Source organism: Clostridium sp. D5 (assembly GCF_000190355.1).
In the GTDB taxonomy this organism is placed as follows: Bacteria; Bacillota; Clostridia; order Lachnospirales; family Lachnospiraceae; genus Faecalicatena; species Faecalicatena fissicatena_A.
Window position 1 is genome coordinate 298,470 of record NZ_GL870811.1, and the last position, 51,727, is coordinate 350,196.

At 46.8% G+C, this 51,727-nt stretch carries 46 protein-coding genes; 38 read left to right on the plus strand and 8 right to left on the minus strand.

Annotated elements, in window-relative coordinates; genetic code table 11:
• Positions 1-331: 331 nt before the first annotated feature.
• From HMPREF0240_RS09640 to HMPREF0240_RS09655, 4 genes are read left to right on the plus strand one after another with little or no spacing between them, the layout of a single operon-like run.
• Positions 332-769 carry a winged helix DNA-binding protein gene (locus HMPREF0240_RS09640; RefSeq protein WP_009003251.1) on the plus strand — a complete coding sequence of 146 codons (438 nt, stop codon included), beginning with the start codon at positions 332-334 and terminating at the stop codon, positions 767-769.
• Positions 762-2,120, plus strand: a complete 1,359-nt coding sequence (locus HMPREF0240_RS09645; protein WP_009003252.1) for an MATE family efflux transporter — start codon at positions 762-764, stop codon at positions 2,118-2,120. The genes HMPREF0240_RS09640 and HMPREF0240_RS09645 overlap by 8 nt, the downstream gene beginning before the upstream one ends.
• Positions 2,121-2,169: 49 nt before the next feature.
• Positions 2,170-2,835 carry a response regulator transcription factor gene (locus tag HMPREF0240_RS09650; protein WP_009003253.1) on the plus strand — a complete coding sequence of 222 codons (666 nt, stop codon included), beginning with the start codon at positions 2,170-2,172 and terminating at the stop codon, positions 2,833-2,835.
• Entirely contained in the window at positions 2,832-4,091 is a 1,260-nt protein-coding gene (locus tag HMPREF0240_RS09655) for a HAMP domain-containing sensor histidine kinase (RefSeq protein WP_009003254.1), read from the plus strand. The genes HMPREF0240_RS09650 and HMPREF0240_RS09655 overlap by 4 nt, the downstream gene beginning before the upstream one ends.
• Here the strand turns inward: HMPREF0240_RS09655 and HMPREF0240_RS09660 are convergent.
• Together HMPREF0240_RS09660 and HMPREF0240_RS09665 are read right to left on the minus strand one after the other, a co-directional pair.
• The gene (locus HMPREF0240_RS09660) at positions 4,072-6,750 is read right to left on the minus strand and encodes an ABC transporter permease (RefSeq protein ID WP_009003255.1); all 2,679 of its coding nucleotides are present in this window, start codon (positions 6,748-6,750) and stop codon (positions 4,072-4,074) included. The genes HMPREF0240_RS09655 and HMPREF0240_RS09660 overlap by 20 nt on opposite strands.
• A complete protein-coding gene (locus HMPREF0240_RS09665) occupies positions 6,750-7,430 on the minus strand; it encodes an ABC transporter ATP-binding protein (protein WP_009003256.1) in 681 nt (226 codons plus the stop codon). The genes HMPREF0240_RS09660 and HMPREF0240_RS09665 overlap by 1 nt, the downstream gene beginning before the upstream one ends.
• Positions 7,431-7,829: 399 nt before the next feature.
• Between HMPREF0240_RS09665 and HMPREF0240_RS09670 the strand changes: the two genes are divergently transcribed.
• From HMPREF0240_RS09670 to HMPREF0240_RS09700, 7 genes are all read left to right on the plus strand, one after another.
• Complete coding sequence (locus HMPREF0240_RS09670) at positions 7,830-8,195, plus strand: heavy metal-associated domain-containing protein (protein ID WP_009003257.1); 366 nt, start codon at positions 7,830-7,832, stop codon at positions 8,193-8,195.
• A gap of 208 nt (positions 8,196-8,403) precedes the next feature.
• The gene (locus HMPREF0240_RS09675; RefSeq protein WP_009003258.1) at positions 8,404-9,390 is read left to right on the plus strand and encodes a diaminopimelate dehydrogenase; all 987 of its coding nucleotides are present in this window, start codon (positions 8,404-8,406) and stop codon (positions 9,388-9,390) included.
• Between the two features lie 48 nt (positions 9,391-9,438).
• Entirely contained in the window at positions 9,439-10,461 is a 1,023-nt protein-coding gene (locus HMPREF0240_RS09680; protein WP_009003259.1) for an XdhC/CoxI family protein, read from the plus strand.
• A 108-nt stretch (positions 10,462-10,569) separates the two neighbouring features.
• On the plus strand, positions 10,570-11,763 hold the full coding sequence (locus tag HMPREF0240_RS09685; RefSeq protein ID WP_009003260.1) for a dicarboxylate/amino acid:cation symporter: 1,194 nt from the start codon (positions 10,570-10,572) through the stop codon (positions 11,761-11,763).
• 123 nt (positions 11,764-11,886) lie between these two features.
• Positions 11,887-13,230, plus strand: coding sequence for an MATE family efflux transporter (locus HMPREF0240_RS09690; RefSeq protein WP_009003261.1), 1,344 nt, complete (start codon positions 11,887-11,889; stop codon positions 13,228-13,230).
• 99 nt (positions 13,231-13,329) lie between these two features.
• A complete protein-coding gene (locus HMPREF0240_RS09695; RefSeq protein ID WP_035312877.1) occupies positions 13,330-13,629 on the plus strand; it encodes a BMC domain-containing protein in 300 nt (99 codons plus the stop codon).
• Between the two features lie 15 nt (positions 13,630-13,644).
• Positions 13,645-13,923 carry a BMC domain-containing protein gene (locus tag HMPREF0240_RS09700; RefSeq protein ID WP_009003263.1) on the plus strand — a complete coding sequence of 93 codons (279 nt, stop codon included), beginning with the start codon at positions 13,645-13,647 and terminating at the stop codon, positions 13,921-13,923.
• 752 nt (positions 13,924-14,675) lie between these two features.
• On the opposite strand, the gene pdaA is transcribed toward HMPREF0240_RS09700, so the two are convergent.
• Positions 14,676-15,506 (minus strand): delta-lactam-biosynthetic de-N-acetylase, encoded by an 831-nt coding sequence (gene pdaA / locus HMPREF0240_RS09705; RefSeq protein WP_035312879.1) that lies wholly within the window; start codon positions 15,504-15,506, stop codon positions 14,676-14,678.
• A 181-nt stretch (positions 15,507-15,687) separates the two neighbouring features.
• Between pdaA and HMPREF0240_RS09710 the strand changes: the two genes are divergently transcribed.
• Together HMPREF0240_RS09710 and HMPREF0240_RS09715 are read left to right on the plus strand one after the other, a co-directional pair.
• Positions 15,688-16,479: an HAD family hydrolase gene (locus HMPREF0240_RS09710; RefSeq protein WP_009003265.1), complete on the plus strand. Its 792-nt coding sequence runs from the start codon at positions 15,688-15,690 to the stop codon at positions 16,477-16,479.
• A gap of 27 nt (positions 16,480-16,506) precedes the next feature.
• Positions 16,507-17,490 carry a D-isomer specific 2-hydroxyacid dehydrogenase family protein gene (locus tag HMPREF0240_RS09715; RefSeq protein ID WP_009003266.1) on the plus strand — a complete coding sequence of 328 codons (984 nt, stop codon included), beginning with the start codon at positions 16,507-16,509 and terminating at the stop codon, positions 17,488-17,490.
• 120 nt (positions 17,491-17,610) lie between these two features.
• On the opposite strand, the gene HMPREF0240_RS09720 is transcribed toward HMPREF0240_RS09715, so the two are convergent.
• Positions 17,611-18,417 (minus strand): DeoR/GlpR family DNA-binding transcription regulator, encoded by an 807-nt coding sequence (locus HMPREF0240_RS09720; RefSeq protein ID WP_009003267.1) that lies wholly within the window; start codon positions 18,415-18,417, stop codon positions 17,611-17,613.
• A gap of 362 nt (positions 18,418-18,779) precedes the next feature.
• On the opposite strand from HMPREF0240_RS09720, the gene HMPREF0240_RS09725 reads away from it, so the two are divergent.
• The 9 genes from HMPREF0240_RS09725 (at position 18,780) to HMPREF0240_RS09765 (ending at position 28,950) form a co-directional block, all read left to right on the plus strand.
• On the plus strand, positions 18,780-19,592 hold the full coding sequence (locus HMPREF0240_RS09725) for a BtpA/SgcQ family protein (RefSeq protein WP_009003268.1): 813 nt from the start codon (positions 18,780-18,782) through the stop codon (positions 19,590-19,592).
• Positions 19,593-19,594: 2 nt separating this feature from the next.
• Entirely contained in the window at positions 19,595-20,236 is a 642-nt protein-coding gene (locus tag HMPREF0240_RS09730; protein WP_009003269.1) for an orotidine 5'-phosphate decarboxylase / HUMPS family protein, read from the plus strand.
• Between the two features lie 97 nt (positions 20,237-20,333).
• On the plus strand, positions 20,334-21,386 hold the full coding sequence (locus tag HMPREF0240_RS09735) for an alcohol dehydrogenase catalytic domain-containing protein (protein WP_035312881.1): 1,053 nt from the start codon (positions 20,334-20,336) through the stop codon (positions 21,384-21,386).
• A gap of 92 nt (positions 21,387-21,478) precedes the next feature.
• Positions 21,479-22,567 carry a M20/M25/M40 family metallo-hydrolase gene (locus HMPREF0240_RS09740; RefSeq protein ID WP_009003271.1) on the plus strand — a complete coding sequence of 363 codons (1,089 nt, stop codon included), beginning with the start codon at positions 21,479-21,481 and terminating at the stop codon, positions 22,565-22,567.
• A 15-nt stretch (positions 22,568-22,582) separates the two neighbouring features.
• Positions 22,583-24,130: an FGGY-family carbohydrate kinase gene (locus tag HMPREF0240_RS09745; protein WP_009003272.1), complete on the plus strand. Its 1,548-nt coding sequence runs from the start codon at positions 22,583-22,585 to the stop codon at positions 24,128-24,130.
• Positions 24,131-24,175: 45 nt separating this feature from the next.
• A complete protein-coding gene (locus HMPREF0240_RS09750; RefSeq protein WP_009003273.1) occupies positions 24,176-25,519 on the plus strand; it encodes a sugar ABC transporter substrate-binding protein in 1,344 nt (447 codons plus the stop codon).
• A 68-nt stretch (positions 25,520-25,587) separates the two neighbouring features.
• Positions 25,588-26,418 carry a carbohydrate ABC transporter permease gene (locus tag HMPREF0240_RS09755; protein ID WP_009003274.1) on the plus strand — a complete coding sequence of 277 codons (831 nt, stop codon included), beginning with the start codon at positions 25,588-25,590 and terminating at the stop codon, positions 26,416-26,418.
• Entirely contained in the window at positions 26,419-27,321 is a 903-nt protein-coding gene (locus tag HMPREF0240_RS09760; protein WP_009003275.1) for a sugar ABC transporter permease, read from the plus strand.
• Positions 27,322-27,438: 117 nt separating this feature from the next.
• Positions 27,439-28,950, plus strand: a complete 1,512-nt coding sequence (locus tag HMPREF0240_RS09765; RefSeq protein ID WP_009003276.1) for a CoA-acylating methylmalonate-semialdehyde dehydrogenase — start codon at positions 27,439-27,441, stop codon at positions 28,948-28,950.
• Positions 28,951-29,408: 458 nt separating this feature from the next.
• Here the strand turns inward: HMPREF0240_RS09765 and aroE are convergent, their stop codons facing one another.
• The 3 genes from aroE to aroF form a co-directional block, all read right to left on the minus strand.
• A complete protein-coding gene (aroE, locus tag HMPREF0240_RS09770; protein ID WP_009003278.1) occupies positions 29,409-30,239 on the minus strand; it encodes a shikimate dehydrogenase in 831 nt (276 codons plus the stop codon).
• 2 nt (positions 30,240-30,241) lie between these two features.
• Positions 30,242-31,297 carry a 3-dehydroquinate synthase gene (aroB, locus tag HMPREF0240_RS09775; protein ID WP_009003279.1) on the minus strand — a complete coding sequence of 352 codons (1,056 nt, stop codon included), beginning with the start codon at positions 31,295-31,297 and terminating at the stop codon, positions 30,242-30,244.
• A gap of 77 nt (positions 31,298-31,374) precedes the next feature.
• A complete protein-coding gene (gene aroF / locus HMPREF0240_RS09780; protein ID WP_035312884.1) occupies positions 31,375-32,388 on the minus strand; it encodes a 3-deoxy-7-phosphoheptulonate synthase in 1,014 nt (337 codons plus the stop codon).
• 375 nt (positions 32,389-32,763) lie between these two features.
• Between aroF and HMPREF0240_RS09785 the strand changes: the two genes are divergently transcribed.
• The 10 genes from HMPREF0240_RS09785 to HMPREF0240_RS09830 all read left to right on the plus strand — a co-directional run bounded on the left by HMPREF0240_RS09785 (position 32,764) and on the right by HMPREF0240_RS09830 (position 42,016).
• The gene (locus HMPREF0240_RS09785) at positions 32,764-33,123 is read left to right on the plus strand and encodes a CidA/LrgA family protein (RefSeq protein ID WP_009003281.1); all 360 of its coding nucleotides are present in this window, start codon (positions 32,764-32,766) and stop codon (positions 33,121-33,123) included.
• Positions 33,123-33,800: an LrgB family protein gene (locus HMPREF0240_RS09790; protein WP_009003282.1), complete on the plus strand. Its 678-nt coding sequence runs from the start codon at positions 33,123-33,125 to the stop codon at positions 33,798-33,800. The genes HMPREF0240_RS09785 and HMPREF0240_RS09790 overlap by 1 nt, the downstream gene beginning before the upstream one ends.
• 58 nt (positions 33,801-33,858) lie before the next feature.
• Entirely contained in the window at positions 33,859-35,430 is a 1,572-nt protein-coding gene (locus HMPREF0240_RS09795) for a ClC family H(+)/Cl(-) exchange transporter (protein ID WP_009003283.1), read from the plus strand.
• Between the two features lie 33 nt (positions 35,431-35,463).
• Positions 35,464-36,159 (plus strand): UMP kinase, encoded by a 696-nt coding sequence (gene pyrH, locus HMPREF0240_RS09800; RefSeq protein WP_035312886.1) that lies wholly within the window; start codon positions 35,464-35,466, stop codon positions 36,157-36,159.
• A gap of 14 nt (positions 36,160-36,173) precedes the next feature.
• Positions 36,174-36,725 (plus strand): ribosome recycling factor, encoded by a 552-nt coding sequence (gene frr / locus HMPREF0240_RS09805; protein WP_009003285.1) that lies wholly within the window; start codon positions 36,174-36,176, stop codon positions 36,723-36,725.
• 99 nt (positions 36,726-36,824) lie between these two features.
• Positions 36,825-37,541 carry an isoprenyl transferase gene (locus tag HMPREF0240_RS09810; protein WP_009003286.1) on the plus strand — a complete coding sequence of 239 codons (717 nt, stop codon included), beginning with the start codon at positions 36,825-36,827 and terminating at the stop codon, positions 37,539-37,541.
• Positions 37,534-38,343 (plus strand): phosphatidate cytidylyltransferase, encoded by an 810-nt coding sequence (locus HMPREF0240_RS09815; RefSeq protein WP_009003287.1) that lies wholly within the window; start codon positions 37,534-37,536, stop codon positions 38,341-38,343. Before HMPREF0240_RS09810 ends, HMPREF0240_RS09815 begins: the two co-directional genes overlap by 8 nt.
• A gap of 27 nt (positions 38,344-38,370) precedes the next feature.
• Positions 38,371-39,513, plus strand: coding sequence for a 1-deoxy-D-xylulose-5-phosphate reductoisomerase (gene dxr, locus HMPREF0240_RS09820; RefSeq protein ID WP_009003288.1), 1,143 nt, complete (start codon positions 38,371-38,373; stop codon positions 39,511-39,513).
• 3 nt (positions 39,514-39,516) lie between these two features.
• Complete coding sequence (gene rseP / locus HMPREF0240_RS09825; RefSeq protein ID WP_009003289.1) at positions 39,517-40,551, plus strand: RIP metalloprotease RseP; 1,035 nt, start codon at positions 39,517-39,519, stop codon at positions 40,549-40,551.
• 202 nt (positions 40,552-40,753) lie between these two features.
• Positions 40,754-42,016 carry a peptidoglycan-binding protein gene (locus tag HMPREF0240_RS09830; protein WP_009003290.1) on the plus strand — a complete coding sequence of 421 codons (1,263 nt, stop codon included), beginning with the start codon at positions 40,754-40,756 and terminating at the stop codon, positions 42,014-42,016.
• 471 nt (positions 42,017-42,487) lie between these two features.
• Here HMPREF0240_RS09830 and HMPREF0240_RS24300 read toward each other — a convergent pair whose 3' ends face one another.
• Complete coding sequence (locus HMPREF0240_RS24300; protein WP_157134235.1) at positions 42,488-42,628, minus strand: hypothetical protein; 141 nt, start codon at positions 42,626-42,628, stop codon at positions 42,488-42,490.
• Between the two features lie 447 nt (positions 42,629-43,075).
• On the opposite strand from HMPREF0240_RS24300, the gene HMPREF0240_RS09835 reads away from it, so the two are divergent.
• From HMPREF0240_RS09835 to HMPREF0240_RS24810, 6 genes are all read left to right on the plus strand, one after another.
• Complete coding sequence (locus HMPREF0240_RS09835) at positions 43,076-43,633, plus strand: TetR/AcrR family transcriptional regulator C-terminal domain-containing protein (RefSeq protein WP_009003292.1); 558 nt, start codon at positions 43,076-43,078, stop codon at positions 43,631-43,633.
• Positions 43,634-43,815: 182 nt separating this feature from the next.
• Complete coding sequence (fucO, locus tag HMPREF0240_RS09840; RefSeq protein WP_009003293.1) at positions 43,816-44,964, plus strand: lactaldehyde reductase; 1,149 nt, start codon at positions 43,816-43,818, stop codon at positions 44,962-44,964.
• A gap of 101 nt (positions 44,965-45,065) precedes the next feature.
• Complete coding sequence (locus HMPREF0240_RS09845) at positions 45,066-46,292, plus strand: transglutaminase domain-containing protein (protein WP_009003294.1); 1,227 nt, start codon at positions 45,066-45,068, stop codon at positions 46,290-46,292.
• Between the two features lie 219 nt (positions 46,293-46,511).
• The gene (locus HMPREF0240_RS09850) at positions 46,512-47,582 is read left to right on the plus strand and encodes a carbamoyl phosphate synthase small subunit (protein WP_035312994.1); all 1,071 of its coding nucleotides are present in this window, start codon (positions 46,512-46,514) and stop codon (positions 47,580-47,582) included.
• A complete protein-coding gene (carB, locus tag HMPREF0240_RS09855) occupies positions 47,582-50,785 on the plus strand; it encodes a carbamoyl-phosphate synthase large subunit (protein WP_009003296.1) in 3,204 nt (1,067 codons plus the stop codon). Before HMPREF0240_RS09850 ends, carB begins: the two co-directional genes overlap by 1 nt.
• Before the next feature lie 679 nt (positions 50,786-51,464).
• Positions 51,465-51,727 (plus strand): hypothetical protein (locus tag HMPREF0240_RS24810; RefSeq protein ID WP_207636757.1); only part of this gene is annotated, 263 nt, incomplete at its 3' end.

Here is a 51,727-nt window from a genome sequence, read left to right on the forward strand (position 1 = left end):
AGGGCAGAATTTGCCTTACCAGGCAAATTCTGTTGCCGCCGGCGGCGCGAATGCATTGGCATTCGGGCCAACTGCGGCAAGCACCCTTCATAGTCCCTGTTTTTTCTCTTATGGGTTCTCCGCAAACGGACAGGATCTAGAAATGGCATCCCCAACCCCGGCGGGAGCCAGTCTTCCTTCTCGCTTAGCGTCCCCTTCTCCGCACCCCCACAAGTTCACAATTTCCTTGACTTTTGGGGAGGGGAAGTTTATAATTGTTGTATTATACAACAGTTGAATTGATCAACAGTTGGCTGGGCAACAATTAAATATTACACCATTGGGAGGAAGCATGAAGTATAATTATGTCAGCATCATCAGACGATGTGAGTTATCATACATTCGAAGTGAACTGGAGGAGTTTGGGTTGATTCCGCTGGAGGGACGTCTTATCCGGCTGTTGAAGGATAATTGCTGCAGTCAGGAAGAATTGGGAGAGACTCTGGATATCGATAAAAGCAGGATAGCCAGGACGATTTTTATGCTGGAGGAAAAAGGTCTGATTCACAGGGTAATTAATGAGAAGAACAGACGTCAGAAGCTTGTATCGCTGACTGAGAACGGGCTGGAGGCTTATAAAACGATCTGTGAGATTTATCAGGCATGGGATGCTATTTGCTACAAAGGCTTTACGGACGAAGAAAGGGAAATGAACACGGAATTTATTAAACGTATCTCCCAGAATGTAGTGGGGTACAAAAAAGAGAATGGGGGAAAGAGTAATGGTTAAAAATCTTACAAACGGCAAGCCGCTGAAGCTGCTGTTTTTCTTTGCACTGCCTATGGTGCTGGGAAATCTGTTTCAGCAGCTTTATAATATGGTGGACTCTATGGTGGTGGGAAAGTTCGTCGGTGAGGATGCTCTGGCTGCGGTTGGGTCGTCCTTCCCTGTTGTATTTCTCTCGATTGCGATTGCGGCAGGACTTTCCATGGGCTGTACGGTTGTAATTTCTCAGCTGTTCGGGGCAGGGCAGATAAAAGAGATGAAGACAACCATTTATACGGCGCTGATTACACTGGGGGTGGTCGGGGTGATTATTATGGTGCTGGGAGAACTTTTTTCATCTCCACTGCTTAATATTCTGGGGACGAATAAAGAAATTTTTGCGGATTCACTTACATACCTGCGGATTTATTTTGGCGGTGCAATCTTTCTGTTTTTATATAACTCTCTGAATGGTATCTATAATGCGCTGGGAGACAGCCAGACGCCCCTTAAGTTTCTGATTGTCTCGGCACTTACCAATATCGTGCTGGATCTGCTTTTTGTCATACGTTTTCATATGGGAGTGGCAGGGGTGGCGTGGGCTACACTGATTGCCCAGGGAATGTGCGCGGTCTTTTCATTTTTCGTCCTCATGCGCCGGATGCGGGATATGAAAAATGAACCTGAATTTGCAGAGGAAAAGCCCGGTCTGTTTGAGATGTCTGCGATGAAAAGGATTGCTAAAGTAGGGGTACCGTCTATGATTCAGCAGTCGATTGTATCCGTGAGCATGATGTTTATGCAGGGGCTGGTAAACTCTTATGGAAAGGTATTTGTTGCAGGGTACACGGCGGCTACAAAGATTGATACTCTTGCCATGATGCCGAATATGAACTTTTCCAATGCCATGTCAAGCTACACTGCCCAGAATATCGGGGCAGGAAAGGAAAAGCGTGTAACACAGGGGTATAAGGCGTGCCTGCTGATGGTATTGATATTTTCCATTATAATTACAGGCGTGATCTTTCTGTTTGGACCGCATCTTCTGGGACTCTTTTTGAATGCAGGTGCGGCAGGCAGTGCAATGGGATATGGATTGAAGTACATGAAGACTGTGTCTGTATTTTATGTGCTGATGGGATTTATGTTTGTAGGAAACGGTTTGCTTCGTGGAGCTGGGGATATGGGAGCTTTCATGCTCAGTTCCATTTCAAACCTGGTTACGAGGGTTGTGATCGCTTACCTGCTGGCTCATTTTATCGGGTCCAGTGCCATCTGGTGGTCTATACCGATTGGCTGGGGAATCGGGTCCCTGTTCTCATTCCTGCGGATCAAAAGCGGAAAATGGAAAGCAAGGAAACTTTTGGAGAATTAGGTGGGGCTGCCCGGGAATATTTTAACCAATATGGGCGAGCGGAGGATTTATGACGAATATATTACTGGTGGAAGATGATGAGACGATTTTATTTGGGATTGAATCGGCATTGAAGCGAAAAGGATATGTATGTACGGGCTGCGCCTCTGTAAGGCAGGCAAAGGAACTGTTTCCGGGGGGATTCCAGCTGGTTCTCCTGGATTTGAATCTTCCGGACGGCAGCGGTTATGATTTCTGCAGATGGGTGAAGGAGAGGGCAGATACTCCGGTCATCTTCCTGACGGTTCGTGACGATGTCAGGGATATCACAAGGGGTCTGGATATGGGCGCTGATGATTATATTACCAAACCGTTTCATGTTGCGGTTCTGGAGTCCAGAATTGCGGCGGTACTCCGCCGCACGCCCGCGGAGGGGGGGAATGTCCTCATCTGTGGGAATATCCGGCTCAATAAGGAGAAAATACAGGTGATGCTGGATGATAAGCCGGTGGATACAACAGCTTTGGAATACCGTCTGCTGGAAGTTCTTATGGAGAATAAGGGGCGGACGCTGCCGCGAAATCTGATTCTGGATAAACTTTGGGATGCAGAGGGCAATTTTGTCAATGACAATACACTGACGGTTACCGTGAAGCGCCTGCGGAAAAAGCTGATGGATACTGAGTACATTGTTACCATCCGCGGTATTGGGTATCGGATGGAGGAGAATATATGAGAAGGCAGGGCTTGAAAGCCTTTTTGGTATCCTGCGTATTCTGGCTGATACCCGGGATACTGGCAGGGGTTTTGACTGCCTTTTGTTATAGCCTTCGTGAATATGATTATACGGTTCGTTTGACAGAGGCGGTGCTTGAGGGCAAATCTATCGCGGCAGGTTTAAAATATGCCGGAGAAAAGGGTGGCAGTGCGGATAAAGAGAGCGTAAGCGATGAGAATAAAATACCGGAAACGAGCGGCGGGGCGGGGGAGGCGGATCAGGCTGCTGTTGATGCGGATGCCTACCTGCAGTCCTATGGGTATGGAAAACTGGATCGATTTCCGGGTCATCTGCCGTACGCCCTGACAGCAGGGATTGTACTTTTTGAAATATCAGGGGCAATTCTGTTCTTTTTAAGAGGAAGAAAAGATAAGCGATGCAGGGGCCGGATCGAAGGCCTGACAGAATATCTGAAGGCGGCAGGACGGGGAGAGGCAGCTGCGCTGAACAGGCAGGAGGATATGTTTTCCCATCTGGAGGACGAGATTTATAAGACCGTTGCAGAGCTTGCATGTACCAGAGAAGAGGCGGTCAGGGATCACGAGATTCTAGAGGAGAGAACAGCGGACATAGCGCACCAGTTGAAAACACCCCTGACTTCTATGTCACTGATGGCAGAGCTTCTGGAACCCTCTTTGGGAGAGGAAGATAAGGAATATCTGAATCGGCTGGAAAATCAGGTGGAGCGACTGAAAGGGTTAGTAGAGGGACTTTTGACTCTGGCGAAACTGGATTCGCATACGCTGGTATTCCACAGGCAGAATGTAGAAGCCAAAGAGCTGATCGAACTGGCTGCAGAGCCGCTTAGAGCGATGCTTCGGCAGAAACGGGTGGAACTTGCATGCTCGATCGGGGGAACAAAAGAGCAGGAGATCTGGCTCTTTGCAGATGTCCAGTGGACTGCGGAGGCTCTTCTGAATATTCTGAAGAACTGCCTGGAGCATTCCCCAAAAGACAGTAAAATCAGTGTCTCCTGTGAAGAAAATCCTCTTTATACGGAGCTGATCGTAGAGGATGGAGGACGGGGGTTCTCGAAAAAGGATCTGCCCCATCTGTTTGAAAGGTTTTACAGGGGGGAGGAGGCTGCAGATGGCAGTGCCGGTATCGGCCTGGCGCTTGCAAAATCCATCATTGAAAAGCAGAACGGACAGGTCCGGGCAGAGAATTCTGCACAGGGACATGCCCGTTTCTGTATCAGATGGTATCATCCTTAATTGCGGATATGATATTCTGGCGTACAATTTTTCTGCCGCCCATATAGTAAGCTCCTATGATAGAAGCAAGAACCAGTAAGGTGTAGCCAAGGACGGCTGCATATGGTGCAAAAGGCAGATATTCTGCCAGTGTTACCTCATTGATGTAAAGGAAACCTGCAAGGACTGCTGCCTGGAACGGCAGACTGTAGAGCAATGGTTTTAGACCCAGTTCCAATCCTTCCAGAAACAGCATCCGCCAGAGCTGTGCCGGTGAGAGGCCAACCGATTTGAGCATTGCGAACTCCCGGCTTCTCTGGCGCAGATTTCCGGAAATACTTGCCCACACATTGGAAATACCGATCAGTGCCAGCAGCCCGGTTAAGAATGCCACAATAATGCTCATAACGTTGGTGGACTGCTCTTGCATCTCGTCCTTTTCTGCCAGGTCAGATACCATGTAGTCGCCGCTGCCGTAATATTTCCCGAGGATCTGACTGATCTGTCCGGAGACTGTCTGAACCAGCGGATAAGAGATGCCTCCGGTGTCATCTGTCAGAAAGATGCCGTTGATGGATGAGGCGGTGTACTGCCGTTTTTCACTGCAGGATTCGGCGATATCCAGCACATGTTCCATAGGCATAATTGCAACTAATGTAAAACGCGGCAGACCGATGCCTTTTGCGGGAAGTTCTGATACAAGATCCCCCGCGGTAAGGCTGAACTCAAAATCACCGGTATCTTCATCATAGGCTCTTTCTGTAAAAGTGAGCAACTGTCCCTGCTCAAGTTTCAGGATATCACGGTAGACGTTTTGTTTACGGGTGCTCGCTTTAGGATCCGCGGTTCGGTTATAAATCAGCGCCTTAGAGGGATCCTCATAATAAGAAGCAGGATTCGTATGCATTTTTTCGCAGTATTCATTGAAACTGTCTTCCTCCAGGCCTATGAGTACAGAATAAATCCGGTACTTCCCGTTCCTTTCAATCGGGGAATATTTTTTTTCAGAGACAATTTGATCGAACCCGCCCAAATACGTTTCGATATCATCGGAAGTCTGAGATTCTGTGATCCAGGTGGCACAGGGCATTTTATTCAATAAAACTCCCTTTGAGATGTCAGGCACTTCCAGAACCTCATCCAGGGCCTTCTGTTCAGGCGGCCTGCCGTCGCTGATACTGAAAAAAACGTGGCCATTGGATTCATCCTGCGCCCTGTATACTTCTTTTGATGCATTCTGAGCAGTAATAATGTATAGAAAGCCTGTCAGCAGAAGGAAAGAAAGGCACAGTGAAATGGTAGCGGCCCTATAGGATTTTTTTCGTGCAGCTAGGGCGTTGGAAGCCAGCTCCCCGCTGATTCCAAAACGGCTGGATATGCGTCCCTGCCGGATCTTTTTCCCTTTCAGCATCTCTACCTGCCTCAAAGCCTCTACAGGCATCATTTTTGAGATTCTGCGGGCGGGTATTCTTGCTGAGAGCCATGCGGTGGCGGCGGACAAAAGTATTGCCGGCAGTATGGCGGGAAGTCCAAAGGTAAGTACAATATCCGGAGCGGTTCTGCCGATATTGTTTGCCCCGTTAATCAGACGAAACAGCCCTATATCCAGCAGCCAGCCGCATAAAATTCCGATTGGAAGCGGTATAATCAGCAGAATCATTGCCTCTGATATCACTGCGGCCCTGATTTGTCTGGGGGATGCACCGATTCCCGCAAGTGTTCCGAGCTGTACCAGTTTTTCGCTGGCAGACAGAGCAAAGGCGTTGTGGATGACCAGCACAAATACAGCAATCAACAGCAGAGATATTACGAGAAACATAGCAGGCACGGCAAGGACGTTGAGACTGTCGATGCTTCCGAGCTGCTCCGGAGAGAGAATCCCGTATTTAGAGAGCAGGTCTGCATTATATCTGAGCGTATAGCTGCCATATTCATCCTCCTGATAGCCTATGGAGCGGGCAAGCGCCGGGAGCTCTTTATAAGTGCTCCTCATGGGATCAAAACGCAGATAGACTGTAAGCTGATCGTCCGGGGCTATTGTTTTTGGATCAAGGAAGCTCATTCCGATGTATGCCGGTACAGAGGAGGATGTAGTGACATCCTGGATTCCTACGATTTTGTAAGTCTTTGTGCCAGTCTGGCGGAAGGTTTCTTCTTCGTGAAATCCGTCTGTTTCCATGCACACCTCTCCCTGATAGATGCGCTGTCCGATGGGAAGCGTGAGGGTATCGCCCACTTTTGCCTCAGGATGATCCTCAAAGTACTGTTTTGAAAGCACAAGCTCATCGGATGCCTGCGGGAGTCTGCCTTCGGTCAGAAAATCTTTTTCCGGCATGGAATCCCAGTACTCCTGGCTGGCACCGCGGGTAATGAGGTAGTTCCGTCTGCCTTCGTCTTCAAGCCTGGCCACCTCCCAGGGACCTTTCACGAGGACTGCAGAGACAGAAGCATAGTTTTCGATGTGCTCCAGGTCTTTCCCATAAGTTGTATCAAAGAGTTCACCGTGCCAGTCACCGTCCTCCATCTTAGTAAGGGCAATGGCATCAGTCCACATTGTGTAGACGAAACCGCAGAAGCAGGACATCATAGTGGTCATGAGAAATAATGCGGTCATGATGGCAATACTGGTCCGCTTATTTCTTCTGATCGTGTCCCATACGTACTCTCGTAAAATTTTCATCAGGACACCACCTCGTCATACAGAATTTTACCGTCCTCCAGGGTGATAACGCGGTCTGCCTTCAGGGCAGTTTTTTCATCGTGTGTAATCAGGAGTACAGACTGTCCGTACTGCCGGTTGGAAAGTCTCAGAAGCTCGATCGTCTCTTCTGAATTTTTTCGGTCCAGATTGCCCGTAGGCTCATCGGCAAGCAGGATTGCCGGATGGTAAATCAGGCTTCTTGCGATAGCTGTGCGCTGCTGCTGGCCTCCTGATAGTTCACTGGGCAGGTGGGTGAGACGGTCGGTGAGCCCCAGTGTGGAAACAAGATGGCGGAACCGTTCCTCATCCGGCTTCTGATTATCCAGAAGTACGGGGAGAAGTATATTTTTCCTTACATTGAGTGTGGGTATCAGGTTATAAAACTGATAGACCAGCCCAACCTTTCTGCGCCGGAATACCGCAAGCTGCTCCATACTGAGCGTTGAGATATCCGTGTCTTCGATAAAAATATTGCCGCTGGTGGGACGGTCGACCCCTCCCAGCATGTGCAGCAAAGTGGACTTCCCGGAACCGGATGCACCGACAATGGCAGTAAAGCTGCCACGTTCCAGAGAAAGAGAGACATCATCCAGTGCTGTTACCGTATTGGAACCACTGCCATAAGTTTTTGTGAGATGACTGCAGCGTAAAATTTCCATAAGTTAAAAACTCCTTTCATGATTGATGATAACATATTAAAAAACAAAAGTGACAGGAAAGTGACATTGGGATTTGGGGAACGAGTTTTAGTGGGGGGAGGAGGGGACGCTTACCGAGAGCCTGGACGGACTGTGAAACCTTATAAAGTGACTTACATTTTCTTTCCATATTTGCAGAATATAGCTGTTATACTATTAGTTAATTGCTGGGACTTTTATGCTTCACCAATTGAATTGATATGCAGAAAAAATATATAAAAAACAGAAAAAGGGTTTTCATTTTGTTGATTGTGAGGTATTATTTAGTTAGATAAAGCTAACTATTGGACGCAGGTGCCGGAATTAACGGCGCTTGTTTCCTCTTATTTCACAGTTAAAGTCAGACAGGAGTGAAGATTTATGGCAACTGCAATTATATGTATCATAATCATTATTATTTGTGTACTGGGCATTAGAAGTTATACGAAGCGCTTGACGCATGGGTGCTGTGGGGGCGGTCAGGATACGGTAAAACGTGTAAAGCCGGCAGATAAAAATATTGCCCATTATCCGTACATAAGGAAAATAAGGATAGGGGGAATGACATGTGCCAATTGTGCAAAACGAGTGGAAAATGCATTTAACAGTATGGACGGTGTATTGGCAAAGGCTGATTTTGCAGAGGGCAGTGTAACGGTCAGGATGAAAAAGGAACACCCGGACACCAGGCTGAAAGAGGTGGTGCAGTCGGCTGGTTATTTTGCGGTGGGAATTGAGAAACTGTAACAGGTCTGTGTATGACTTCAAATATTGAATTTATGATGCACATGAGACTAGTACAGCATTGCATTAAGCGAAGAAGACTGAGCGCGTCTGCGGTAAATATGCCGGGGCGCGCTTTAATTTTAAATTGTGCACTCAGGACTCATATGGTATACTTATTAACGATTCTAAAAAATACTTTTAAAGAAATATTTGAGAGGAAGGATATACGATGGAGAAAATCAGAATTGGAATTGTTGGATATGGGAACATCGGACGTGGAGTTGAACTTGCGGTGGAACGCAATGAGGATATGGAATTAAAAGCCGTCTTTACACGGCGTGCACCAGAGAGCGTCCGGATTATGACAGAGGGCGTTCCGGTCGTACACATGGACAATATGCTGAGCATGAAAGACGAGATCGATGTTATGATCCTGTGCGGCGGTTCTGCAACAGATCTTCCGGTGATCGGACCAGAGATTGTTAAGAACTTCAATACAATCGACAGCTTTGACACTCATGCAAAGATTCCGGAATACTTTGCAGGTATGGATGCATCCGCAAAAACAGGCGGACATATCGGAATTATTTCCGTAGGCTGGGATCCGGGAATGTTTTCTCTGAACAGGATCTATGCGGAGTCCATCCTTGTACAGGGAAATACATATACATTCTGGGGAAAAGGCGTAAGCCAGGGACATTCGGATGCGATCCGCCGCGTAAAGGGCGTGAAGAATGCCATCCAGTATACCGTACCGGTTGAAGAAGCAGTGGAACAGGTAAGAAGCGGCTGCGGGCCCAAGCTTACTACAAGAGACAAGCATTTGAGAGAGTGCTATGTAGTTGCAGAGGAAGGCGCGGATTTGAAGGAGATCGAAGAAACCATCAAAAACATGCCAAACTACTTCTCAGATTACAACACAACCGTGACATTCATCACCGAAGAAGAGCTGAAAGCAGAACACAGCAGGATGCCTCACGGCGGATTTGTCATCCGAAGCGGTGAGACAGGAAGAGACGGCAGCAAACACGTAATAGAGTACTCATTGAAGCTGGATTCCAATCCGGAATTCACATCCAGCGTGCTGGTATGCTACGCGCGCGCTGCATATCGTCTCTCTAAAAATGGAGAGTCAGGCGCAAAGACTGTATTCGATATCGCACCGGGGCTGCTTTCCATGAAGACGGCAGAAGAACTGAGGGCAGAGTTACTTTAATGAAGTAACGCAAGAAAAGGGGACAGTCCCCTTTGAAAGGATGATACTATGGAGAAATTATTTCGTTTACTGTATGAGTGTATGACGCAGGGGCAGGACGCAGTCCTGGTTACGATTGTCGCAAGCTCTGGTTCTACCCCGCGGGGGGCAGGGGCGCGCATGCTGGTTACCGACGCAGGAAGGATCTGCGGTACGGTGGGCGGCGGGGCAATCGAACACCACAGTGAAGGTGTGGCTGCAGAGGTCCTGCGCACGAAGAACTCGCATTTGGAGTATTTCCAGCTTAAGAAAAATGAGGTTCAGGATCTGGGGATGATCTGCGGAGGCGATGTAAATGTGTATTTTCAGTACATATCTGCCAGCGATGAACAGAATCTGGTTCTAATTAAGGAGATTGAGGCATTATATCAAACAAAAGAAGAATTCTGGCTTGTCAGTGAGATTTCTGAGGACGGGGAGGGAGGTATGGCGGTTTGCCGCCGGTCTGGCACTATTGCAGGACTGTCCCTTCCGGAAGCGGTTCTGGAAGGGCTGCAGAGGAAACCCGTGCAGATAGATGCAGAGGGGCGGAAGTATTACTGTGAGAAAATGCAGCAGCAGGGGCGTGTCTATATATTCGGGGGAGGACACGTTTCACAGGCGCTGGTGCCGGCTCTCGCGGCGGTTGATTTCCGGTGTGCAGTCCTGGAAGACAGGGAAGAATTCAGCCGGCCGGAGTTATTTCCAGGTGCAGAAGAAATCCTGTTAATTGAGAACAGCCATATTGCCGATTATGTAAATATCGGTGCCGAGGACTATGTATGCATCATGACCCGCGGACATAAGGACGATCTGGCTGTCCAGGCACAGGTTTTAAAGACTTCAGCAGCTTATATCGGAGTGATCGGGAGCAGGCATAAGAAAGCCGGCGTGTTTGCAAAATTGAAAGAACAGGGATTTACGGATACGGATCTGGACAGAATTACGACTCCGATCGGTCTGGCCATCGGGGCAGAGACTCCTGCGGAGATCGCGGTGAGCATCACGGCCCAGCTGATTCAGCAGAGAGCAGGAAGACATCCGCAGACATAGCTGTCCGGCCTCAGTATCTGGTAAATACAGGAACCGCAGGGGAATGTTTGCGGAGAGAAAGTAAGATATGATATAATATAGCGATTCTACAGGAAAGGGATTGAAACTATGAAAAAATTGTTTAATAATCTGCCATTCCGGCTCCTTCTTGGAGTGGTGGCAGGTATCCTTATCGGCCAGATTGCCAATGAAGGATTCATGAATATTGTAGTCACTGTTAAATACATTCTTGGACAGCTGATCACATTCTGTGTGCCGCTGATCATCATCGGTTTTATTGCCCCGTCCATTACAAAGCTGGGCAACAATGCCTCCCGGATGCTGGGAGTGGCCATCGTCATTGCCTATGTATCCTCAGTACTGGCGGCGCTTCTGTCCATGCTGGCAGGATACGGACTGATCCCGCATCTCTCTATTGTGTCTCAGGTAGATGGACTGAAAGAACTGCCGGAGGTGGTATTCCAGCTGGATATTCCGCAGATCATGCCGGTCATGAGTGCACTGGTATTTTCCGTAATGATCGGACTCGCGGCTACATGGACAAAGGCCAAAGTGATCACACAAGTGCTGGATGAATTCCAGAAAATTGTACTGGAAATCGTTACAAAAGTTGTAATCCCGGTACTGCCGATATTTATAGCATTTACATTCTGTGCATTGTCCTATGAGGGTACAATCACAAAACAGCTGCCGGTATTTATCAAAGTTGTTCTGATCGTTATGGCAGGACATTATATCTGGCTGGCTGTACTCTATGGAGTGGGCGGAGCCTATTCTAAAAGCAATCCGCTGGACGTAATCAAGAATTACGGACCGGCCTATATTACAGCTGTGGGAACTATGTCTTCTGCGGCAACTCTGGCAGTTGCCCTGCGGTGTGCGAAGAAATCAGAGCCGCCTCTCAGAGAGGATATGGTGGATTTCGGAATCCCGCTTTTTGCAAATATCCATCTTTGCGGTTCTGTTCTGACAGAAGTGTTTTTTGTTATGACTGTATCCAAAATACTCTACGGAAGCATACCTTCCGCAGGGACAATGGTACTGTTCTGTCTGCTTCTGGGAATCTTTGCAATCGGAGCACCTGGGGTTCCCGGCGGTACCGTAATGGCTTCCCTGGGGCTGATCACAGGTGTGCTTGGATTTGACGAGACAGGAACTGCACTGATGCTTACGATCTTTGCACTTCAGGACAGCTTTGGAACCGCATGTAACGTGACCGGAGACGGAGCACTGACTATGATGCTGACCGGTTATGCAAAGAAACATAATATTGAAAAACAGGAAATCAGCATAGATTTATAAAATAGTTGGCTGTACTAAGCGTATCCGGCTGTAAGAAAGCCGGCGCGGCGGTGCAGCCGTATTTTATGGTACGGGAAATGCCTCCGGTGAAAGAAGACAGCAGCGGAGCTGAAGGAAAGATAAATGAAAAATAATAAGACAAATGACATGACAACAGGGAACCCGGTAAAGATCATTATCTGGTTTATGGTTCCGATGTGTCTGGGCAGCATATTTCAGCAGTTTTATAATATAGCAGATTCTATTATCGCCGGACAGTTTCTGGGGGTAAATGCCCTGGCGGCTATAGGAAGCACAGGATCATTGATGTTCATGGTGACCGGATGGATCAGCGGGATCAGCAGCGGATTCTCTATCTTAGTGGCACAGTGGTTTGGCGCCCGCAAGTACGACCGGATGCGTCATTACACGGCCATGTCGGTTTACCTAACCATTGGAATTATCGTAATTATGACGGCAGGCCTTCTGGCAGCTAATGAACCGATTCTGCGGCTTATGAATACGCCGGCAGAACTGATGCCGGATGTAAAAGGGTACATGGCGGTCATTTATGCAGGACTAATCGTGACGGCCGCTTACAACTCTCTGGCGGCGGTGCTGAGGGCCTTGGGGGATTCGAAATCTCCGCTGTATTTTTTAATCATATCCGCTGTGATCAACATTTTTCTGGATATCATATTTATAACCTGGTTCCACATGGGCGTGATCGGATGCGGATATGCGACAGTGATCGCCCAGGGAATCTCTGCACTGCTATGTTTAGTGTATATCATAAAGAAGTTCCCGATATTGCATCTTAAGAAAAAAGACTTTCGCATTTCACTTAACAGTATTAAAAATCTTTTGGCGCTGGGAACGCCGATGGGGCTACAGTTTTCCATCACCGGGATTGGAACGATCATTGTACAGGGAGCAGTGAACATATACGGTGCAGTTTATATTGCCGGTTTCTCGGCGGGTGCGAAAATCCAGAACCTGATCGCCTGTATTTTTCTGGCATTTGGCGCAACGATTGCAACTTATGTGGGGCAGAATTGGGGGGCAGGCAGGATAGACCGTGTGAAAAAAGGCGTCTGGTATACACAGGTAATGATTTTAATAAGCAGTGCAATCCTGATGATACTGATATTTTTCTTTGGAAAATATATGGTGCTGCTGTTTGTATCCCCATCGGAGAAAGGCGTGATCGATGCGGCCGTGGTCTATTTCCTGGCCGTCTTCTGGTGCTATCCGTTTCTGGGAAGTATCTTCGTGTACCGAAATGCCCTGCAGGGAATGGGATACGGTCTGGTCCCCATGCTGGGAGGCGTGTTTGAACTAACGGCCCGTGCCCTTGTCGTAGCAGCTGTGGCCGGAAAAACAAGCTTTTTCGGAGTCTGTCTTTCAGATCCGGCGGCCTGGCTGGCGGCATTGATTCCTCTGGTACCGTATTACTTTTATAAGATAAAAAAGGTGGAGAAAAAGTAAAGATTCTCCACTTTTTTGTTGAAATCTTTTCTACGTTTCTATATAATAAAAATATTGACAGAACAGAAAAAATAGTTGTTCTGCGGGCAGGAGGAAATTATGGCCGGACAGTATGAAGGTATGGCAATAGGCGTATTTGAGCTTGACAGCGAGTGCGCATGTTTTGTAGCATTAGATGCGGCAGCAAAAGCTGCTGATGTAAAGATCCAGGCAGTGGAAAGAAACCGTCTGGGAGCAGGAGCATGTGTAAAGATGAGAGGCAATGTCTCTAATGTCAATGCAGCCATGGAAGTAGCGCTCAGGGTGGCGGAGCCAATCTCCGAGATTGTATCCCACACAATAATTGCAGCACCGTTAGCTGAGACAGAACCAGCAATTACAATGACAATCAACAAGTAAGGAAGAGGTATAGTTATGGCATATGGAGCATTCGGACTTGTAGAAGTCCTTGGGGAAGCAAACGCTGTACTGGTGACAGACCAGATGCTGAAGGCAGCAGAAGTATCCTATGAGACACAGGACACAAAATGCGGAGGACATGCCCTCATATTCATCAGCGGCAGTGTTTCCGCAGTAACAGCAGCAGTAGAGAGCGCAACGGTAAATCCACCGTGTAAAATATTAAACTCGGCAGTAATATCCAACCCTTCAGAAGAAATGATTCACATTGTTGAGGAATTTAAGGCGCGTTGATTGAATGGGGACGCCGGCCGGAATCGTGACAGGGCTCTTCTGGATGCGGATTTAGGGGATAACTGCCACTAATCAAAATGAAAGCCAGCATAATGAACACCGACGACAAACACGAGAATGCAGGATGCATTCTCGCTAAGTCGTCTTTTCCGCAGGGCTGGAAGCCCTGTGGAAAGTTCATATGCTGGCTTTCATTTTGATAAAGTGGCAGTAATCCCCTAAAGACGCATCCAGAAGAGCCCTGTCACGATTCCGCCCGCCTGGTTCATCCAGCCGTAAAATCCGCCGTACATTCCGGGGGGATATGTGGGGCGGGAGAGGCGGATTTAGTAAGGTTATGCGGAGCTCATTCTAAACGGATGAAAAACGTGTTGCGTTTGTGGAAACCATCCGCTGCCCACCCAAAATACATCCCCATAAACTGCGTTCCCAACCGTCTGGATGCACCCAGCCTGACAGAAGCATGGAGCAGGGCGGCAAAGGGAAGCAGGGGGTGTTTTTGCGGGCATAAAGCGTGTGATTAGAAACTCTTACAGCAAAACAGGAGAATCTTATGGCCAAATCTTGATTTACAAAATCAAGATTTGAGGCGGCTGAGCTGAGAAAGCATCAGGCTTTCTCAGTGAATCCGCCTGTAGCCATAAGATTCTCATGTTTTGCTGTTAGAGTTTCTTCACAAAGCGTCAGCCCGCAAAAACACCCCCTGCTTCCCTTTGCCGTCCTGCTCCATGCTTCTGTCAGGCGGCCCCCCATCAAATTTCGGAAAGCGGTTTAAATGTATACCCCATTTCTTCCCATTTAGTCAATAGTTCATCCAGTATTTCCCCATTTGTTTTTGAGGTGCTGTGGAGCAGTACGATTGCCCCCGGATGAATTCTACCGAGCAGTTTTTCAAAGGCCTGCTCTTTGGTTGGCTGATCGTTTTCGTACCAGTCTACATAGGCCAGGCTCCAGAAAAAGGTTTTATATCCCATTTCTTTTGCCATCTGCAGGTTTGTTTCACTGTATTTCCCTTGCGGCGGACGATAATACTTGGTCATTTCCTGGCCGGTGATTTTTTTGTATTCTTCCTCCACATCTCCCAGTTCTTTTTGGAAGGCCTCCTGAGTTGATATCTGTGACATATCGGGGTGGTGATATGTATGGTTGCCTACTGTATGGCCTTCGTCAACCATGCGTTTGATGAGATCCGGATTAGAGGATATGAACGTACCTACCACAAAAAATGTTGCGGGCACATTATGCTTTTTCAGAGCATCTAAAATTGCGGGGGTATTGCCATTTTCAAATCCGGCATCAAAGGTAAGGTATATGACTTTTTCGTCTGTATTTCCGGAATAGTATGCGTCATACTGCTTCAGTTCTTCAGCAGTTGCATTGGCAACCGGCGGCTGGCCTTCATCCTGGAAACTTAGTCCCCAGTTCCCTTCGGCAGAGGTGGTGACAGCCTGAGGGGCAAAGTAGTCCTGCGCCCTTCCGGCGGCGCGGCCGGCAATAAATGCGGCGGCAAAGAGCAGTACAAGTTTGGCACTGCTTTTTAAGAGTTGTTTCTTTTTCGTACCAGGTTTCAGATTGATTTTCATTACATCTCCAGAGTCTTATTCCCTATAGTATATGATGGGAATATCGAAATATTTTCCTCTTATGACAAATCAGCGGAAGATGCAGAACGAAAATCAATATTTTTGTGAGGTATAGAAATGGATTTTTCGGGGAAAGAGTGATAAAGTGATAGATGAAAATCTGTAATGTTAGGAGTATAAGATGGAAAGAGCAGCACTATTTTTTGATATTGACGGTACCATACTGAGTGAGATTACGAAAGAGATTCCGCAGAGTGCGCTGGATGCCATACGGGCGGCAAAGCGTGCGGGGCATCTGCTTTTTATAAATACAGGCAGAACATTCTGCAGCATACCGCCAAAGATCAGCCAGTTTGAGTTTGACGGATTCCTGTGCGGCTGTGGGACATTTCTCACATATCACGATGAGGTTTTATTTTCCAGATCAATTTCCCGTGAACGGGGAAGAGAGATTATTGATAAAATGATGGAGTGCAGACTGGATGGGATTATGGAAGGCACCGAAGATATTTATCTCCCAAGCAGAATGTCCCGATTTGACCGGCTGGAGAGCTCCAGAAGGTATTTTCAAAATGCGGGGCTGGGACTGGAAGAATATATTGAAAAAGGAGACTTTGTGTATGACAAACTATTTGTATATGCGGATGAGCTCAGTGACAGAGAAACATTCTTCCGGTTCATAGAAGCGGATATTGAGCCGCTCGACCGGGGCGGGGATACCTTTGAGTGTATTCAGAAAGGCTATTCCAAAGCAACCGCATGTGAATATATTTTGCAGAAATTCGGGATGGAGATTGAGCAGGCTTATGTGTTTGGAGACAGTACGAATGATCTGTCCATGTTCGAGTATGCGATACATTCGATTGCAATGGGGACCCATGCGAAAGAGCTTGATCCGTATACAGAGTTTGTAACAGAAAAGGTGGAGGAGGACGGGATCGCCCGTGCAATCAGCCACTATGGCCTGGGGTAAATAGAATATACAAAAGGAGGCAAAGGGATGAAAATATTTGTTTACAATTACCGGGAATTTGATGAGGCTGTATTCTTCCGGCAATTTTCCAGGGAATACGGAGTGGAACTGGGGATCTGCTGCGATGATCCCTGCATGGAAAATGCGGGCCTGGCGGAGGGATATGAATACATCAGTATTATCACAACCAAAATGGATGCGCAGCTGATCGAACGTTTCCACGAACTGGGCGTTAAAATGATCTCAACCCGGACAATAGGATATGATCATGTAGATCTGGAGGCGGCACAGAAGTTTGGAATCAGAGTCAGCAATGTGTCGTACTCACCAGAGTGTGTGGCAGACTACACGCTTATGCTTATGCTCATGGCAATCCGCAAAATGAAGCGGATTATGCAGCGGGAGGAGATCAATGATTTTTCTCTTCCAGGTATACAGGGGCGTGAAATGCACAATTTTACCGTGGGCGTTATAGGTACCGGAAAGATTGGACAGGCAGTGATCAGAGATTTGAGCGGATTCGGATGTAAAATTTATGCCTATGATCTGTACCCGTCCGAAAAGGTCGGAACATATGCAGAGTATGCCAAACTTGATACAATTTATGAAGAGTGTGATATGATAACGCTGCATATGCCGCTCGGCGACGAGAATTACCATATGATCAATGCAGAAGCTATCCATAAGATGAAACCGGGGGTTGTCCTGATTAATACAGCCCGTGGCGGTCTGATTGATACAAAAGCACTGCTGGACGGACTGGAGTCAGAAAAAATCGGTGCGGCTGCAATGGATGTGATTGAAGATGAATTTGGGATGTACTATTATGACAGGAAATCAGATGTTATAAGCAAGAGAGATTTATATATACTGCGCGGATTTCCGAATGTGATTGTAACCCCTCATATGGCATTTTATACAGATCAGGCGGTGAGCGATATGGTGAAACATTCCATAGAAAGCTGCTGTCTGAATGAGGCGGGGAAAGAAAATCCCTGGATGATTGTTTAAGGGGGGGGGCAGACTGTAAATAAAATGGTTCTCAGGGCGTTGCCTGAGAACCATTTTATTTACAGTCTGAGAACTATTGCAACTTATTGCAATAGTGCTGCTGCTGATTATCTGCATACTTCAATTTTTATTCTTGGCAGGAACGAGAGTGAATAATATATTCTCTTTCGACAGTGCCGCCTGCGTATCCAGCGGTAAATTGTCATCTACGATAATCTCATCTACATCGCGTAAGGTGCATACACGGGTCATGGCAACCTTCCCGAACTTGGAGTGGTCAACAATCAGGTAAATATAACGGCCGGCGCGGATAGATTGTTTCTTAGCATCAATTTCATGAAAGCCGGCATTCGATATCCCAAAATTAATATCTACAGAGTCTGCTGTTAAAAACACCTTGTTAACTCTGATATCCCTTAGGAAATCCTGAACCATAGGTCCTGTCAATACACCGAAATCATTCCTGCGTATTCCGCCTGTGACGATTAATGTAGAACTATCATCCAGGATCACAGAAGTTGCGATAAAGAGATCGTATGTAATAATAGTCAAGTTTTTCTTATCAGCAAGATTTAGGCCGACCTGGAGCGAGGTGGTTCCTGAATCTAAAAAGATTGTGTCCCCATCTTCAATGTAAGAAGCTGCAAATTTCCCGATGGCTTTCTTTTCATCAATCATCAGTTTCGCTTTTTCATTATAAGCATGTTCGAAGGATGTGCTCTTTTCTGTAAGAAGGATGGCACCGCCTCTGGTACGCTCAAGTTTACCCTCCTGACTCATTTCGTCTAAATCTCTTCTGATGGTAGCTTCTGAAACATTTTGCAAAATTGATAGCTCTTTTATAGAAGCACTGCCATGCGTTTGTATATAGTTCAGTATAAAAACCCTTCTTGCTGCAGGAATATCCTGCAAATTTTCATTTTCCAAATCCTTATCCTACTATCCTTATTGTATTTTAAATACGTCTAAAAAACCTGCGTATTTATGGATGATTATAAGCGCTTTAGCGATAATTGTCAATAAAGGTTTTGCAACTTTAGAGTTTCTTGTTTGCAGCTCTGGGGGTTCTTATGAATGACTTTCAGTAGTGATGGGAGGAAGGCGAGACGACAAGAGAAGGTACTATTTATAGATTTAATATGATATAAATGTAACAATATGCAGCATATCAGAGTTGAAGTGCAATTATATGAAAAAATATGCAAGATATACACGAAAAAAGTTGCAATAATTTGCAATAAGATGTATAATAAAGAAAAATATAAACACACGAAAAGGAGATGTAAAGTATGAACTGGTTAAAAGAAACATTTGGGACGGACAAACCTATTATTGCAATGTGCCACATGCAGCCAATGCCTGGGGATCCTTATTATTGCACAGAAAAGGGTATGGAATATGTGGTGAAGGCTACAAGGAAGGAATTACTGGCGCTGCAGGACGGCGGAGTAGATGCGGTCATGTTTTCTAATGAATTCAGCCTTCCTTATCTTACAGATGTAAAAGCAATTACTCCAATTGCAATGGCAAGGGTAATTGGAGAATTACATTCCGTAATTAAGATTCCTTATGGTGTAAATGTTTTGTGGGATGCTGAGAAGTCAATTGATTTGGCCAGCGCTACAGGAGCTTCCTTTGTCCGTGAGATTTTCACGGGAGTATACGCATCAGATTTTGGGATCTGGAATACAGACTGCGGGCAGACGGTACGCCACCAGAAAGAGGTGTGTGCAGAGAATGTTAAGCTTTTATTTAATATTATACCGGAAGCAGCCAAATATATGTCAGACAGAGATATTGCACAGATTGCCAAGACTACAGTATTTAACTGCCGGCCGGATGCGCTCTGTGTTTCGGGAATCACCGCGGGAAGTGAAACAGACGTACAGATATTAAAGATTGTGAAGGAAGCGGTCCCGGATACTGTGGTGTTTGCTAATACCGGCGTCAGAATCCACAATGTAAAAGAGCAGCTTCAGATAGCAGACGGAGCAGTGGTCGGGACTACCTTTAAGGTAGATGGTAAATTTGAAAACTGCGTAGATACTGACCGTGTAAAAGAATTTATGGATCAGGTTCATTCAATTAGAAAGGGGCAGTAGAAATGGAGGCAATCATTCAGATCGCACTTGATGTTACAGATAGTGAGAAAGCCGGATATCTTGCAAAGTGTGCAGTAGAGGCCGGTGCAGACTGGCTTGAGATCGGAAATCCTTTGAATAAATTTGAAGGCGTACATGCCATAAATTATATCTCTTCTAGATTTGAAAATACCTACATACTAGTTGACTTCATGATATTGGCCGGAGCAAAGAGATATGTCACTGCGGCAAAAGAACGGGGAGCTAAAAATGTGACTGTAACAGCCCTGTGTCCTGATATTACAGTTAGGGAGACTATCGAAGAAGGCAAGAAACAAGGAATTGATGTGACTGTGGACTTATTCAATGTTGGGGACGTGGTGGAAAGTGCCAGAAAATATGCGGCCATGGGAGCCGATTATATCATGGTACATTTCGGCGTTGACCAGAAAAGGGAAAATCCTGATGCAGCACCTCTTGAAATGTTAAAGAAGGTACATAGCGTAATCGATACCCCCCTTTCATTTGCCGTATATAATGAAAACGAAGCTATAGAAGCAGTAAAAAATGGGGCAAGCATAATTGTTGTGGGTGAGCCGCTTTTGTCGGCACAAGATCCAAAAGCAGCTATGAAAGCTTTTATAGATACAGTAAAGTCAGCGTAACTGTTCTGTCCGTGCAAAAACGCTGAATGTAAGTTTCCGGGAACTGTCATCAGCATAGACGGTGTGCACTCCCGGGGAGTTGGAGGACTAAGAATAGATGGGAAATACTAATAAAATGAAAGCAGCTGTTATAAGAGACAATCCAAGAAGGATCGCAATCGAAGAGATGGAGATTCCTGTGTGTAAACCGGATGAGGTGCTGGTACATGTGAAAGCGTGCGGCCTGTGTGGCTCTGACATCCATGGGTTTATGGATGAGGCATCTAAGGGACGGGTGGCCGGATTGGTAATGGGGCATGAGCCCAGCGGAATCGTGGCAGAGTGTGGGGAGAATGTAGAGGGATACCGCCCTGGAGACAGGGTAGTGATTAATCCCCAATTTTTTTGCGGAGAATGCTATGCCTGTAAGCATTCCTGGTTTAATATCTGTGAAAATGGCGGAATCATTGGTTCTTCATTACGTGGATTTAAACAGGGGGCTATGGCAGAATATGTAACTGTCCCAAAGGAAAATCTCCATGTGCTTCCAGAAGGCTTAAGCTTTGCAGAGGGTGCCATGATCGAGCCGGTAGCCAATGCAATCCATGCAGTAAACCGTGCAGGAGTTAAGATTGGTGACTGTGTTGCAGTGGTCGGTGCGGGAACCATCGGTCTATGCATGATCCAGGCCGCTAAGCTGGCAGGGGCAGGATGCGTGGCAGCCATTGATATCTCAGATTTTCATTTGGATATGGCGCGCAGGCTGGGAGCAGATATTGTGATTAATTCGGCTAAAATGGACTCCATAGAAGAGGTGAAAAAGAATTTTCACGGTATCGGGGCAGATGTAACTTTAGAGGCAGTGGGAATCGGAGAGACATACAGGCAGGCATCCTTGATGACGAGAAAAAGGGGTACTCTTGTACTATTCGGTGCGGCAAAAGAGACGGCGCTTATACATCTGTATCCTTTTTTGCACCGAGAATTGAATCTGGTGGGATGCACGGGATTTGACGCGGAAGTTGATATAGGGCTTCAAATGCTCTTGGAAGGTAAAATGCAGGTGCAGCCGCTTATTACCCGTGAATATCCCATAGAAGAAACAGCCGAGGCGATACATGCGGCCGTATCTGAAAGCAATGATATCCTGAAGATTGTTCTGGTAAGCTAAAGCCCCGATATCTAATGGGATGGGCAGGGTAATTCATCGTTACACTTCAGCCGAAATCTGAACGGTAACGTTTTATACGAAAGGTAGACAAAATGAAAGAGATATTAAAAGAACTGTGTAGTCAGCCCGGAGTATCAGGTTACGAAGACTGCGTGGGAAAATATATGTACCGATGTTTTTCAAAATATACAAGTCATATCACTACAGATGCAGCGGGAAATCTGATGGCAGAGTTTAAAGCCCGAGATCCTAAAGCAAAAAAGGTAATGGTGTTTGCACATATGGATCAGCTTGGATTTGTCGTAAAGCGTATTGATGCGGCGGGATTCCTGGGAGTAGAGCGGCTGGGAGGAATTCCGGAGAAAATACTTCCGGGGCTTGAGGTGCTGGTGCGGACCTGTGGGGGCAAATGGATTCCTGGAGTGATTGGAAATAAATCTCATCACGTTACAGATGCCAGTGAAAAATATAAAGTGATCCCCATACAGGAACTCTATGTTGATTTGGGGCTTTCGTCCTCGAAAGAAGCGGCAGAAGTGGGCATTGTGCCTGGCTGCCCTGTAGTATATAAGCCGCGTTTTACTGAGCTTGTCCGGGAAAGGTGCTATGGAACGGCATTGGATAACAGAGGCGGATGTGCAATACTGCTGGAACTGGCTAAGAGGCTGGCAGGGGCTGAATGTGCCCTGGACGTATATCTTGTAGGAACGGTTCAGGAAGAATATAACCTGCGGGGGGCTATGGTGGCATGTGCATCTGTGGAACCGGATTTCGCCATTGCTTTGGATGTGGCAATCACTGGAGATACCCCTGATATGGGTGGAAAACTCCCGGTTTCGTTGGATGCGGGACCGGTTATGAGTATGTATAATTTTCATGGGAGGGGCACTTTAAACGGGACAATTCCCCACCCCCGCCTTGTAGAAATGACAGAAAATGCAGCAAAAGAGCTGAAAATACCTCTGCAAAGAATAGCATCCTGCGGAATTTTGACTGATGCATCTTATGTCCAGCTGTACGGGAGGGGAGTACCGGTTATAGACCTGGGCTTTCCATGCAGGTATACACATACAGCAGTAGAGCTGTGCAGCATAAAAGATTTGAAGCAATTATCCTGCCTGGTAGAAAAAATATTGCGGAATGCTCCAGAGGATATTGAATTTACACGTAAATATGAGTAATGCGGGAGAATAGCTATGGCTGAAAAATATCTGATGGGGATTGATATTGGCACATCCCAGTCAAAGGGCATCATTACTACACTTGAGGGTAAAATAATCGCAAATGCCGCGGCTGCCCACGAGACGGTTAGTATACGTCCGGGATTTTTTGAACATGACCCCGAGTGTGTTTGGTTTCAGGATTTTAAAGATTTAGTCAGGGAGCTGCTTGCCAAAAGCAAAATAGCTTCTGAAAATATCCATGCAGTAGGGGTCAGTGCCATTGGGCCATGTACAGTTGTAGCGGATGGATATGGGCATCCGCTGCGGGACGGCATATTGTATGGGATTGATACGCGTTCAGTCAGACAGATAAAAGTACTAGAAGAGAGATACGGGCAGGAATATCTGGTCAGGCATTGCGGAAATGTTCTGTCTTCACAGTCTGCAGGTCCTAAGATTATGTGGGTGAGGGATAACGAACCTGAGATTTTCAGCCGGACGGAAATGATCATGACTTCAACATCTTATATCGTCCACAGGCTGACCGGCAGAAATGTTATGGACTACTATACCGCATGCGCAGGATATACACCTTTGTTTGACTATGAAAAGATGTGCTGGGATGAAGCGGTCTGCCGGGAAATTGGATGTCACGGGAAAATGCCTCAATTGCTGTGGAGTGCAGAACTGGCAGGAAGAATTACTAAACAGGCAGCGGGAGAGACGGGGCTTTCTGAAGGGACAGCGGTAAATGTGGGGACCTGCGATGCGACCGCGGAGGCTGTCAGCGTAGGGGCTATTAAACCCGGGAAGATGATGCTCATGCTGGGCAGCACTGCTTTTATGATCGCAGTACTGGATCGGCCGGTGAGAGATATCCGTATGTGGACTGCTCCATATTTGTTTCCGGGGACTTACAGCCTGCTGGGGGGCATGAGTGCAGCAGGGCTTTTGACAAAATGGTACCTGGATGAGTTTGGTGTAGAGTTCCGCCAAAAAGCAGAGCAACTGGGGACAGATGTGTATACCGAACTGATGCAAAGCGGAAAAGCAATCCCGGCGGGATGTGACGGCCTGGTTGCCCTGCCGTACTTCTGCGGAGAGCGGACACCCATATTTGATGGCAGTGCAAAGGGCGTCTTCTTTGGCCTGAACCTGAATCATACAAAAGAACATTTGTACAGAGCGCTTTTGGAAAGCACGGCCTATGGCATACGCGACAACTTTAATGTGTTTGATGAATATGTGAAACTTGAAAATGAAGTTCTGACTGTGGGGGGAGGGTGCAAGAATCCGCTTTGGCTCCAGATTATCAGTGATGTAACGGGGAAAAAACAGTCAATTTCAGAAATAACTTTGGGGGCTGCTTATGGTGATGCATTTCTGGCAGGCATTGCTACAGGAATGGTTCAGAAGGAGGCGATTGACCGATGGGTACGGGAAAGATATAAGGTCTGCCCCGTGGAATCCAGAAAAGAAGTTTACGATTTTAATTTTAGCATCTACAAAGAACTGTATGAAAATACAAAGCAGTTAATGGAGAAGGTGAATCTGCGGCAGAAAAAGAAAACAAACGAATGATGTGTAATTGTAACTGTTCAGCTAATAAATCAGGGAGAAAAAAGTATGGAGAACAAACGAATATTAGCAATATTGTTAACGGCAATTCTAGTTATCAGCACACTTGCAGGATGCGGAAAAGACAGCAAAAATGATTCGGACAAAACAGATACAGAGAAAGGTGGGGATCAGGTTACGCTAAATGTGATTCTCTCCGAAAATGACCAGACAAAAGACCTGCTTAATTACTTTGATAAGTTTACAGAAGATACAGGGATAAAGATCAATTATGAAATTATGGCAGAGTCCAGTTATATGGACAAGATGACCCTAGGTATGTCCGCTAATAACCAGCAGTATGATGTGGTCATGGCATCCCCTGCAACGCTTGGCACACTTCTGGACGGAGGCTGGGTACAGTCCCTGGAACCTTATCTGGGTGACAGTGGAAAAACAGATGCAGGCTGGCTGGAAGGGTTATCAGACTCTATGCTGTCTGTTGCAGAACGTGATGATGAACGGTATGCAGTACCTTATAACATGGGTGTAAATATCCTTTACTACAATAAATCTATGTTTAAGGATGCCGGGCTGGATCCGGAAAATCCGCCGACAACACTTTCCGATGTTCTGAAAGCAGCTGAGGAATTAAATGACCCGGATAATGGGAAATATGGGATATCATTCCGCGCCACAAGGGAAGGAAATGCGAATACATTTTTGTGGGCAATGCTTTGGATGGCATGTGGCGGAAGCTGGGAGAGTGCGGAAGGCAAACTGGACTTCTCGGCGATAGGCGGCCCTGAAGCAGTAAAGGCGACCGATTACTTTTCGGAGTTCCATAAGTATGCACCTGTGGGAATCAGCAGTTATGGATACGAAGAAGCACAGCTTGCATTCCAGCAGGGAATCACGGCGATGTGGATCGATACGTCCATCCTTGCAAGCAATATTTTAAATAAAGAGGATTCTACCATTGCAGGTGATGTGGGATTTGCCGCATTTACAGAAGGACATGCAATAGGTTCACCGTGGATGTTCCTGATGGCATCAGAGACCAAGCATCCTGATGAGGCATGGCAGTTCATGCAGTATGTGACCGGCTACGAGGTACAGATGGAACAGGTAAAATCAGGAGTTCAAACCGGTCCGGTTCGTTCAGATGTGTTGAATGATCCCAACATTGATGAATATTTCAACGCCGAGCTGGCGAAGGCGGTCAACTATGGGATTGAACATGACCCCATCAGCAATTACTTTCCGGCAATTAACGAAATGACAGAGATCCGGAGCCTGCTTGCTGTCAGGATCGCAGATGTAGCTTTGGGGAAACAGGATTCACAGACAGCAATTACAGAGCTTGGAACAGAGGTAAATGACCTGCTGAAACGGGATGGCGTGATACAATAGGCAGGCGGTTGAGGTGCAGCGCCGGCTCTCATAGGGGAGCGGCGTTGCAGCAGAATAGGCGGCGTAATATGTATAGAATGAAGAAAAAAATAATAAATGGAAGTTTAAATGTTTTAACGGGCGTGACTGTTCTGGGATCCTTATTTCCTTTATACTGGCTGATATCAACGTCGATGAAGAGCAAAGCGGAGGCTTTTGCCTTGCCGCCCAAATGGCTTTTTGTCCCTAACTTTGGCAGTTATTTGGAGCTGCTTAAAAATGAGGCGTTCCTTGGCAGTTTGAAGAACAGTCTGGTAATCGCAGTGTGTACAACGGTTTTTGCGCTTATATTTGGTGTAATGGCGGGATATGCGCTGGCGCGGAACAACAGTAAGTCAGGAAATGTAATGGGGATCGCAATTATCCTTGCACGTATGATTCCACCAATGGGGATTATCATACCGTTCTTTATCATATTTAACTATTTTTCGCTGACGGATCACTATACAAGTATAGTGTTGATCTATTTGACTACAGTGCTTCCGTTTGTAACGTGGCTAATGATGGGGTTTTTCCAGGGGGTTCCTGTGGAGTTGGAGGAGGCGGCACTGATTGATGGATGTAACAGAGTGGGAACGTTCTTACGCATTTGCCTTCCGGTTGTTACACCAGGGATTGCTACCTGTGCGATGTTTGCATTTATGATGTCGTGGAATGAATATTTTTACGCAGTAATAATGACAGGGAATAATACTAAAACGGCATCCATATACATCCAGTCTTTTGTCAACAGTTCCGGTACAAACTGGGGTGCCTTATGTGCGGCATCAGTCATGGTGATTTTACCAATTCTGATTTTTACTATTTTCTGTCAGAAGAGCCTGGTAAGAGGGTTAATGGGAGGAGCTGTTAAAGGATAAATGAAAATACACAAAATAAATACTAATAAGTCTGATTTTAGGAAGAGGGACAAGAGAACACTGCATTTCCTGACACTGCCGTCATTTCTGACATTGTTTGTTTTGACTGTTGTCCCGCTTGTATTCTCGCTTGGGATCTCAATGTTTGATTATAACATTACCAATACGCAGAATATAAGATTCGTAGGTTTTTCTAACTTTATCAGAGCACTGAAGGATGATTATTTTACTTCGGCAATCGTGATTACGGTCATTCAGGTGGTTTCAACCGTAGTTGGCCAGATGGTGCTGGGGATGTTGGTTGCATTGCTTCTGTCGCGCGAATTCAGAGGTGCAAAGCTGATGCGCTCCTTGTATATTATACCAATGATGATTACACCGATAGTATCTGGTATTATGTGGAGAATGATGTTTAATGCAGATTTGGGAATTATCAACTATATGCTGGGTAAGTTGGGAGTTTCTGCGATTAACTGGCTTGGTTCGCCAAATACAGCACTTGCAACTATTATCATAACGGACATCTGGCTTTCTACACCATTTGTGACTATGATTTTGCTGGCAGGGATTCAGGCGATCAGCAACGATTACTATGATGCGGCGGCAATGGATGGCGTGAATACGCTGCAAAGGTTCTTCTATATCACCTTGCCGCTGTGTAAGCCTATGGTCCTGCTGGCGCTTCTGTTTAGGATCATGGATGCCATCAGAAGGTATGATTCCATCATGGCAATGACTGCCGGAGGCCCGGGCATAGCGACGCAGACATTGAATATTTATGCCTATTATCAAGGGTTCAGCTATTTTAATATTGGATACAGCTCGGCACTGTCAATGATATTGCTGGTGACCATTTTTATCATATCAATTATATTGCTCGGGAAGATAAGGAAGGAACAATGAAGTCACATTCATGTTTCAGAGGCTCAAAAAACCGAATCTAAGCCAATAGGATGTGCTTTGTAACATAAGGCCCGAAAGTGATGAGCCTAAATAGTATAAGCAAGGGAGGAAGATAACATGTCAGAAATTAAGAAACTTCAATATTATGTAAATGGAAGGTTTAAAGAATCCAAAACTCAAAAATATACAGACGCTTTTAACCCGAGTACCGGTGAGGTAATAGCAAAAGTACCATGTTGCAAGCCGGATGAAATAGAAGAAGCTATCGGTGCCGCAAAAGCGGCATACCCACAGTGGTCGGCAACTCCGGTTAGAAAGCGCATGGAGGTGCTGCACCGCCTGCGCGGCCTGCTGATTGAGCATCGGGAAGAACTGACAGAATTAGTGGCATATGAGAATGGTAAGAGTTGGACAGAAGCGGAGGGGGATGTGCTGAAGGCTCAGGAAGGGACAGAACAGGCCTTGTCGGCACCGTCCCTTCTGATGGGTGACAGCCTGATGGATGCGTCAAAAGGAATCGATACCGTGTTATACCGTGAGCCTCTGGGTGTATTTGCAGGAATCGTACCATTTAATTTTCCGGCAATGATTCCCATGGGCTGGATGACACCGCTCTGTATAGCATGTGGAAATACGATTGTGCTCAAGGCAGCTACACTTACCCCCCAGACGTGCATGCGCATTGCACAATTGTATAAAGAGGCGGGGCTTCCTGATGGGGTAATTAACATCGTGACCTGTTCCAGGCATGAAGCTGAGATTTTCCTCAACCACCCGGACATCAAAGGAATTACATTTGTAGGTTCAACCACCGTTGGCAAACATATTTACTCAACAGCCGCTTCTAATGGCAAACGCGTGCAGGCATTGTGCGAGGCGAAAAACCACGCCCTGGTTTTAAAGGATGCCCCAATTGAAAGGACTGCGGTGGGCATCATCAATGCATCTTTTGGTTGTGCAGGAGAACGGTGCATGGCTCTTCCTGTCGTTGTGGCAGAGGAAGAAATAGCGGATGAACTTGCGGCAGCTATTGTGGAAAAAGCAAAACAATTAAAGATCGGACCGGCTTATGAGAAAAGTACAGAACTTGGGCCTGTGATTAACGGAAAACACAAGGAATCGGTTATTCAGTGGATAAATAAGGGCATAGAAGAAGGTGCGGAACTGATTCTTGATGGCAGAGATGCTGTAGCTGAAGGTTATGAAAATGGATTTTACCTAGGCCCAACGGTTTTTGATCACGTTACTCCTGAGATGACAGTAGGCGATTATGAAATATTTGGGCCTGTACTGTGTATCAAGAGGGTAAAATCCTTTGAGGAAGGTCTGGCTGTAATGAATGCGAATCCTTTTGCAAACGGTTCTGTTATTTTTACACAGAACGGATATTATGCAAGAGAATTTGTGCGTCGGACAGACGGCGGTATGGTAGGCATAAATGTGGGGATTCCCGTTCCAATCGGCATGTTCCCGTTCAATGGCCATAAGCAGTCCTTTTTTGGGGATCTGCACTGCCTAGGGAAGGACGGATTCCACTTCTATACAGAAGGGAAAGTAGTGACTACACGCTGGTTTGATGAAGAAGAACAAGAAGTGGGAAAAGTTTCCACCTGGGATGGGACGATTTAATCGTTAATACCGTCCCACATTTTTTAACACACCATATTGATACAAGGCACAAAGCAACGTCCATAAAGAAGTCCATAAAGAAGTTTCGCTGACCGCCATAAAAATCATTGGGAAAAGTATAGTATCTAATATGTTTGCGGGATAAATCGGCACAGGCTATGGTGCTAAGGCTATATATTCACAGCGCACGCCTGTTGCCTATTCCCGTTTCCTTGTGCCGAATGCCGTATCCGGGAAGTTTTCCGTCCAGAGTCCAAAACGGAAGAATAATAAGAGGGAATCCCAGTGTGGCACAGAAATAATTTATGGTGGTAAACCAGCCGTCCCCTAATTTTTCTATCACTGATAAATGCTCAGCTTCCTGCCGGAACGGGGAGTTCTATTTTTGACCAATCTGGCCTGGAGGTTAACAGCAAAGACCATTACAGCATCTCCGATGCCCCCTTTGAGTCTTATTGTCAGAATTTTCTGGCTAATTCATCGTGGATTCGATTCCCCATATTGTAATCCAGCTTTTTGTCCAGCCAGATTTCTTCAGATCCTATTGCCTGGTCTACCAACATCATGAGGCCTGTTACAATCTGCAGTCCTTCCTCTTTGGCGATCCTGAGAAATTCTGTAATCAGAGGATTGTAGACAATATCAGAAGCTACTTTAAACTGCCGGATAACGGATACATCTACGGGACTTTCACCGATGTGAGGATACATACCCAGCGGGGTGGTATTGACAAGAATATCTCCGGCCGGTATATCTGTCAGGCTGCAGGTGTGAATATAGGGAAAACGTTCTTCCAGATATTCAATTGCTTTTTCGTTGCGGGCAGCTACTGTGATTTTGGCAGCACCGTCCATATGGAAACCATAGATCAGACCTTTTGCAGCGCCTCCGGAACCGAGAATAACAATCTCCCTGCCGGCAAGTGAGACTCCATCTTTGTGGAACATGCTGACTGCTCCAATGTAATCCGTATTATAGCCATAGAATTTACCGTCTTTCATTAAAATGGTATTGACAGCACCTATTTTTTCTGCATGTGGGTCGAGAACATCCATTAATTGATAAATGACTTCTTTGTATGGCATTGTTACATTCATGCCCCGGATGTTTTCGGCCTTCATTACTTCGAGTATGTGAGGCGCTTCATTTTCGTTCAATTCATATTTTTTATATGTACCGCAGATATTCTGCTGTCTGAGCAGATCTTCATGGATTTCGGGAGAAAGACTGTGGCCAAGCTGATTGCCCAGTACCCCAAAATGCAGCGGTTCCTTATTTGCTGTGTTCATGATTAAATTACTCCTGCCGTTTTGAAAAAATCGAGGTTTGTAGGGTATATGTAGCTGTCACCGATGGCATGCAAAAGGATTACATTCAGATGATTATCCAGATTTTTCTTATCCAGCTTAATAGCATCCAGCAGTGATGAAACAGGCAGCCCGCATTCACAGGGAAGCCCATAAGCTTTCAGTACCCGGCCGATCCGTTCTGCTTCGCCCGGTGCCGTCAGGCCTGCTTCTTCAGAGAGCTTTGTGATCTGGTACATGCCGATGGAAACGGCTTCGCCATGGCTTTCACTCTCATAGTGATAATATTGTTCGATTGTATGTGCCAGAGTATGGCCAAAATTCAGCAGCATACGGTCACCAGTATCAAATTGATCTGCCTCTACTACAATCCGTTTGATGTCGACACAGCGGTAAATGATAGATGTCAGCTGATCCTTCAATTCATCAAAAGAACTGCAGGAGCTCAAAGTCTCAAAAAGGGCAGCATCTTTAATGCAGCCGTATTTGATCACTTCTCCCATTCCGTCCGTGATATACCGTTCTGGAAGTGTATCCAGTACGTCAGGGTCTATCAGCACCAGCCTGGGATGAAAAAATGCACCGACCAGATTCTTGCCCTGAGGGAGATCGACTGCCACCTTGCCTCCGACAGAAGAATCCACCTGAGCTAGAAGCGAGGTGGGTATCTGCACAAGTTTAATTCCCCTCAGATAGCTTGCCGCCGCAAAACCGGCCAGATCGCCGATGACGCCGCCGCCCAGTGCAATAACAAGATCGCTGCGGGTAATTTTACTTTCCAGCATTGCGGCATAAATCGGAGGAAGAGACTGAAAATTCTTTGTCAGCTCCCCATGCGGAAGTACAAGAATATGGCATTCATAAGAAGGAAGCGCTTCAATAAGCTTCTGTCCGTAAATTGGAAAAACATTGTCATCAGAAATAATCATGATGCGTTTTCCATGAAATACTTTTGAGACAAAAGTTTCGGCATTTGCCAGAATTCCGGATTCTATATATATAGGATAACTGTTTTTACCTAAATTAACTGTTAATTCCACGAGATTTCTCCTTTTAAGACAGAATGGAGTGCAAGGGGGTCAGACCCCTCTGCAGAGGGGGCTGACCCCCTTGCACTTTAGACTTCTTTTCCAACTACGAGAGCAATTTGTTTGATTTGTTTCAGCAGATCATTATATTTTTTCGGCTTCAATGATTGAGCTCCATCACATAATGCCGACTCGGGATCATTATGAACCTCAATCATTAACCCGTCTGCTCCTGCTGCGACAGCAGCTTTTGCCATTGGCTCTACAAGCCACCATTTTCCGCCGGCATGGCTTGGATCTACAATAACCGGCAGATGTGTTTTTTTCTTCAGAACAGGGATGCTCTGCAGATCGAGAGTATTCCTTGTGTACGTCTCAAAGGTGCGAATCCCGCGCTCACAGAGAATGACGTTCTCATTGCCGGAAGCCATGATGTATTCGGCGGACATGATCCATTCCTCATATGTAGCATTGAGGCCGCGTTTTAAGAGAATCGGGCGGTCCAGCTGTCCGAGCTGCTTGAGCAGGTCAAAGTTCTGCATGTTACGGGCGCCGATCTGGATTAAGTCGACCTTCTCATTAAAAATCTCCAGGTATTCAGGGGACATCAATTCGGTAACAATTGGAAGCCCGGTTTCCTTCTTGACTTCACAGAGAATATCCAGGCCCTCCATGCCGAGTCCCTGGAAAGCGTAGGGGCTTGTGCGGGGTTTAAATGCGCCGCCGCGCAGCAGGTTGGCACCGGAGGCTTTTGCTGATATGGCAATGTCCATCACCTGCTCAAAGGATTCTACAGAGCATGGGCCTGCTATGAGCGCCAGATGATCGCCGCCGATCTTCACGCCGGAGACATCGACAACAGAATCTTCGGGGTGGAATGCGCGGTTTGCCAGTTTGTAAGGCTCCTGTACATGCATAACTTTATCAACACAGTCATCGACTTCAAATAATTTGGGGTCAATGGCTGTAGTATCTCCAATACAGCCGATGATCGTCATTTCCTGTCCTCTGACAATGTGTGTGTCCAGGCCGCGTTTTTTGATAAGACCTTCTACCCGGTCAATATTAACTTCTGAAGTATGCGGTTTTAATACAATAATCATGTTTATTTCCTCCCAATTACAATGACTTCGCACTGTAAAATTTTAACTGTTTAAAGTGTGAAAACATAAGTATCATAAAACATCCCGGGCGCAATGTCAATAAGTTTAAGGAAAATAGTAGAAGAGTTTGGGTATTAAATAAGAAACAATAAACGAATCCCGGGCCCGGACGTTGACAACGGAAACCAGGGGGTGTATTTTGGAATATAGCCGTACAGACCGGCGGATTACTCATGAAGTGAGTTCGATCATTCACTGAACATATTTCAAACATCTTACTTAACGCCTGTTTAAGGCGGTTATCTGAATGAATAGGGACATTTCATAAAAAGAACGCCGGCATAAGAATAACATAAAAGAATTGAGGGATGAATTATGAAAATTATTAAACAAATAGGAATCATTTTCACTGTCTGTTGGCTGAGTCAGGTGATCGCAGAATTTCTGCCCTTTGACTTCCCGGCCAGCGTCATAGGAATGATATTTTTATTCATCTGCCTGCTTACCGGGCTGCTGAAAATAGAACATATCCAGGAAAAGTCGGATTTTCTCCTTGGAAATATGGCCTTTTTTTTCGTGCCGGCAGGTGTGAGCATTATGAACTATTTTGACATTCTGAAAAGCAGCGCCGTACAGCTTCTCATTATCTGCGTTGTATCCACATTCATCACATTTGCAGTGACCGCATACAGCGTCAGGCTGACAATGAAACTGCTGGATCGGAGGTCGAAATAATGGAAGCACTGTATACATCTCCCTATTTTGGGGTGGCACTCAGTGTCATAGCCTTTGGCGCGGGGGTCAAAATCCAGCAGAAAACAAAATCGGCTCTCTGCAATCCGCTGATCATTGCTATTATACTTATAATAGGAGTACTTCTCGCTTTCAAAATTCCATATGATTCTTATAATGAAGGGGGAGAAATCATAAATATGTTCCTGGCTCCGGCAACGGCATGCCTGGCAGTATCTATATATACGAAGCTTTCCATCTTGAAAAAATACTGGCTTCCTATTATAGTAGGATGTATAGCAGGTTCTCTCGCGTCCATGGCCAGCGTATACGGAATGTGCAGGCTCTTTGGACTGGATCAGAGCCTGACCATGTCCATGCTCCCAAAATCGGTCACAACACCGATCGCAGTCAGTGTTGCACAGGCTCACGGCGGTGTCGTTCCCGTCACAGTAGTGGCAGTGATCTTTACCGGGATTCTGGGCAGCATTGCGGCGCCTCTGCTTATACGGATTTTTAAAGTATCGGATTCTGTAGCAGCAGGCCTTGCCATCGGTGCATGCAGCCATGCGGTAGGAACATCAAAAGCCATTGAGATCGGCGAAGTGGAAGGGGCCATGAGCGGACTGGCGATTGGAATCTGCGGAGTAGTAACGGTTCTGTTCTCCATGTTTATTTAAAGTATTTTAAAGCAGGTGCGGTGGGGCGCACCTGACTGAGAGGAAAAGAGGGAAAAAATTGAAAAAGGATACTTCACATACCATAAAACGGGCGCAGCGTTTTCCGGTCATACTGATCGGGGAAGGCCTTCTCGTAGGTGCGGTGGGCGGGCTGCTGGTGCTGTTATACCGGGTAGCACTGACATACGCAGGAAAATGGCTGGATCTTGTACTGGAATATGTCCGGGGCAATCCCCTGCGGATCACCGGCTGGTTTCTCATCCTTCTTCTGATGGCTTATGCAGTTGGAAAGCTTGTAAAATGGGTACCCATGATATCAGGCAGTGGTATCCCGCAGGTGGAGGGAGAAGTGACCGGCAAACTGACACAGAACTGGAAAAAGGTACTGCCGGCCAAATTCATCGGCGGTTTCCTCTGTATGTTCGGCGGTTTGTCTCTGGGAAGAGAAGGCCCGTCAATACAGCTCGGAGCGATGACAGGCCAGGGACTGTCCAGGCTGCTGGACAGAGGGAAGACAGAAGAAAGATTTCTCATGACATGCGGGGCCAGTGCAGGCCTTGCGGCGGCATTTCACGCGCCTCTTGCAGGGATGATGTTTGCGCTGGAGGAAATACACAAAGGCTTTTCCATGTCCATTCTGATATCCGTTATGACAGCCTCCGTGACGGCGGATTACATATCCTCCCATATTCTTGGCCTGGACCCGGTTTTCCAGTTCCGGCTGGAACATTACCTTCCGCAGAATTATTACTGGATGCTGATTCTTCTGGGAATCATCTGCGGCCTGATGGGAGTTTTTTATAACTGGGCGATGATGAAAGCCCAGGAACTGTATAAAAAACCGAAGTTTCTGAATGAGACATCCCGGCTGATGATCGCTTTCCTTGCAGCAGGGGTACTGGGACTTGTGATGCCCTCTGTACTGGGCAGCGGCCATAAACTGATCATTACACTTACAGAAGGAGAAATGGCACTTGGCCTTGTTATCCTGACCTTTGCTGTAAAGTTTCTTTTCTCCGCAGTCAGCTTCGGATCAGGGGCACCGGGCGGTATCTTCTTTCCGCTGCTGATACTGGGGGCCATGATCGGCGGCATCTTTGCCATGACGGGAGTCCGGTTTTTCGGGCTGGAAGAGATGTATATCAATAACTTTGTCCTGCTGGCCATGGCCGGGTATTTCACGGCCATTGTACGGGCGCCGATCACCGGAATTATTCTTCTGTTTGAAATGTCCGGTTCGGTCAGCCAGATGCTTTCTCTTGCAATCGTATCGGTTACGGCCTATATCGTTGCCACACTGATGAAGTCTGAGCCGATCTACGAGACCATGCTGGACCGCCTCCTGAAAAGTAACGGTAAAAATCAGACCAAGAATCTTAAGAGCGCCGGTCAGAAGGTACTGAGCACCTTTGTCATCATGAGCGGATCTGTTCTGGAAGAAAAAAGAGTGGAGGATATTACATGGCCTGACAACTGTCTGCTGGTTGCCCTGGAAAGGGGCGGCAAAGAGCTGATTCCAAAGGGCAGGACCATGCTGATGACGGGGGATACACTGACCACCATGACAGATGAAAGAGATGCCGGATATGTGCATGACAAAATGGAAAAGTTATGTTATACTTCATTTTAGAGTAAACAACAGAATTTGAAGGAGCTAAAACGTATGAAAAGAGTATTGTTAAAGCTGAGTGGTGAAGCACTTGCAGGAGATAAGAAGACTGGATTTGACGAGGCTACCTGCATTGGTGTGGCAAAACAGGTCAGACAGCTTGTGGACGAAGGAATTCAGGTCACAGTCGTGACCGGAGGAGGCAATTTCTGGAGGGGCCGCACCAGCGAGACAATAGACCGGACAAAGGCAGATCAGATCGGGATGCTGGCAACGGTTATGAACTGTATCTATGTATCCGATATATTCAGACATGTGGGAATGAAGACAGAGATCTTTACCCCGTTTGTATGTGGGGCATTTACCACATTATTTTCCAAGGATGCAGCTGTGGCGGCCCTGGAAGAAGGTAAGGTTATCTTTTTTGCCGGAGGGACGGGCCATCCGTATTTTTCAACGGATACAGGAGCTGTGCTGCGTGCAATTGAGATAGAAGCAGATGCCATGCTTCTTGCAAAAGCGATCGACGGAATTTATGACAGTGATCCGAAGGTGAATCCGGAGGCAAAGAAGTATGATGAGATTTCGATTCAGGATGTCATTGACCAGAAACTTGCAGCGGTTGATTTGACAGCATCCATTCTCTGTATGGAGAATAAGATGCCGATGCTTGTATTCGGGCTGAATGAAGAGAACAGTATCGTAGAGACTATGAGTGGGACATTTACCGGAACAAAAGTAACAGTATAGGGAGGATAATTGACATGGATGAAAAATTAAAAGTTTATGAAGAGAAGATGACAAAGACAGTGGAAAACCTGAATAGTGAACTGGCAACAATCAGAGCCGGACGTGCCAATCCGCATGTACTGGACAGGCTGAGTGTAGATTATTATGGAACACCTACACCAATCCAGCAGGTGGCTAACGTTTCCGTACCTGAGGCGCGCATGATCCAGATTCAGCCGTGGGAAAAGAGCCTGCTCAAAGAGATCGAGAAGGCCATCAATATGTCAGACATCGGCATCAATCCAACCAATGACGGCAATACCATCAGACTGGTTTTCCCAGAACTGACGGAAGAGCGCAGAAAAGAACTGGTGAAGGACGTTAAGAAAAAAGGCGAGGCGGCCAAAGTAGCAGTCCGCAATATCCGTCGTGACGGCAACGAAGCTTTTAAAAAGCTCAAAGGCGGGGAGATTTCCGAGGATGGCATCAAGGATCTGGAAGAATCCCTTCAGAAGATGACAGATAAATTCATTGCAAAAGTAGACGGCTGTGTGGAGACTAAATCCAAAGAAGTGCTTACAGTTTAACGGGTAGGTTTTATAACAAGAGGGGCTCGTATCATACAGCCTCTCTTTTGCTCATATTGGGCAGGCAGATAAAATTGCTGGTTTTAGGAGGATATATAAATGAACGTACCACAGCATGTGGCAATCATACTGGACGGTAACGGCCGGTGGGCAAAGTCAAAAGGAATGCCAAGAAATTACGGACATGCACAGGGAAGCAAGAACGTGGAAAGGATCTGTGAGGAAGCATGGCGGATGGGAATAAAATACCTGACCGTGTATGCATTTTCCACGGAAAACTGGAACCGCCCGAAGAGTGAAGTAGATGCGCTGATGAAGCTGCTCCGCAATTACATGAAGACCTGTCTGAAGACTGCTGAGAAAAATGATATGAAAATCCGTGTAATCGGGGATATAAAAGCGTTGGATGAAGATATTAAGAACAGGATAAGAGAACTGGAAGAGGCCAGTAAGGACAATAACGGCCTCAACTTTACCATAGCCATCAATTACGGCAGCCGTGACGAGATGATAAGAGCAGTAAAGAGTCTGACACAGGATTGTGTGGATCAGAAGGTCAGCGTGGAGGAGATCAGTGAATCACTCTATGAATCCTATCTGGATACACATGGCATCCCGGATCCGGATCTACTGATACGGACGAGCGGGGAGCAGAGACTTTCGAATTACCTTCTCTGGCAGCTGGCTTATACAGAATTTTATTTTACGGACATTTTATGGCCGGATTTTACAAAAGAGGAATTGGTAAAAGCTGTCGAGCAGTATAATAGCAGAGACAGACGTTACGGCGGAGTAAAGGAGGAACAGGATGTTTAAGACACGGTTACTCAGTGGAATACTATTAGTAATCATTGCATTATTTACAGTGATTACCGGCGGAAGCATACTGTTTGCAGTGTTATTCATCATCAGTATGATTGGACTGACTGAACTTTACAGAGTATTTGATATCCGTGACAAGGCTCCGGGAATCTGCGGCTATCTGTTTGCCGCCGCGTATTATGCGCTGATCTATATGAAACCGCTCCTGCCAGTAAAGACAGACTGGTTTATGCTTCTGTTCATGGCATTTTTAATCAGCATGATGGCAGTGCTTGTGTTTTCGTTTCCAAAGTACAGGACAGAACAGATACTGGCAGCGTTTTTCGGTGTGTTTTATGTGGCTGTGATGCTGTCCTATATTTATCAGACGCGTATCCTCCCGGGCGGGGTGTTTACCGTATGGCTTGTATTCATCTGTTCCTGGGGATGTGATACCTGTGCTTATTGTGTGGGGATGCTGATCGGCAGACACAAGATGGCACCCAAACTGAGTCCTAAGAAGTCCGTAGAGGGCGGAATCGGCGGAATAGCAGGCGCTGCGCTTCTGGGAGTACTTTATGCCCTTGCAATTAACAAGTGGGGGAATGCAGGAGCAGACGTCGTCAGCCATGCGATCATTGGTGCGGCAGGAGGCGCGATCTCACAGGTGGGGGATCTGGCTGCATCCGCAATTAAACGGAATCACAATATCAAGGATTACGGAAAGCTGATACCGGGACACGGCGGGATACTTGACAGATTCGACAGTGTGATATTTACGGCGCCGATCATTTATTACCTGGCGGTTCTTCTGTAAGAGATTGGTTAAAGGAAGGAACTGCATATGAAGAAAATTGCAATACTGGGCTCCACTGGTTCTATTGGGACTCAGACATTGGAAGTCGTGCGTGAAAACGGCGATATAGAAGTAACTGCACTGGCCGCAGGCAGCAACATAGCTCTCCTGGAAAAGCAGATCAGGGAATTTCATCCCAGGCTGGCAGCGGTTTGGTCGGAAGAAAAAGCAAAGGAACTCAAAGAGAATATCCGTGACCTGGATGTGAAAGTTACGGCAGGGATGGAAGGGATACTGGAAGTGGCGGTGGAACCTGAATCTGAGATTCTGGTGACGGCAATTGTAGGGATGATCGGGATTCTGCCGACGATTGAGGCGATCCGTGCAAAAAAGGATATCGCACTGGCTAACAAAGAGACTCTCGTAACAGCGGGGCACATTATTATGCCGCTTGCCAGAGAACACCAGGTGTCCATCCTTCCAGTGGACAGCGAGCACAGCGCTATATTCCAGTCACTGCAGGGCGGGCAGAGGAAGGCTCTTCACAAGATTCTGCTGACCGCTTCCGGCGGACCGTTTCGAGGCAGGTCAAGGGCAGCGCTTGAGAACATTCAGGTTGAAGATGCACTGAAGCATCCAAACTGGGAGATGGGGCGTAAGATTACGATCGATTCCTCCACAATGGTGAATAAAGGTCTGGAGGTTATTGAAGCTAAATGGCTTTTTGATGTGACTGTAGATCAGGTGGAGGTCGTGGTACAGCCGCAGAGTATCATTCATTCAATGGTTGAGTACGTGGATGGCGCCATTATCGCCGAGCTTGGCACTCCGGATATGAAGCTGCCGATCCAATACGCACTGTATTATCCGCAGAGGCGGTACTTACCGGGCACCAGGCTTGATTTTGGAACACTGTCACAAATCACATTTGAACAACCGGATATGGAAACATTCTATGGTCTGAAACTGGCATACAAGGCCGGAAGGCAGGGGGGATCCCTTCCGACAGTACTCAATGCAGCCAATGAAAAGGCCGTTGCACTTTTCTTGGAAAGGAAGATCCGTTACCTGCAGATTCCTGAAATCATTCAGGCATGTATGGAGAATCATAAAATAATTGAACATCCGACAGTAGAAGAGATACTAAATACGGAGCAGGCAACATATGAATTTATAAAAAACAGGTGGTAGTATATGGGGATAATTTTAGCAATACTTCTGTTCAGCGCAGTCATTATTTTTCATGAGCTGGGACATTTTACACTGGCAAAATTAAATGGCATACGCGTGGACGAATTTTCGTTGGGACTTGGTCCTACAATCATAGGAAAAGAATTCAGGGGGACAAAGTTTTCTCTAAAGCTCCTGCCTTTCGGCGGGGCATGTATGATGGGGGAGGATGATGCGGATGATATGTCGGAGGGCAGCTTTAACAGTAAGTCTGTCTGGGCAAGGATATCCGTGATCGCGGCAGGTCCGGTGTTCAACTTCATAATGGCTTTGATCTTTTCCATCATCCTTGTGGCATGGATTGGATATGACGCACCGGTAGTGCAGGGCGTAGATAAGGGGTATTCAGCCATAGAGCAGGGAATACAGGAAGGCGACGTTATAACTGAACTGAATGGTAAGAGCATTCATCTCTGGAAAGAGGTCAGTCTCTTTAATCTTATGAACAGTAATGCGGATTCGGTTGAAGTGACTTACGAAAGAGACGGGCAGGAGTATACGGCAACCATTGAACCACGGAGGCTTGAGGGGGACAGTATGCAAAGGCTGGGAATCACCGGAAGTGCTGTCAACACAAAAGCCGGTTTGGTTGAATCGGTCCAGTACGGTGCGTATACGCTCAGATACTGGGTAAATTATACATTTGACTGCCTCAGGATGCTGGTTACCGGTCAGATCGGAATAAAAGATATGTCGGGGCCTGTGGGGATCGTGAACTTTGTGGATGACACCTACAAGCAGGCAGCTCCATCGGGGACGGTAACGGTGATACTGAATCTGATCAACATTGCAATCCTGCTGTCAGCTAACCTGGGAGTTATGAACCTTCTTCCGCTTCCTGCACTGGATGGCGGCAGACTGGTATTTCTGTTCATTGAGGCCATAAGGCGGAAACGTGTGGCACCGGATAAGGAAGGTATGGTACATTTTGCAGGGTTTGCGCTGCTGATGGTACTGATGGTTGTGGTTCTGTTCAACGATATAAGAAATATTTTTTAGGCTGGAAGACACTTGGAAGAATAAAACAGGGGGTCTCTTCGAAAATACGTAAGATATGTGTTTTCGAAGAGGCGTCCTGTTTTATATATAAGAAGAAACCCCTTTGCTGTTTCTTATTGGATTTATTTTCGTCCGGTATGCGGGCACATTTTGCTCACCGGTGCATATATATAATAGAGATGAATTTTTTGCGAGGGAATATATGACTTCTTTAAGAGCGATGCAAAATAGTGCTGTAGACAAGGGGCAGCTGCAGATTAATGTTACTTCAGAGATTACGGCAGTTCCTGTTACAGGGGCAACCATATCCATATCCTATACCGGAGTGCCGGACAGCACACTGGAGCAGGTAAGCACAGATTCATCCGGTCAGACGGATGTACTGGAACTGGATGCGCCGCCTCTGGAGTACAGCCTGAATCCAACCATTGAGTACCAGCCCTATTCAGAATACACACTGGAGATCAGTGCGCCAGGATTTGAGCCCATGAGTATTGCTGGAACTGAGATACTGCCCGATGTAAGAGCGATTCAAAATGTAGCACTCCGTCCGAGAGTGACTGGTGAGCTCGAGCAGGTATATGTAATACCGGCACATACATTGTACTACGAATATCCGCCCAAGATAGCGGAGGAAGAGATAAAGCCGCTGAATGAGACTGGTGAAATCGTACTGAGCAGGGTGGTTGTGCCTGAATTTATCGTGGTCCATGATGGTTCACCGCGGGACACTACTGCACAGAATTATTATGTGAAGTACAAAGATTACATCAAAAATGTGGCTTCCAGCGAAATCTATGCCACATGGCCTGCGGATACGATCCGGGCAAACGTCCTGGCAATCATGTCCTTTACCCTGAATCGTGTATACACAGAGTGGTACCGCAATAAGGGCTACGATTTCACAATCACATCCTCCACAGCATTTGACCACAAATGGATTCCGGAAAGAAATTTTTATGACACCATATCGGTGATCGTAGATGAGTTGTTTGCGGATTATCTGTCCAGGCCAAATGTAAGGCAGCCGATTCTGACACAATACTGTGACGGACGCAGGGTAACCTGTCCAAACTGGATGACACAGTGGGGTTCTAAATCACTCGGGGATCAGGGCTACACGCCGATCGAGATCCTGCGCTATTATTACGGCGATGACATGTATATCAACACCGCCCAGGAAATATCCGGTGTTCCGTCTTCCTGGCCCGGCTACATCCTGGATATTGGCGCCAGCGGAGACAAGGTCAGACAAATACAGGAACAGATCAACGTCATAGCCGGAGCATACCCTGCAATCCCCAAGATAGCCGCGGACGGAATATACGGCCCGGCTACGGCAGCCTCCGTAGAAAAATTCCAGTCCGTATTCGGTCTGCCGCAGACTGGGACCGTGGACTATAAAACATGGTATAAAATATCTGAAATCTACGTAGGAGTATCCCGAATCGCGGAATTGGGTTGAGGTAGGGGCGGTTCCGGCGGCTGGGTAATTCAGATCGGGAGGCACTAACTCATACGGTTGGGATTCCGACAATTTCCATTCGCCGTCCGCATACCCAGCCCAATCCGTTTCTCCCGTGTTCCGCCTCTTCCTGTGAACCATGCTTTCCATCCGTCCGGGTGCGCTCAGCTAAGTGAAACAGGGGGCGGGAATCCTCCGGGGCGGGGTGTGGTGTTTCTGGACACGTAGAGCGCGCGCTAGAAGCCGTTACAGAAAAAAAGAGGCAGCTGATGGATAGGATTTGATGTCTCACATCAAATCCTAAAGCCGTCTGCGGTGTGAAATTCATCAGAATTTCACGCCAAATACGGCTGTTCCATCAGCTGCCTCTTTTTTTCTGTTACGGATTCTAAGCAAACGGAAAGTGTCCAGAAACACCATACCCCGCCCCGGAGGATTCCCGCCCCCTGTTTCACTTAGCGACCCCCTAGCCTACTCCCCTTCACGCCCCGGAACCTCATCGGGTATGATATTTTCCAGGCTTGATTTCCCCGGCAGATCGATTTCGGGTATATTATCGTCATCGTATACATTTGCCTCTGTTGTCTTTGAGGGCATTTTGATCTCTCTCATGGTACAACCTCCTTGCACTTTTTTGAATAGTGTGTGCAAAAACGATGGAATTATACACAAATACAGCTCTATTCTGCTAGAGAATAAAGCTGTAGGAAGTTTACGCGCTCCTCACGATTCATTCGGACAAATTCTGTGAAATCTACATCTACAAAATACATAGCCTGTCCACAGCAGAGGGCGTGTGATTGATTGTTAGTATAATGGTATCTTTTGCATTTTATACAATAAAATACATGCATCATTTGTATCACTCCTTTTTGCTATCATACCATAAAATAAGGAATGTGGAAATCAAAAAGTTGTTAAGGATGAGAGTTTTGTGTGATGGAGAGAAAAAACAAACCTAGATCATAATATACATTCCTTCCCTGGACAGGGGGTTTTATGAAGAACAGCCTTGAAGTTTGAGGGAACCTAAATTATAATTTTATTGAGGTGATCAGCATGGAGAACGGGGATAGGACAAAGCAAAAATTTGTGGCAGCTATGACAGGGCTTATGAGGGTCAAGCCGCTGGACAAGATTACTGTGAAAGAGATTGTGGAGAAAAGCGGTATGACACGGCAGACATTTTACCGGTGTTTTATGGATAAATATGATCTGGTGAACTGGCATTTTGAACGCCTGGCGGAAAAGTCTTTTCTGCAGATGGGAGTCAGCCTGACTCTGCGGGAGGGGCTTGAGAAAAAGTTTCAGTTTATTAAGAATGAACAGGTATTCTTTGCGGCGGCCTTCCAGTCTGAAGATTACAATTCCATTGTCGCTTATGACTATGAATGCATATTGCAGTTTTATACGAATATCATAGAAAAGAAGACGAAAAAACCGCTGGATGAGGATATCCGGTTTCTGCTTGAGATGTACTGCAGGGGCTCCATATATATGACCGCACGGTGGGCCAGAAGAAACATGGATCTGTCTCCGGAAAAGATGGCAGATCTGCTCATACAGGCGCTCCCGCAGCCACTGGAGGATTTGCTGTCTGAATTGCAGCCCGAATAAGGATGGAGAAATGATTTTCGATGTGATAAAATGAATGAGAGCTGTTCAGAATTATAAACAGTTACGATAAATGTTACATAGCCGCCATTTTGTAACTTGTCCCTGTGTGCCCAGGGTTGTTATAATTATAACAATCAATGATGTCACAAGACAATCTACAAAATGTAAAGGAGAAATGAGCTATGTCAAACAGATTTATTTTGAATGAAACATCTTATCACGGAGCAGGGGCAGTGAATGATATTGCAGCGGAAGTTCAGGCAAGAGGATTTCAGAAGGCATTTGTGTGTTCCGATCCTGATCTGGTTAAGTTCGGGGTTACACAGAAGGTACTGGATGTGCTGGAGAAAAATGGATTGGCATACGAATTATATTCAGATATTAAGCCAAATCCGACGATTCAGAATGTGCAGACGGGCGTAGCCAGCTTCCGGGCATCAAGCGCAGATTATATCATCGCGATCGGCGGCGGTTCTTCCATGGATACTGCAAAGGCTGTTGGTATTATTATTACCAATCCAGAATTCGAAGACGTCAGGAGCCTGGAGGGAACGGCACCCACGAAAAACAAATGTGTGCCGATAATTGCAGTTCCTACGACAGCGGGTACGGCAGCGGAAGTTACAATTAACTATGTGATTACAGATGTAGAAAAGAACAGAAAGTTTGTATGTGTTGACCCCCACGATATTCCCATCGTGGCAGTGATTGACCCGGATATGATGTCCAGTATGCCGAAAGGGCTGACCGCATCTACGGGCATGGATGCACTGACACATGCAATTGAAGGGTATATTACAGCCGGAGCATGGGAACTATCAGATATGTTCCATTTAAAATCTATTGAGATTATTGCACGCTCTCTGAGAGGCGCAGTTGACAATACGCCGGAGGGAAGAGCGGACATGGCGCTGGGACAGTACGTGGCAGGGATGGGATTCTCCAATGTAGGTCTGGGAATCGTGCATTCTATGGCACATACACTCGGTGCGCTTTATGACACACCTCATGGTGTGGCAAATGCGATTCTCCTGCCAACAGTGATGGAATATAATGCAGATGCAACAGGAGAAAAGTACAGAGAGATTGCAAAAGCCATGGGTGTGGAAGGAACCGATAATATGACACAGGAAGAGTATCGCAGGGCGGCAGTGGATGCAGTAAAGAAGCTCTCCGCAGATGTCGGAATCCCGGCAGATCTTAAAGGTATTGCGAAAGAGGAGGACATTGAGTTTTTGTCTGAATCCGCTTATGCAGATGCCTGCAGGCCGGGCAATCCGAAGGAGACTTCCGTAGAGGACATTGCGGCTTTGTTCAGATCTCTTCTGTAGGCAGCTTTCCCGCCATACCGGTGGGTCCCTGTGCATTTTGAATAAGGGCGGCAGCATTGTACCCGCAAAGGCATCGGGAAGCAGCAGAACGGGGAAGAAATATGGCGAGAAGAAGGAATAAAAGAAAAAAATGGCCGGTCGTGGCCGGGATCTTTATTATAGTGTGCATTTTTTCGGGTTTGGGGGCAGCGGCTTTTAAGCGGCTCCCAGGCCTTTTTGCGTCTACAAAAGAGGTTATCGAGACAGTAAAGATCAATGTGGAAAAGACGACAAGCGTTCCCTTCGAGGAGGTCAGAATTCCGGAGGATGATGTGGCACAGGGCTACTATTATCAGCAGCTGCCCGAGGAGGAACAGAATCTGTATAAAGAGCTGTATCAGGGGATGACGGATTTCTCAGAAACGGTCTACATGCATTCACCAGATGTAGAGAAACTCAAGAAAGTATGTCAGTTTATTTTCAGCGACAGGCCGGAGCTTTTCTGGTGTACGGGGGAGATGCAGGTGACCAGCTATGCGGATTACTCGGAAGTACAGCCGGTTTACACATGCACGCTGGAAGAGAAGGAACAGAAGCAGTCCCAGATCGATACCGCAGTGGCCGAATGCTTTTCGGGGATTAACGGGAACACGTCGGAGTATGATAAGATAAAGTATATTTTTGAATATCTGGTAAATACAGTAGACTATAATATGGAGGCCCCTGATAATCAGAACATTTACAGTGCTCTGGCGGGAAAAGCATCCGTGTGTGCGGGATATTCCCGGAGTGCACAGTATCTTCTGCAGAAGGCGAGGATTGAATGTATTTACGTAACCGGTACGATTCCGGGACAGGGGGCACATGCATGGAATATCGTCAAATGTGACGGGCAATACTATCAAATGGATGTAACCTTCGGAGACCCTGTATTCCTGGAGACAGAGAGCGGGGAAAATCTGCCGGAAAAAAGTATCAACTACGATTATCTCTGCTGCAGCGACGCGGAGATCATGAAAAATCATACCATGGATACAACGGTCAGCTATCCGCCGTGCAGTTCCATGGATCTGAATTATTATAAACTAAACGGCATGTATTACGAGGACTTTCAGCCGGACCAGCTGCTGAAAAACATGAACGATACGATTTACAGCAAGGCGGCATCTTTTACATGCAAGTTTGCAAATGATACACTCTATCAGCAGGCACATGACAGTGTGCTGAACGATCTGGTGCAGAGAGCGGCCCAGAATCTGCTGGAACATTATGGGCTGGAGTCAGTGCAGTACACCTATATAGAGGATGAAACGATGAACAAGATCACGATTTTCTGGAACTATCAATAAATATTCGGTAAATTGTTACAGAATGTTGTTTAAAAATTTTGTTGAAATCTGTTTTCAAATGTAGTATAATCTTTACAATTTGAGAACGAGGGCGCTCTGGAATGAAAGACTCCAAGAGTGCCTTTGTCATGCAAAGCCAAAGACCCCGCAGCAGGCTGCCGGGCATCAAATCTGCAGTGCAGTAAGCTGCGGGGTACAATGAAGGGAATAGGTGAACAGATGAAAGCGTTTCTGATATTGGAAGACGGAACCGTGTTTACAGGGAAAAGCATTGGTTCGAAAAGAGAGATGATAAGTGAAATCGTATTTAATACCTCCATGACAGGGTATTTGGAAGTATTGACTGACCCTTCTTATGCGGGACAGGCCGTTGTTATGACATACCCGTTGATTGGGAATTACGGAATAACACCTGACATGGAGTCAAAGAAAGCATGGCCGGATGGATACATCGTGAGGGAACTGTCCAGACTGCCAAGCAATTTCAGGTGTGAAGGAACGATACAGGATTTCCTGGAAAAGCAGGATATTCCGGGGATCGCCGATGTGGATACCCGTGCCCTTACTAAAATATTAAGGGAAAAAGGCACCATGAATGGTATGATCACCACGGATGAGAATTACAATCTGGAAGAGATTCTTCCAAAACTAAAGGCCTACAGAGTGGGGGATGTTGTTTCCAAAGTGACATGCAGCGAGAAGTATGTACTGGAAGGAAGCGGAAAAAAAGTGGCACTCCTCGATCTGGGCGCGAAAAATAATATTGCCAGCTCTTTAAACAAACGTGGTTGCGAAGTGACTGTTTATCCGGCCCACACAACTGCAGACGAAATCATTTCAGCAAATCCTGACGGAATCATGCTTTCTAACGGCCCTGGTGACCCTGCAGACTGCACTTCTATTATCGAAGAAATCAAAAAATTATACCAAACTGACATACCTGTTTTTGCTATTTGTCTGGGACATCAACTGATGGCTCTTGCTACTGGTGCGACCACGCATAAGCTGAAGTACGGGCACCGCGGCGGCAATCATCCGGTCAAGGACCTGAAGACGGGAAAAGTGTACATTTCTTCACAGAATCACGGCTACGTAGTGGATGATGAAAGTGTAAATCAGGAGATTGCAGTACCTGCATTTGTTAATGTCAATGATGAGACGAACGAAGGCCTGGAGTACAGGGGGAAAAACATCTTTACCGTGCAGTTCCATCCGGAAGCATGCCCGGGACCGCAGGATTCAGGTTACCTGTTTGACAGATTTATGGAAATGATGGGAGGAGCGAAATAATGCCAAAGGATAACAGTATTAAAAAAGTATTGGTCATCGGTTCCGGCCCAATCATCATCGGGCAGGCGGCGGAGTTTGATTATGCGGGGACACAGGCGTGCCGTTCCCTGAAAGAAGAAGGGATTGAGGTTGTGCTTCTGAACTCCAACCCTGCAACGATCATGACCGACAAAGATATTGCCGATAAAGTATATATTGAACCTCTGACTGTAGAAGTTGTGGAACAGCTGATCCGAAAGGAACAGCCTGACAGTGTGCTCCCAACCCTGGGTGGACAGGCCGGCCTGAACCTGGCGATGGAGCTGGAGGAGGCAGGATTCTTAAAGAACAATGATGTGCGCCTGATCGGAACCACTTCCGAGACAATCCGCAAGGCCGAGGACCGCCTGGAATTCAAGGCTACGATGGAAAAGATCGGTGAGCCGGTGGCCGCTTCTCTTGTTGTGGAAAATGTGGCAGACGGCCTTGCATTTGCCAATGAAATAGGCTATCCGGTTGTACTGCGTCCCGCATACACACTGGGAGGAAGCGGCGGCGGTATCGCCCAGAATTCCGAACAGCTGGTTGAAATCCTGGAAAACGGCCTGCGCCTTTCCCGTGTGGGACAGGTTCTGGTAGAGCGCTGCATCGCAGGCTGGAAGGAAATCGAGTATGAAGTGATGCGCGATTCCAACGGGAACTGTATTACAGTCTGCAACATGGAAAATATTGACCCTGTTGGAGTGCATACAGGCGACAGCATTGTTGTTGCCCCGTCACAGACACTGGGAGATAAAGAGTATCAGATGCTGCGAACATCCGCCCTGAATATCATCAGCGAACTGAATATCACGGGAGGATGTAATGTACAGTATGCCCTCAATCCGGTGAGCTTTGAATATTGTGTTATTGAGGTGAATCCCCGTGTCAGCCGTTCATCGGCCCTGGCATCCAAGGCGACTGGCTATCCGATTGCGAAAGTAGCGGCGAAGATCGCATTGGGATATACGCTGGATGAGATCAAAAACGCCATTACCGGAAAGACCTATGCGAGTTTCGAGCCAATGCTGGATTACTGCGTCGTAAAGATTCCAAGGCTTCCGTTCGATAAATTCATCAGCGCCAAGAGAACACTGACGACGCAGATGAAGGCGACCGGTGAAGTCATGAGTATCTGCGACAACTTCGAGGGTGCCCTGATGAAAGCAATCCGCTCCCTGGAGCAGCATGTAGACAGTCTGATGTCCTATGACTTCACAGAGCTTTCAGACGAGGAGCTGACAGAGAAGCTTGCCCTTGTGGATGACATGCGTATCTGGAGGATTGCAGAGGCGATCCGCAGAAACATGACCTATGACCATATTCATGAGATTACGAAGATCGATCACTGGTTTATCGACAAACTGGCTATCCTTGTAGAGATGGAGCAGGCGCTGAAGACAGAGGAACTCACACCGGAACTTCTGAAGGAAGCGAAGAGAATCGAATTCCCGGATAATGTGATCGCAGCCCTGACCGGCAAAAGCGAAGAGGAAATCCACGACATGCGCCATGCAAACGGCATTGTTGCGGCTTATAAGATGGTAGATACCTGTGCGGCAGAATTTGCTGCTGCGACTCCGTATTACTATTCTGTATATGGAAGAGAAAATGAAGTGGAAGAGACGCATGGCCGCAAGAAAGTACTTGTACTTGGTTCCGGCCCGATCCGTATCGGCCAGGGAATTGAATTCGACTTCTGTTCCGTACACTGTACATGGGCTTTCTCAAAAGAAGGCTATGAGACAATCATTGTAAACAACAATCCAGAGACAGTCAGCACAGACTTTGATATTGCAGACAAGCTGTATTTTGAGCCGCTGACCCCGGAGGACGTAAAGAGCATTGTGGATCTGGAAAAACCGGATGGAGCCGTGGTACAGTTCGGCGGCCAGACGGCCATCAAACTGACGGAAAGCCTGATGAAGATGGGCGTGCCGATCCTGGGAACATCCGCCGAGAATGTAGACAAGGCGGAGGACCGTGAGCTGTTCGATGAGATCCTGGAAGAGTGTCAGATCCCGCGTCCGACAGGCGGAACTGTATTTACCGCAGAAGAGGCAAAAGAAGTGGCAAACAGACTTGGCTATCCGGTTCTCGTCAGACCTTCCTACGTACTGGGCGGGCAGGGAATGCAGATTGCCATCAACGATCACGACATCGATGAATTTATCGGTATCATCAACAGAATTGCACAGGATCACCCGATCCTTGTGGATAAATATCTTCAGGGCAAAGAGATCGAGGTAGACGCCGTGTGCGACGGGGAAGACATACTGATTCCCGGAATCATGGAGCATATAGAGCGCGCAGGAATCCACTCCGGAGACAGTATTTCCGTATATCCGGCGCAGAGCCTGAGCGAAGCGGCAAAAGATAAAATTGCCGAGTATACAAGAAGACTCGCAAAATCGCTCCAAGTCATCGGACTGATTAACATTCAGTTCATCGTATGCGGAGATGAGGATGTATATGTAATCGAAGTAAATCCACGTTCCAGCCGTACCGTACCATATATCAGCAAGGTAACAGGAATCCCGATTGTCCCGCTGGCAACAAAAGTAATCATCGGCGGCAAGATCAGAGAACTGGGCTACACACCGGGTCTTCAGAAGGAAGCAGAGTACATTGCCATTAAAATGCCGGTATTCTCCTTTGAAAAAATCCGTGGTGCAGACATCAGCCTTGGACCAGAGATGAAGTCCACCGGAGAATGCCTGGGAATCGCAAAGACATTTGGAGAGGCACTCTACAAAGCATTCATCGGGGCAGGTATTAAGCTGCCCAAGTTTAAAAACATGATCATGACCGTCCGCGATGAAGATCATCAGGATGCAGTGGAGATCGGAAGAAGATTTGCCGCCATAGGCTATCGTATCTTCGCCACATCCGGCACCGCCAGGGCACTGAACGAGGCAGGCGTAAAGGCAATTCCAGTCCGCAAGATCGAGCAGGAATCACCAAACCTCCTGGACTTGATCCTGGGCCACGAGATCGATCTGGTCATCGATATTCCTGCACAGGGAGCAGACCATTCCAGAGATGGATTTATCATCCGGAGAAATGCAATAGAGACGGGCGTGAATGTGCTGACCTCCATGGATACGGCACAGGCGCTGATCACAAGCCTGGAAAACACAGACATACAAAAACTCACCCTAATCGATATTTCTACAGTCCAGTAAAAGGGATTTGGGGAATGAGCTTTAGTCTCGTGAGCGGATGAGGGGACGCCAGGCGGACTGTAAGCGGCAGGTCTTCCTGCCTGTATGGTCGGTTTAAAATTCCGGACGCTTGACGAAGAAGTACTAATAGAGCCAGAGGCACCCTGAAGGGCACATCCGGCATGCGACGAAAAAATTGATATTTTTTCGTCACAGGCCGGATTGAAACTTGATTTCGGAAATCAAGTTTCATCCCTTCAGGGTGCCTCTGGCTCTATAAGTACTTCTAGTCGTCCGCTTTAAGGAGTTTTAAACCGACCATACAGGCAGGAAGGCCTGCCGCTTACAGTCCGCCTGGCTGGTTCATCCGGTCGGCTGGAAAGAACCCGTTTCCCGGTTGGGATCCCCACCGGTGCAGCGGATATTGACTGGAGATGCGTATCATGCATCTTGTGCCAGTGAAGTTGAATTGTATACATAATGGATTTATAAGGTTTATCACTAAGACTAAAACTATAAAACTTTTCCAAAAAGAACAGCAGGAAAGACAGATGGCTGGTAAATAAGTAAAATTTCGTAAGAATTCGAGTATACAGTTTTTCAAGTTTCTCTTCTTGCAGATGAACGGCTACGCGCAGCCAGTCAACATCCGCTGCCCCCGGTTCAGGGCCTATCCGGGGAAGGAGCTCTTAACTACCGATTGGATGCACCAGCGAATGACAAGGCGTGTCCGGTGCCTGACGGGGCAATGTCTGCTGGTGAAAAGTCCATAAAGCGAGCGTTAGAAGCTGTTGAAGAAAGCGGAAGTAAAATGAAGGGCAAAATTTGCCTTACCAGGCAAATTTTGATGCCGCCTGCGGCGCGAATGCATCGGCATTCGGGCCAAATGCGGCATGTACCTTCATTTTACTTCCGCTTTCTTCTACAGCTTCTTCGCGCAGTGTCAGGACATTTCACCAGCAG

Excerpts from the sequence above, each read along its gene's own strand:
- HMPREF0240_RS09640 (WP_009003251.1), top strand. The coding sequence starts at position 332 with ATGAAGTATAATTATGTCAGCATCATCAGACGATGTGAGTTATCATAC.
- HMPREF0240_RS09645 (WP_009003252.1), top strand. The coding sequence starts at position 762 with ATGGTTAAAAATCTTACAAACGGCAAGCCGCTGAAGCTGCTGTTTTTC.
- HMPREF0240_RS09650 (WP_009003253.1), top strand. The coding sequence starts at position 2,170 with ATGACGAATATATTACTGGTGGAAGATGATGAGACGATTTTATTTGGG.
- HMPREF0240_RS09655 (WP_009003254.1), top strand. The coding sequence starts at position 2,832 with ATGAGAAGGCAGGGCTTGAAAGCCTTTTTGGTATCCTGCGTATTCTGG.
- HMPREF0240_RS09660 (WP_009003255.1), bottom strand. The coding sequence starts at position 6,750 with ATGAAAATTTTACGAGAGTACGTATGGGACACGATCAGAAGAAATAAG.
- HMPREF0240_RS09665 (WP_009003256.1), bottom strand. The coding sequence starts at position 7,430 with ATGGAAATTTTACGCTGCAGTCATCTCACAAAAACTTATGGCAGTGGT.
- HMPREF0240_RS09670 (WP_009003257.1), top strand. The coding sequence starts at position 7,830 with ATGGCAACTGCAATTATATGTATCATAATCATTATTATTTGTGTACTG.
- HMPREF0240_RS09675 (WP_009003258.1), top strand. The coding sequence starts at position 8,404 with ATGGAGAAAATCAGAATTGGAATTGTTGGATATGGGAACATCGGACGT.
- HMPREF0240_RS09680 (WP_009003259.1), top strand. The coding sequence starts at position 9,439 with ATGGAGAAATTATTTCGTTTACTGTATGAGTGTATGACGCAGGGGCAG.
- HMPREF0240_RS09685 (WP_009003260.1), top strand. The coding sequence starts at position 10,570 with ATGAAAAAATTGTTTAATAATCTGCCATTCCGGCTCCTTCTTGGAGTG.
- HMPREF0240_RS09690 (WP_009003261.1), top strand. The coding sequence starts at position 11,887 with ATGAAAAATAATAAGACAAATGACATGACAACAGGGAACCCGGTAAAG.
- HMPREF0240_RS09695 (WP_035312877.1), top strand. The coding sequence starts at position 13,330 with ATGGCCGGACAGTATGAAGGTATGGCAATAGGCGTATTTGAGCTTGAC.
- HMPREF0240_RS09700 (WP_009003263.1), top strand. The coding sequence starts at position 13,645 with ATGGCATATGGAGCATTCGGACTTGTAGAAGTCCTTGGGGAAGCAAAC.
- pdaA (WP_035312879.1), bottom strand. The coding sequence starts at position 15,506 with ATGAAAATCAATCTGAAACCTGGTACGAAAAAGAAACAACTCTTAAAA.
- HMPREF0240_RS09710 (WP_009003265.1), top strand. The coding sequence starts at position 15,688 with ATGGAAAGAGCAGCACTATTTTTTGATATTGACGGTACCATACTGAGT.
- HMPREF0240_RS09715 (WP_009003266.1), top strand. The coding sequence starts at position 16,507 with ATGAAAATATTTGTTTACAATTACCGGGAATTTGATGAGGCTGTATTC.
- HMPREF0240_RS09725 (WP_009003268.1), top strand. The coding sequence starts at position 18,780 with ATGAACTGGTTAAAAGAAACATTTGGGACGGACAAACCTATTATTGCA.
- HMPREF0240_RS09730 (WP_009003269.1), top strand. The coding sequence starts at position 19,595 with ATGGAGGCAATCATTCAGATCGCACTTGATGTTACAGATAGTGAGAAA.
- HMPREF0240_RS09735 (WP_035312881.1), top strand. The coding sequence starts at position 20,334 with ATGGGAAATACTAATAAAATGAAAGCAGCTGTTATAAGAGACAATCCA.
- HMPREF0240_RS09740 (WP_009003271.1), top strand. The coding sequence starts at position 21,479 with ATGAAAGAGATATTAAAAGAACTGTGTAGTCAGCCCGGAGTATCAGGT.
- HMPREF0240_RS09745 (WP_009003272.1), top strand. The coding sequence starts at position 22,583 with ATGGCTGAAAAATATCTGATGGGGATTGATATTGGCACATCCCAGTCA.
- HMPREF0240_RS09750 (WP_009003273.1), top strand. The coding sequence starts at position 24,176 with ATGGAGAACAAACGAATATTAGCAATATTGTTAACGGCAATTCTAGTT.
- HMPREF0240_RS09755 (WP_009003274.1), top strand. The coding sequence starts at position 25,588 with ATGTATAGAATGAAGAAAAAAATAATAAATGGAAGTTTAAATGTTTTA.
- HMPREF0240_RS09760 (WP_009003275.1), top strand. The coding sequence starts at position 26,419 with ATGAAAATACACAAAATAAATACTAATAAGTCTGATTTTAGGAAGAGG.
- HMPREF0240_RS09765 (WP_009003276.1), top strand. The coding sequence starts at position 27,439 with ATGTCAGAAATTAAGAAACTTCAATATTATGTAAATGGAAGGTTTAAA.
- aroE (WP_009003278.1), bottom strand. The coding sequence starts at position 30,239 with ATGAACACAGCAAATAAGGAACCGCTGCATTTTGGGGTACTGGGCAAT.
- aroF (WP_035312884.1), bottom strand. The coding sequence starts at position 32,388 with ATGATTATTGTATTAAAACCGCATACTTCAGAAGTTAATATTGACCGG.
- HMPREF0240_RS09785 (WP_009003281.1), top strand. The coding sequence starts at position 32,764 with ATGAAAATTATTAAACAAATAGGAATCATTTTCACTGTCTGTTGGCTG.
- HMPREF0240_RS09790 (WP_009003282.1), top strand. The coding sequence starts at position 33,123 with ATGGAAGCACTGTATACATCTCCCTATTTTGGGGTGGCACTCAGTGTC.
- pyrH (WP_035312886.1), top strand. The coding sequence starts at position 35,464 with ATGAAAAGAGTATTGTTAAAGCTGAGTGGTGAAGCACTTGCAGGAGAT.
- frr (WP_009003285.1), top strand. The coding sequence starts at position 36,174 with ATGGATGAAAAATTAAAAGTTTATGAAGAGAAGATGACAAAGACAGTG.
- HMPREF0240_RS09810 (WP_009003286.1), top strand. The coding sequence starts at position 36,825 with ATGAACGTACCACAGCATGTGGCAATCATACTGGACGGTAACGGCCGG.
- HMPREF0240_RS09815 (WP_009003287.1), top strand. The coding sequence starts at position 37,534 with ATGTTTAAGACACGGTTACTCAGTGGAATACTATTAGTAATCATTGCA.
- dxr (WP_009003288.1), top strand. The coding sequence starts at position 38,371 with ATGAAGAAAATTGCAATACTGGGCTCCACTGGTTCTATTGGGACTCAG.
- rseP (WP_009003289.1), top strand. The coding sequence starts at position 39,517 with ATGGGGATAATTTTAGCAATACTTCTGTTCAGCGCAGTCATTATTTTT.
- HMPREF0240_RS09830 (WP_009003290.1), top strand. The coding sequence starts at position 40,754 with ATGACTTCTTTAAGAGCGATGCAAAATAGTGCTGTAGACAAGGGGCAG.
- HMPREF0240_RS24300 (WP_157134235.1), bottom strand. The coding sequence starts at position 42,628 with ATGAGAGAGATCAAAATGCCCTCAAAGACAACAGAGGCAAATGTATAC.
- HMPREF0240_RS09835 (WP_009003292.1), top strand. The coding sequence starts at position 43,076 with ATGGAGAACGGGGATAGGACAAAGCAAAAATTTGTGGCAGCTATGACA.
- fucO (WP_009003293.1), top strand. The coding sequence starts at position 43,816 with ATGTCAAACAGATTTATTTTGAATGAAACATCTTATCACGGAGCAGGG.
- HMPREF0240_RS09845 (WP_009003294.1), top strand. The coding sequence starts at position 45,066 with ATGGCGAGAAGAAGGAATAAAAGAAAAAAATGGCCGGTCGTGGCCGGG.
- HMPREF0240_RS09850 (WP_035312994.1), top strand. The coding sequence starts at position 46,512 with ATGAAAGCGTTTCTGATATTGGAAGACGGAACCGTGTTTACAGGGAAA.
- carB (WP_009003296.1), top strand. The coding sequence starts at position 47,582 with ATGCCAAAGGATAACAGTATTAAAAAAGTATTGGTCATCGGTTCCGGC.